The organism is Pseudomonas sp. GW822-FHT06B12 (genome assembly GCF_058799675.1).
This window is the reverse complement of sequence record NZ_JBXALR010000010.1, coordinates 1-54,707: the sequence shown is the minus strand read 5'-3', so window position 1 is coordinate 54,707 and position 54,707 is coordinate 1. Positions and strand designations below refer to the sequence as shown.

Genomic DNA, 54,707 nt, shown 5'->3' with positions numbered 1-54,707 from the left:
GTGATCAGCATGCCGTGGTGCAGCAATGGCAGCATCATCGACAGCAAGGTGGTTTCCTGACCGCCGTGCAGGCTGGCCGTCGAGGTGAAGACCCCGGCCGGTTTGCCCACCAGTGCGCCGGTCAGCCACAGGTTGCTGGTGCCATCGAGGAAGTACTTCAGCGGCGCCGCCATGTTGCCGAAACGGGTCGGGCTGCCGAGGGCCAGGCCCGCGCAGTTTTTCAGGTCGTCGAGGCTGGCGTACAGCGCGCCTTCGTCGGGAATGTCTGGCGACACCGCCTCGCATTCGCTGGAGATCGCCGGCACCGTGCGCAGGCGTGCTTCCATCCCGGCCTGCTCAACGCCGCGGGCAATCTGCCGGGCCATTTCATTGGTCGAGCCACTGCGGCTGTAATACAGAACCAGAATGTACGGCGCACTCACGGCAGAATCTCCAGCACATTTTCTGGCGGACGGCCGATGATGGCTTTGTCACCGACTTCAAGAATCGGTCGCTCCATGAGCTTTGGATGTTCGGCGATGGCGGCGATCAATTGCGCCTCGCTCAAGCTGCTGTCAGCCAGGTTCAGGGTTTTATATTCATCTTCGCCGGTGCGCAGCAGTTGCCGGGCGCTGATCCCGAGTTTACCCAGCAGGCCTTGCAGTTGCGCGGCGTTCAGCGGGGTTTCCAGGTAGCGGACCACGGTTGGCGCCAGGCCACGGGCTTCCAGCAGTTCCAGCGCACCGCGGGATTTCGAGCAGCGCGGGTTGTGATAAAGCGTCAGATCGGTCATGTGCGGTTCGCATCTTGCGTAAGGTGGCGGCTATTCTACCTGTGCGGCGAGCAGTCCTGAACCTTGGAAGGCGATGGGTCGCAGCAGAACCTATTTTTTGAGTAAGGATCATTACCCATGACAAGGCGACTGACAGCAACATTGGCCCTCTTCGCAACCTTGCTGCTTGGCGGCTGTGGCTATGACTACGGCACTGATCAACTGGGACAGAAAGTGGCGTCCGGGCGCCTCGACGGCCAATGGTTTGTGCTCAATTACTGGGCCGAGTGGTGTGGCCCGTGTCGTACCGAGATTCCACAATTGAACGTTTTGTCTGAACGGCTCAAAGGTCAGAAGATTGGCGTGTTTGGAGTCAACTTCGACAATGTGCAGGGCGAAGACCTCAAGAGTGCCAGTGAAAAGCTCGGGATCACGTTCACGGTGCTGGCCCAGGATCCGGCCGACCGCTTCGACTTGCCGCGCAGTGAGGCGTTGCCGGTGACCTATATCATCGATGACAAAGGCAAGGTGCGCGAGCAGTTGATGGGAGAGCAGACGGCGGTGGGGGTGATGGCGAAGCTTAAGGCGTTGCAGGCGATGAATTGACGGCGGGCCGAGCGCCCACCTGTGGCGAGGGGGGGCAAGCCCCAATGCCAGTCAGTCAAGGGCAATCCATGTGGGAGCGAGCCTGCTCGCGATAGCGGTGGGTCAGTCAACATTGATGTTGAATGTAATGCCGTCATCGCGAGCAGGCTCGCTCCCACAGGGACGGTGTTCGCCGAGGGGGGGTTAACCCTCTTCAAGCCACCAGCGCAGCGGCTTGCCTTCGGCGGGCCAGAAGCGCATTTGCTCGATCGGCGAGATATCCCAGCGTTGCACGGTTTCCAGTGCTTGCAGGAAGCGTTTTTCCTGTTCCATCAAGGCCGGGGCGCACATTTTTCGGGTGCTGCCGACTTTGCCGAAACTCAGCTTGTCGCCGTCCAGGGTGTAGGGCGCGAACCAGTGGTTGCAGCCGCCATTGCCATAAGCCCGACCGTCTTCACCGAGGGTGATGGTCAGGTGGCTGTAGTCGATCAGCGGGCGTTCGCCGATCCACTCCAGCACATAGCTGCGATCCTGCTGCAGTTGCACCGGCTCAGCGGCGCAACCCAGCAGGCTGGCACCCGCCATCGCGGCCAGAACGAGGTGTTTCATTACACGGGCTCCTGGCATTTCGGGCACAGGTGCTTCTCGCTGGCGGTGGTCCAGCCCAGTTCGGCAATCCGTGCAGTGGCGGCCGGTTTTTCGGCCTTGTTGCCCAGTTTGGCGTCGACCGCGAACTCGAACTTCAACTCTTTGGCGCAGCTGTCGCAGTTCACTTGCCAGTTGTGGATCGCCAGTTCACCAAACACCGGACCACTGGCTACGGCAACCCACTGGCCCATGGGCTTGAGCAGGTGGCGAACGTTCTCAACGGTCAGACGCATGGACAAGTCCTTGCTGCCTTTGAGGGTGACCAACAGCACGTCATCGGCGCGGATCGAGCCGCCGTTGCCGGTGACTTGATAACGCCCCGGCGTCAGCGCGCGGCATTCGGTCAGCGTGTGTTGCGGGTTCATCAGGCTGTAGCGGAAATCGTGTTCGACCATGGGTCCTCCAAATATGCGCGATATGCTAGCACGCGAAAGAATCAGGCATGGCCCATGGATGCGACCTTCGATCAGGCCAAATCAGCCTTCGACCCGATTCCGTGGTGTTCCAGCGGCCCAATCGGTGATGTTCTGCAAGGTCGTCGTGGCGATTGCGGCCAATGCTTCGCGGGTCAGGAAGGCCTGGTGCGCGGTGACGATGACGTTGGGGAAGGTCAGCAGGCGCGCCAACACATCGTCCTGCAATGGCAGGTCGGAGCGGTCCTCGAAGAACAACTGTGCTTCTTCTTCATAGACATCCAGCCCCAGATAGCCCAATTGAGCGCTTTTCAGTGCTTCGATCAGCGCTGGTGTGTCCACGAGCCCGCCACGCCCGGTGTTGATCAGCATGGCGCCGGGTTGCAGGTGTGCCAGTGACTGGCTGTTGATCAGGTGTTTGCTTTCGGCGGTCAGCGGGCAATGCAGGCTGATGATCTGCGCTTCGGCCAACAGCTCCGGTAACGCCAGGTAACGGGCGCCGAGGGCCAGGACCTCAGGATTGGGGAAGGGGTCATAGGCCAGCAGCTTGCAGCCAAACCCGGCCATGATTTTCGCGAAGACGGCACCGATTTGTCCGGTACCGACCACGCCGACGGTCTTGCCGCACAGGTCGAAACCGGTCAGCCCGTGCAGGCTGAAATCGCCTTCGCGGGTGCGGTTATAGGCGCGGTGCAGACGGCGGTTCAGCGCCAGGATCAAGGCCACCGCGTGTTCGGCCACGGCGTGGGGCGAGTAGGCCGGCACGCGCACGATGCTCAAACCAAGGCGTTTCGCTGTGGGCAGGTCAACGTGGTTGTAACCGGCCGAGCGCAGGGCGATCAGTCGCGTGCCGCCGGCGGCCAGTTGTTCAAGCACTGGCGCGCCGAGGTCGTCATTGATAAAGGCACAGACCACTTCATGCTGCTCGGCCAGCGCCGCCGTGTCCAGGCTCAGGCGCGCGGATTGAAAGTGCAACTCCATACCGGCGGGCAGCCTGGCAGCGAGGAAGCTGTCGCGGTCGTAAGTCTGGCTGCTGAAGAGAATCGTGCGCATCGTGTCCTCCTGGAAATATCACCCTATACCCGTACCCCGTAGCAGCTGCCGAACGCAGCCTTCGGCAGCTGCTACATTAGCCTTTGTGGCGCCCAGCGCTATTGATCTGGGTCAGGCACCAATACGCGCTTGCGAGGCCAGACGGTTGATCGCCCGTTCAAGTTCTTCCAGCGCCGCCTGCGCTTTGGGGTCTTGTTGCTTGAGCAGTGTTTCGCTGCGCTGACAGGCCGCTCGTAGCTGCGGAACGCCGCAATAGCGCGTCGCGCCATGCAGGCGGTGGACGCGTTCGATCAGGGCATTCTGGTCATTGCTTTCACGGGCGACACGAATCGCCTCGCGGTCGGCTTCAAGCGAGGCCAGCAACATCGCCAGCATGTCAGCCGCCAGATCGGCTTTGCCAGCTGCCAGGCGCAGGCCTTCATCCGGGTCGAGCACCAGCAGGTCGCTGGTGCTGCCGTAGGCGTCGGCCCGCTCCGGCCCGTGGTTACGCAGGGCCAGCCCGGTCCATTTCAACACCACCTGCGCCAGTTGGCGTTCGCTGATGGGCTTGGTCAGGTAATCGTCCATGCCGCTTTGCAGCAAGGCGCGTTTTTCGTTGGCCATGGCGTGCGCGGTGAGGGCGACGATCGGCAGCGGTGTGCAATGCCGTTCGCTTTCCCATTGGCGAATCGCTTCGGTGCTCTGGCGTCCATCCATGCCCGGCATCTGTACGTCCATCAGCACCAGATCGAAGGCTTCGGTCTGCACCGCCTTGATCGCCGCGTACCCGCTTTCGACCGCCAGCACCTTGGCGCCCATGTCTTCGAGCAGCGTTTGCACCAGCAGCAGGTTGGCCGGGTTGTCGTCGGCGCAGAGTACTTTCGGTGCGCGGCTGGAAACCGGCTCGCCCGGTTCGTTGCGCAACTGACGCGGGTTGACCAGATCCGACAGCGCCCGGCGCAATTTGCGAGTGCAGGCCGGTTTGGCCTGCAATTGGCTGTGGGGGTTGGGCACCGAGAGATGGAACAGCGTCTGCTCGGTGGTCGGGCACAGCACCAGTACTTTGCAACCCAAGTGTTCGAGGTCCCAGATGTGCTGATTCAGCCGCTCCGGCGGCATGTCGTTGGAGGTGATGCCGAGCACGGCGAGGTCGATCGCCTGGTCGGTCTGATGCGCACCGGTAACACCGTTGGTCAGACTTTCCAGGGTGTTGAACGGTGTCACTTCAAGGCCACAGTCTTCCAGTTGATGCTGCAAGGCCTGGCGTGCCAGTTCGTGGTTCTCCATCACCGCAACGCGCCGTCCGAGCAACGGTGGTGCCGGCAAGTCTTCGGCATCGTCGCGGGTTTTCGGCAGGCTCAGGCTGACCCAGAATTCCGAGCCTTCCCCGGGTGTGCTGTCGACACCAATCTCGCCGCCCATCTGCTCGATCAGACGCTTGGAAATCACCAGCCCCAGACCCGTGCCGCCGGGTTGCCGGGACAACGAGTTGTCGGCCTGACTGAAGGCCTGAAACAGTGCGCGCACGTCCTGATTCGACAGACCGATGCCGGTGTCCTGAATGCTGATACGCAGTTGCACGCTGTCTTCGTGTTCCTCTTCAAGCATGGCGCGGGCGACGATGGTGCCTTCGCGGGTGAACTTGATCGCGTTACTCACAAGGTTGGTGAGGATCTGCTTGAGCCGCAGCGGGTCACCGACCAACGACAGCGGGGTGTCGCGGTAAACCAGGCTGACCAGTTCCAGCTGTTTGGCGTGGGCGGCCGGGGCGAGGATGGTCAGGGTATCTTGCAGCAGATCGCGCAGGTTGAACGGAATGCTGTCGAGCACCAGTTTGCCGGCCTCGATTTTCGAGAAGTCGAGAATCTCGTTGATGATCCCCAGCAGGCTGTCGGCGGACTTTTCGATGGTGCCCAGGTAGTCGAGCTGACGCGGCGTCAGTTCGCTTTTTTGCAGCAAGTGGGTGAAGCCGAGGATGCCATTGAGCGGAGTACGAATCTCGTGGCTCATGTTGGCGAGGAACTCGGACTTGATCCGGCTCGCCTCCAGGGCTTCCTTGCGCGCCAGGTCCAGCTCGATGTTCTGGATCTCGATGGTTTCGAGGTTTTGCCGGACGTCTTCAGTGGCCTGATCGATGCTGTGCTGCAGTTCTTCCTGGGCGTTTTGCAGGGTGCTGGCCATGCGGTTGATACCCGAGGCCAACTCGTCCAGCTCTTGACTGCCGAGCGGTGGCAGGCGGGTTTCGAGATGACCGTCCTTGAGTTGTGCCACGGCCTGCTTGATCAGGTTGAGCGGTGTATTGATGGTGCGGCCCATACGCAATGCCAGCAGCGCGGTGCCGACCAGACCTGCGGCGATTAACAGCACGCTGGCGAACAGGCTGCGGTAACCACGCAGCAACATGCCATTGTGGGAGAGTTCCAGTTCGACCCAACCCAGCAAACGATCGGACTCGTCGGGGATCAGCTCGCCGGCCAGGTTGCGATGTTTGCCGAACACCGGCAACAGGTAACGGGTGGCGTCGCTGCCGGTGCGTTGCAGCATGTGCGTGCTGTCGCCTGTGGGCGGCTGGTTGAGCATCAGCGGGCCGGCGTGCGCCAGTTGCGTGCGGTCTGGCGCCAGGAACGACACGGCGCGTACGTCCGGTTGCTCCAGTGATTGGGTCGCGATGCGTTCCAGCAGGTCGTCATTGCTGTGGCCCATGGCCGGGGCGACCAGAGGTGCCAATTGTTCGGCGATCATTTCGCCGCGTTGCAGAAGTTGGGTTTGCAGATCGGACTGCTGCATCCAGGTGAAATAGCCGCCCAGAACCAAGGCCATCAGGCTGGTCGGCAACAAGGTCGACAACATTACGCGACCTTTGATCCCCAGTTTCTTCAGCACGTCACTCTCCTGCTATCACGCTGTTTATAGATGATCCATACGTGCATCCGGCACGCGCTACTCGCGCAGTGTAGCGATTTGCAGGCGGGCAATCTCGGCAAATTACCCAGAGCTTTGTGACGGTTTGAAGGTCTCGGGTGCCTGCTACGAAAGTCGCGGGTTGCTCACTGCCGGGCAATCTTGAATAATCAGTGATTGAGAATGACTTGCAGAAGCTAATGACTCCCGTATCCGTTGGCCCCCCTCGTATCCTGGCGATTGAAGACGACCTCGTGCTGGGGGCTTATGTCCATGAACATCTGGGACGTTGCGGTTTTCAGGTGACCTGGTGCCAGAACGGCAAGGAAGGGTTGGCGATTGCCCGTAAGCAAACCTTCGATGTCGTACTGATGGATATTTTGCTGCCGGGCATGGACGGGCTGGCGGTACTGACCGACCTGCGGACCAGTGATTCCACTCCGGTGCTGCTGATGTCGGCATTGGGCGCCGAAGCGGATCGCATCAGCGGTTTTCGTCTGGGCGCCGACGACTACCTGCCCAAGCCTTTCAGCATGGCCGAGTTGCGGGTGCGCATCGAAGCCATCCTGCGGCGGGTGGCCCTGGACCGTTGGCATGGGCCGCCACCGGTCAACAGCGACGTTCACAGCCTGCGTTTCGACGATGAACTGAGTGATGTTCATTATGGCGAGCAGTGGGCCGGGCTGACCCGCAGCGAATATCGGCTGCTGGAAACCCTGAATCGTAATGGCGATGAAGTGCTCAGCAAGGCCTTCCTTTATCAGCATGTATTACAGCGCGGCTACGCCCCCCACGACCGCAGCCTGGACATGCACATCAGCCAGATCCGCCGCAAACTCAAGGCTGTCGGCTACAGCGAGCGTGAAGTGCGCACGGTCTGGGGCAAGGGTTATGTATTGAGTGCGTTTGATGAACAGATCTGATCGGCTGGTACCGTTGAACAGCGTGGGTGAACAGACCCGCGCCTTCGATCAAACATCCGAACGCCTGCAAGGCTCCGTGGCGTTGCAGCAGCAACTGCTACGCGACTTGTCTCATGAACTGCGCACACCGTTAAGCCGTCTGCGGGTGGCCAGTGAAAGCGAAGAGGACCTGCTGCAACTGCGCGAGCGAATCGGTCGCGAAGTCGATGCTATGCAGCGGCTGCTGGAGGACACCCTGCAACTGGCCTGGCTCGACACGGAACGCTCGTCATTACCGGATGAGGCGATCCAGATTCAGGCCCTTTGGGAAATGCTCACGGAAAACGCCTGCTATGAAAGCGGCTGGCCTGCCGAGCAACTGCACTGCGCGGTGGATGCTTCGTGCTGGGTTCGCGGCAATCTGAATACCCTGGCCCAGGCGCTGGAAAACATCCTGCGCAATGCCATTCGTCATTCTCCGACCGGCGGCTGGGTGCGCCTCGACGGCCGGCGCGACGGTGACTATTGGCACTTGTGGCTCGAAGACCGGGGTGGCGGTGTCGACGAATGCGACCTGGAACGTATCTTCGACCCGTTCACCCGACTCGACGGCTCACGCCCCGGCAATGGCGGATTTGGCCTGGGCCTGAGCATCGCGCGCAACGCGGTGCAGCGTCAGGGCGGACGCTTGTGGGCGGAGAATGCCGGGGCGGGGTTGCGGCTGAATATGCGGTTGCTGGCTGATCTTGATGGCGTCAGTGACGACGCCATCGCGAGCAAGCTCGCTCCCACATTGATACGGTTCCAACCGCAAAAAGTGTGAACAGCGCGGACCTTGTGGGAGCGAGCTTGCTCGCGATGGCAATCTATAAATCACCACAAAACCAGCGCTTATTCCCATAAGCCATAAGCCCCATACTTTGCGTGATATGGCCTGCGCGCGTTTGCCGGTATGATGGGCGCCCCCGCAGTCTGGATTGCGAATACGCCATGACCTTGCAGTACCCAACCATCGCCGATTGCGTCGGCAACACTCCGCTGGTTCGTTTGCAGCGCCTGCCTGGCGCCACCAGCAACACCCTGCTGCTCAAGCTCGAGGGTAATAACCCGGCGGGTTCGGTCAAGGACCGTCCGGCGCTGTCGATGATTACCCGTGCCGAGTTGCGTGGGCAGATCCATGCCGGCGATACGCTGATCGAGGCGACCTCCGGCAATACCGGGATTGCCCTGGCCATGGCCGCGGCGATCAAGGGTTACAAGATGATCCTGATCATGCCCGACAACTCCAGTGCCGAACGCAAGGCCGCGATGACCGCTTATGGCGCCGAGCTGATTCTGGTCAGCCAGGAAGAGGGCATGGAAGGTGCTCGCGACCTCGCCGAACGGATGCAGGCCGACGGCCGTGGCAAGGTGCTCGATCAGTTTGCCAACGGCGATAACCCGCAGGCGCACTACACCGGTACCGGCCCGGAAATCTGGCGTCAGACCCAGGGCAGCATCACCCATTTCATCAGCTCCATGGGCACCACGGGCACCATCATGGGTGTCTCGCGTTACCTGAAAGAACAGAATCCGGCCGTGCAGATCGTTGGTTTGCAGCCGATGGAAGGCTCGGCGATTCCGGGTATCCGTCGCTGGCCGCAGGAATACCTGCCAAAGATCTATCAAGCCGATCGGGTTGACCGAATCGTCGACATGGCCCAAAGCGAAGCCGAAGACGTGACCCGTCGTCTGGCGCGCGAAGAAGGTATCTTCTGTGGCGTGTCCTCGGGTGGCGCGGTGGCAGCGATGCTGCGCCTGTCCAAAGAAGTTGAAAATGCGGTGATGGTCGCGATCATTTGTGACCGCGGCGACCGTTATTTGTCGACCGGCATTTTCGACGCGCCCAACTGATGGCCAAGCAAGAGAGAGGCCTGCGCTTCCAACCCACTGGCGGCAGCAAAGCCCCGCAAGTCCCGACCGGCAAAAAGCAGCGCTTGACCATCGAGCGCCTGGCCAATGACGGTCGCGGTATCGCATTTTTCGAAGGTCGTACCTGGTTCGTCATCGGCGCTTTGGCCGGCGAAGAAGTCGAGGCGCGAGTGCTGGGCGCTCACGGCAAAGTCGTCGAGGCGCGCACCGAACGCGTCTTCGTCGCCAATCAATTGCGTCGCCCGGCGCCGTGCGCCCATGCCGGGCGCTGCGGTGGTTGCAGCGTGCAGCATCTGCCCCACAACGAACAACTCGCCCTGAAACAGCGCATGCTCGCTGAGCAATTGTCGCGGGTGGCCGGTGTCGAGCCCGAGCAGTGGGCCGCACCGTTAAGCGGTCCTGAATTCGCCTACCGACGTCGTGCCCGGGTCGCCGTGCGCTGGGACGTGAAGACGAAAAAGCTCGAAGTTGGCTTTCGCGCCGCCGGCAGCCAGGACATCGTCGGCATCGATGATTGCCCGGTGCTGGTACAGCCCTTGCAGCCGATCATGAGCCGCTTGCCGGAAATGCTTCGGCGGTTGAGCAAGCCTCAGGCGTTGGGTCATGTGGAATTGTTCGCCGGTTCATCCCTGGCACTGTTGCTGCGGCACATGGCGCCACTGTCTGAAAGTGATCTGAGCATCCTCAAGGAATTCTGCGCATTCCATGACGCCCAATTGTGGCTGCATGGCGAAGGCGAGCCGCAACCGGTCGATGCCGATCAGGCGTTGGGTTACCGACTTGAGCAATGGAATCTTGAACTGGCGTATCGCCCGGGCGACTTCATTCAGGTGAACGCCGGGGTCAACGAAGCGATGGTCGCTCAGGCACTGGAATGGCTAAAGCCTGCGGCTGACGAGCGCGTGCTCGATCTGTTCTGCGGCTTGGGTAACTTTGCCTTGCCGCTGGCGCAGAAGGTCCGTGAAGTGGTGGCGGTGGAGGGCGTGCAGACCATGGTCGAGCGCGCCGCTGCGAATGCCGCTAGCAACAATCTGCATAACGCGAAGTTTTTTCAGGCCGATTTATCCCAGCCTTTGGCTGATGCCAAATGGGCCAGCGAGGGCTTTTCTGCGGTACTCTTGGACCCACCGCGCGACGGTGCTTTCGAGGTGGTGCGCAGACTCGCATCGCTGGGCGCCAAGCGCTTGGTTTATGTGTCGTGCAACCCGGCAACTTTGGCCCGCGACACGGTCGAATTGATCAAGCAGGGCTACCGGTTAAAACGTGCCGGGATCCTCGATATGTTTCCTCAGACGGCACATGTCGAGGCCATGGCGTTATTTGAAGCGAGCTAGGATGGCTCGTCTGGTCCGACTAGACCGCCCATGCATCAGCCGCGTCAGCCCAGCGAGGGCGCATGGGCAACGAAGGTCAGCGATTTGACGCATTGAATCTGCGTCGTAGGGAAGGTAAGCAAGATGGTACAGGTGAGAGCACACCAGCCGATCAATACCGACGGCAGTATCAATCTCGAGGCTTGGCTCGATCATGCGGTCAGTGTCGATCCGGCACTGGATCGCGAAGCCTTGAAAGAAGCCTGCGAGTTCGCTCGTCAGGCCGAACAGCAAGACAATGCGGCGAAGAATCTCTGGTCCGAAGGTACGTCGTGTTTTCGTACAGGCCTTGAGATCGCGGAGATTCTCGCCGACCTCAAGCTCGATCAGGATTCGCTGGTCGCGGCGATTCTTTACCGTGGCGTACGCGAAGGTCATATCCAGCTGCCGGCCGTCAGCCAGCGCTTCGGTCCGGTGGTCGCCAAACTGATCGATGGCGTGCAGCGCATGGCCGCGATCAGTGCCAGTCTGAGCCCGCGCCAGTCGTTGGTGCTGGGCACTCAGGGCCAGGTGGAAAACCTGCGCAAGATGCTCGTGGCCATGGTCGACGACGTCCGCGTCGCGCTGATCAAACTGGCCGAGCGCACCTGCGCGATCCGTGCGGTGAAAACCGCCGATGACGAAAAACGCAACCGGGTCGCCCGGGAAGTCTTCGATATCTACGCACCGCTGGCTCACCGTCTCGGCATCGGTCATATCAAATGGGAACTGGAGGACTTGTCCTTCCGTTACCTGGAGCCGGACCAGTACAAGCAGATCGCCAAGTTGCTGCACGAGCGGCGCCTTGATCGCGAGCGCTTCATCAGCGATGTAATGAACCAGTTGCAGAGCGAATTGCAGGCCACCGGCGTCGATGCCGACATCAGCGGCCGGGCCAAACACATCTATTCGATCTGGCGCAAAATGCAGCGCAAGGGTCTGGAATTCAGCCAGATCTACGACGTGCGTGCGGTGCGCGTGCTGGTACCGGAAATGCGCGATTGCTACACCGCGCTGGGCATCGTCCACACCTTGTGGCGGCATATCCCGAAAGAATTCGACGACTACATCGCCAACCCGAAAGAGAACGGCTATCGCTCGTTGCACACCGCGGTCATCGGTCCTGAAGGCAAGGTGCTGGAAGTGCAGATCCGCACCCACGCGATGCACGAAGAGGCCGAGCTGGGCGTTTGCGCGCACTGGCGCTACAAGGGCACCGACGTCAAATCCGGTTCCAATCACTACGAAGAGAAAATCTCCTGGCTGCGTCAGGTGCTCGAGTGGCACGAAGAGCTGGGCGATATCGGTGGTCTGGCGGAACAGCTGCGGGTCGATATCGAACCGGATCGGGTGTACATCTTCACCCCCGACGGTCACGCCATCGACTTGCCAAAAGGCGCGACACCGCTGGACTTCGCCTACCGCGTACACACCGAAATCGGTCACAACTGCCGTGGTGCGAAGATCAACGGACGTATCGTCCCGCTCAACTACAGCCTGCAAACCGGTGAGCAGGTCGAGATCATCACCAGCAAACACGGCACGCCGAGCCGCGACTGGCTGAACCCGAACCTGGGCTACATCACCACCTCGCGGGCACGGGCGAAAATCGTTCACTGGTTCAAATTGCAGGCGCGCGACCAGAACGTCGCAGCCGGCAAAACCCTGCTCGAACGCGAACTCAATCGCCTCGGTCTGCCGCAGGTGGATTTCGAAAAGCTGGCCGACAAGGCCAACATGAAAACCGCCGAGGACATGTTTGCCGCATTGGGTGCCGGCGATTTACGCCTGGCGCAACTGGTCAACCTGGCACAGCAACTGGTCGAGCCGGAACGCGGCAACGAACAGCTGGAGCTGATTCCGCGCAAAGCCACCGGCTACAAGCCAGGCAAGCGCGGCGACATCCAGATCCAGGGCGTCGGCAACCTGATGACCCAGATGGCCGGCTGCTGCCAGCCGTTGCCGGGCGACGCGATCGTCGGTTACATCACCCAGGGCCGTGGTGTCAGCATTCACCGTCAGGACTGCGCCTCGGTGCTGCAACTGGCCGGGCGCGAGCCTGAGCGGATCATCCAGGTCAGCTGGGGGCCGGTGCCGGTGCTCACCTATCCGGTGGACATCATCATTCGTGCCTACGACCGTTCCGGTTTGCTGCGTGACGTTTCGCAAGTGCTGCTCAACGAGCGGATCAACGTGCTGGCGGTCAACACCCGCTCGAACAAAGAGGACAACACCGCGTTGATGTCCCTGACCATCGAGATTCCGGGCCTGGACGCCTTGGGGCGGTTGTTGGGGCGTATTTCCCAGTTGCCGAATATCATCGAAACCCGGCGTAACCGCACCCCGTGACGGTGATCAATGTGGGGGCTGCTTTATGTGGGAGCGAGCTTGCTCCGGGCGGCGATCCGACGATGGCGGTTGTCCAGTCAACAGTTATGCTGGATGTGCCGGCCCTATCGCGAGCAAGCTCGCTCCCACATGGGTTTTGTGAAGAGATTGATAGATGTATTCACTTGAAGACTTGCTTCACCTGATGAGCCGGCTGCGGGATCCGCAGTTCGGCTGCCCGTGGGATATCAAGCAAACGTACCAGACCATCGTTCCGCACACCCTGGAAGAAGCGTACGAGGTGGCCGACGCCATCGAGCGCGGCGACTTCGAGCATTTGCAGGGTGAGTTGGGCGATCTGCTGTTTCAGGTGGTGTATTACAGCCAACTGGCGCGGGAGGAGGGGCGTTTCGAGTTCATTGGGGTGGTCGACAGCATCACCCGCAAACTGATTCGTCGTCACCCCCACGTATTCCCGACCGGTGATCTGTACGCGCCGCTGGATATCCCGCGGCTCAGTGAGGAGCAGGTCAAACAACGTTGGGAAGAGATCAAGGCCGAGGAACGGGCCGAGAAGTCCCAGGCGCCTGAACAGTTGTCCTTGCTGGATGATGTGCCAGCGGCGCTGCCTGCATTGTCCCGTTCGGCCAAGCTGCAAAAGCGTGCGGGGCAGGTGGGTTTCGACTGGCCGGATGCGTTGCCGGTACTCGATAAGGTTCGCGAAGAGCTCGATGAAGTGCTCGAAGCCATGGCGGATAACGACTCGGCGGCCATCAGTGATGAGGTCGGCGATCTGCTGTTTTCCGTGGTCAACCTGGCGCGTCACCTGAAGGTCGATCCGGAAACCGCATTGCGCGGCGCCAACAGCAAGTTTGAAAGACGCTTCCGATTTATCGAACAGGCATTGCGCGATACCGGTCGTCCCATAGAAGATTGCACCCTCGAAGAGTTGGACGCCTTGTGGGGCGAAGCCAAACGTCAGGAAAAGAATTTGCCCAGCTGCGGCTGAGCTGTTGCCTAAGTGAGTAAGCACCATGAGCCTTTCCCTTCGCGACCAGTTGCTCAAAGCAGGGCTGGTCAACCAAAAGCAGGCCAAACAGGTCGGCAAAGAAAAACAGAAGCAGCAACGTCTGGCCCATAAAGGTCAGATCGAACTCGATGACTCCCAGCAGCGCGCGGCCCAGGAGGCCATGGCCGAGAAGGTCAAGCGCGACCAGGAGCTCAATCGCCAGCAGCAGGAAAAGGCCGAGCAGAAGGCCCGCGCCGCTCAGGTCAAGCAATTGATCGAAGTCTCGCGCCTGCCGAAGCTGACCACCGAGGACTACTACAACTTCGTTGACGACAAGAAGGTCAAGCGCATCTCCGTCAACACCCTGATGCGCAACAAGCTCAGCAGCGGCTCCCTGGCGATCGTGCATCACGCTGGCGGCTACGAAGTGATTCCTCGTGAGGCGGCACTGAAGATCCAGGAGCGCGATCCACAGCGCATTGTGCAACTGAACACCCAGACCGAAGAAGTCGATGCGGACGATCCGTACGCGGCCTATCAGATCCCTGACGATCTGATGTGGTAAGCCTTTAGAGGTTGCAACAACGACAAACCCCGCTCATTGGCGGGGTTTGTTGTTTTCAATGCTGTCATTACACGGAACGGGCGTCTCGTTGCTGTTCCAGATTTTCCAGTTCGGCCTTATAGCTGTGGGCATCACTCTCGGAGTGGAACATTCCCACCAGCATGTCTTGTTGATGTACGTCCCAGATCCGGATACCGGCGGCTACGCCTTCGTGGGATTTATGTGAATCGTCGCGTTCAGTTACTTTTACAGTCATCTGCTGGCTCCAATCTCAATTGATCTGCAGCAAGGCGTGTGCAGGCCTTTGTTATATATTTTGATAGCTTGCTAAGTAAATGCCTGCGGTCGGTAATGATCTTTTGCAGAAATTGAAAAAATCCCGCAGCCCTAGCAGGCCGTGACATTCGGTCGCAGGGTGTTGAGTTTCATGACAAAAGATTCATGTTTTGAGATCAAGGGATCGCTCACGTAGGAGCTGCCGAAGGCTGCGATCTTTGTGGGTCACGACCAATTTCAAGGCGAAAAAAAGCCCCGCATTCGCGAGGCTTCTTCATTTCGATCTGCTTAGCTGCCTTTGACAGCCTTGCCGTCGACCGTACCGTCCTGGAGCATGATGTTGTACTCCTTGCCGTCGGTCTCGACCTGACGCAGGGCTACCAGGATGTAGCCCCAATCCTTGGCGAACCACATTTCGGTGATGCGCTTGTTCTGTGTCGGGTCGCGGACACGTTCGACCTTGATCGCATCGACCGAGCCGGCCTTGGTCTGGACTTTCTCTGGGCCGATCACGCGGAAATCGTAGGTGTCTGTGTCTTCACCTTCGACCACTTGATAGCTCATGCTTTTTTTGCCGGCTGCTACATCGCGCTGCAAGGCCAGTTGGTAAGTGGACTTGTCCAGCATGCCGGTGTTGAGCGGTACCTTGACCGGATCACCGCGATCGGTACCGGTGACCATCTTGGTGGTCCAGTCGAAGTCCAGATTGACCTTCTTGGCTTTACCCAGGCCGCCGCGTTCGAAGCGATAGGACTGGGGCAGCAAGGCGTCCTTGTCCAGCTTCAGGGTGCTTTCCTCGGTCAGGCTGGCAACCAGCATGGAGGCCTTGAAATTCAAGGTCCAGGAGCCGTTGGCATTTTTCGACAGGCTGCGTTCGGCCGAGCCGCTCATCGGAAGCTGCTTCCAGTCGGCGGTGTAGCTGGCGGAGAACGGTTGAAGATCTGCCGCCTGCGCGAGGGGCAGGGCGAACAGAGCACAAGCGAAGAGCAGGGCGCGACGCATAAAATCTCCTAGTTTCGAATCAAGTGACCGCTGGCCGCGAGTAACTGACCATCCAGTAAAGCACCCTGCTCGCCAAGGCTCAGTCGGCCCTCGGCAAACCAGCGTACGGCCATCGGGTAAATCTGGTGTTCGCGGGTGTGAACCCGTTGCGCCAGACTCTGCGGCGTATCGTGCAACTCTACCGGTATTACTGCCTGTACGACCAGTGGTCCGCCATCGAGTTCCTCGGTGACGAAGTGCACGCTGCAGCCATGTTCAGTGTCGCCAGCTTCCAGCGCTCGCTGATGAGTGTGTAACCCTTTGTATTTGGGTAGCAGCGAAGGATGGATATTGAGCAGGCGACCCTGATAGTGACGGACGAAATCAGCGCTGAGAATACGCATGAATCCGGCCAGTACCACAAGCTTGGGTTGGAAGGCGTCGATCAATTCGATCAAGGCGGCATCGAAGGCCTCGCGACCTTCGAAAGTCTTGTGATCCAGGGTGCGGGTGTCGATACCCGCGTCTCTGGCGCGTTGCAGGCCGTAGGCGTCGGCGCGGTTGGAAATCACCGCAGCAATGCGGACCGGGCTGTCGCCGGTCCGCGTGCTGTCGATCAGGGCCTGCAAGTTACTGCCGGTGCCGGACAACAGCACCACGACATCACAGGTCTTGGACATCAGTGAGCCTTGAGGTTCTTCAGTTCAACCTGAGCCGCGCCTTCGGCAGCGGTAGCGATCTGACCGATGACCCAAGGCTGCTCGCCGGCTTCACGCAGTACGTTCAGTGCAGCTTCAACGTGTTCCTGGCCAACGCAGATAACCATGCCGACGCCGCAGTTCAGCACGCGGTGCATTTCGGTTTCGTCGACGTTGCCTTTCTCTTGCAGCCAGTCGAACACCGCCGGACGGGTCCAGCTCGCTACGTCAACCACGGCCTGAGCGCCTTTTGGCAGAACGCGCGGAATGTTATCGAGCAGGCCGCCACCGGTGATGTGGGCCATGGCCTTGACGGCACCAGTGTCTTTGATCAGCTTGAGCAACGGCTTGACGTAGATACGGGTCGGCGCCATCAGCAGTTCGGTCAGCGGCTTGCCGTCGAGCTGGATGTTTTCGATGTCTGCACCGGACACTTCGATGATCTTGCGGATCAGCGAGTAGCCGTTGGAGTGCGGGCCGGAAGACGGCAGGGCGAGCAGGGCATCGCCAGCAGCGACTTTCGAACCGTCGATGATTTCCGATTTCTCGACCACGCCCACGCAGAAGCCGGCCAGATCGTAGTCTTCGCCTTCGTACATGCCAGGCATTTCAGCGGTTTCGCCGCCAACCAGCGAGCAGCCGGACAGTTCGCAGCCAGCACCGATGCCGGTAACCACTTGGGCTGCGGTGTCGACGTTCAGTTTGCCGGTGGCGTAGTAGTCGAGGAAGAACAACGGCTCGGCACCGCAGACCACCAGATCGTTGACGCACATGGCAACCAGGTCGATGCCGATGCTGTCGTGCTTGTTCAGGTTCAGAGCCAGGCGCAGTTTGGTGCCGACGCCGTCGGTGCCGGAAACCAGCACAGGCTGCTTGTAGCCAGCCGGGATTTCGCAGAGGGCGCCGAAACCGCCCAGGCCGCCCATGACTTCCGGGCGCGCAGTGCGCTTGGCGACGCTCTTGATGCGTTCGACCAATGCTTCACCGGCGTCGATGTCTACACCGGCGTCCTTGTAGCTCAGGGAGGGTTGCTTGCTCATGATCCAGGCCTTTAGGGGGGATTCAGGGGTAACGACCGAGTTCGGCGAGTACGCTGAAATACGTGTGGCGCAATTGCCGCGCAAGCATTTCAGAGTTCCCAGCCGTTGCCGGTCTACGAAGGCGCGCGATTTTATCAGGCTTGAGGGGCAGCGGCCATCCTCGGGCCGACGGGCAGGGGCATATCGCGTTAAAAAAACCGAAAATGCCCATGCTGGTGACGTCGCTCGTGGCTGTATAAGGTATAGCCGTTAACCGGCTATCGTTATGACAGGGTGAAAACTTCCATCGATCACGTGAATGTTTTGCGCAGGCCGGTGGTCACAGCCTTGCTCAAGTCTGTTCATGCGGTCTGTTCCAGCCGCTTTTTGTCGTCGGGAATCCTCTATGCGTTTGTGTAAATTTCTGTTTGCAGGCTGTTTGTCGTTGGTCAGCCTGGCGGGTCATGCCCAAACCGTTAACGGTCTCTATCAAGTGCGCGAGCCGGTCAGCAGTCAGGCCCCGGAAGAGCGCGATCAGGCTACCCAGCGTGCGCTGGAAACCCTGGTACTGCGCCTGACCGGTGACGCCAAGGCAGCACAAAACCCGGGGTTGGCGGCGATTCGCAAGGACCCGCAGCAGATTATCAGCCGATATGGCTACGACGCCGGACCGCCGGAAAGCCTGCAAGTCGACTTCGACCCGGTGAGTACCGATCGGGCGCTGCGTCAGGCCGGGCTCGCCTTGTGGGGTGCCAATAGACCGTCGATTCTCGGTTGGTGGCTGAACGATTCGACTGAAGGCTCAAGTCTGGTTGGCGACGGTCAGGCCAGTGCCGCGCCGTTGCGGCGTGCGGCTCAGCATCGCGGTCTGCCATTGCGTTTGCCGCTGGGTGACCTGAACGAGCAGATCGTCGCCACCGCGCCGCATCTTGAAGGCAACGATCCGGCGCCGTTGCATGGGATTTCCGAACGCTACGGTGCGGATGCCTTGCTGGCCGTGCATGCGCATGAAGAGGGTGGTCAGTGGCAGGCCAAGTGGCATTTGTGGCTGGGTGACCAGCGTGAGCAAGGCAGTGCGCAAGGGGCTGACACCGCGGCCTTGGCCGATGCGGTATTGCTGGCAGTGAGTCAGCGTCTGGCGCCGCGTTTTGTTGCCAGGCCGGGGGCGTCCACTGAACAGCTGCTTGAGGTGCAAGGCATGAACCTGGAGCGTTACGCAGCGCTAGGGCATTTGCTGGAGCCGTTTGGTGCGCGCCTGCAAAGTGTCGAGGGTGACCGGATCGTGTATCGAGTCAACGGCAGTGCCGATCAACTGCGAGCGCAGTTGAGTCTGGCGAAGTTGCAAGAGGTGTCAGCGGGTGCTGCGCCTGCGCCTGCGCCGGTTCAGCCTGCGGTTGGCGGTTCGACACCTGCGGTCGCCCCGGCGCCCGCGCCAAAAGCGCAGCTGAGTTTTCGCTGGTAGGTTTTTCTTTCCTTATATAGAAGCAGGAGTGGTTCATGGCCGATACACGGCGTTGGGTTTGGCTTGGTGGGGTGGCCCTGCTGTGCGCGTTTGTCTACCTGTTGCATCCGATCCTCACGCCGTTCCTGGTGGCGTTGTTGCTGGCCTATCTGTTCGACCCGCTGGTGGATCGCCTGGAGAAACTCGGCCTGTCGCGCACCTGGGGGGTGGTCGCGGTGTTCGCGCTGTTCACCTTGGTCGTCATGACACTGCTGCTGGTGTTGGTGCCGATGCTCGCAAAACAGCTGTTTCGCTTGTATGAACTGGCGCCACAGATGCTCGACTGGTTGCAGCACACGGCGATGCCTTGGGCGCAGTCGAAACTCGGGTTGGCGGACGGCTTCTGGAAGTTCGACAAGGTCAAGGCCGCGATCAGCGAGCATATGGGGCAGACCACGGACATCGTCGGTATTGTGCTCAGCCACGCCACGGCGTCGGGTCTGGCGTTGATCGGCTGGCTGGCCAATCTGGTGCTGATCCCGGTGGTGAGCTTTTACCTGTTGCGCGACTGGGACCTGATGATGGCGAAGCTGCGCAGCCTGTTGCCACGTAATCGCGAAGAGCAAGTGGTATCGCTGGCGGACGAGTGTCACGAGGTGCTTGGCGCATTTGTTCGTGGGCAGTTGCTGGTGATGCTGGCGTTGGGTGTGATCTACGCGGCCGGTCTGATGCTGGTCGGGTTGGAGCTGGGGCTGTTGATTGGCTTGATTGCCGGTCTGGCAGCGATCGTGCCGTACATGGGGTTTGTGATCGGGATCGGCGCGGCATTGATCGCCGGGTTGTTTCAGTTTGGTGGCGATCTGTATCCGATGATCGGGATTGTCGCGGTGTTCATGGTCGGTCAGGCATTGGAAGGCATGGTGCTGACGCCGTTGTTGGTAGGAGACCGAATTGGTCTGCATCCGGTGGCGGTGATCTTTGCGATCCTGGCGGGCGGTGAGTTGTTTGGCTTTACCGGGATCTTGCTGGCATTGCCGGTGGCTGCGGTGATTATGGTGCTGGTGCGCCATGTGCATGATTTGTATAAGGATTCTGGAATGTACAGCGGTGCGGAAGATTCTGATTGATCAGCGCCGTCGATTAAGCGCTCAAGGTTGCCCGGCGCGTTGCCGGGCAGGCCTGTAGAGCACTCCTGGCTGTCACATACGCCGTCAAACGAACCTCGCCGATACCCGCAAGTTAACGCAAACCTTTGATTTTGCTTATGGTCTGCTGCATTGTGCGGCCGGCGTCACGGGTATAAACTTTGCAAACTTTACACAGAGGCCACTAACGGTTCGTTTGGAACTGTTCAGTCAGCATGAAACCGATTCAGCTGCCCCTAGGTGTGCGTCTGCGTGATGACGCTACCTTTATCAACTACTACCCCGGCGCCAATGCCGCTGCACTCGGCTATGTCGAGCGGCTGTGCGAAGCCGACGCCGGCTGGACCGAAAGCCTGATCTATCTCTGGGGCAAGGACGGCGTAGGGCGTACGCATTTGCTGCAAGCCGCGTGCTTGCGCTTTGAGCAGTTGGGGGAGCCGGCGGTGTACCTGCCGTTGGCCGAGTTGCTGGATCGCGGTATCGAGATCCTCGACAACCTTGAACAGTACGAACTGGTCTGCCTGGATGACTTGCAGGCAGTGGCGGGGCGGGCTGATTGGGAAGAGGCGTTGTTCCACCTGTTCAATCGCCTGCGTGACAGTGGTCGGCGCCTGCTGATCGCCGCTTCAACCTCGCCACGCGAGTTGCCGGTAAAACTCGCTGACCTCAAATCCCGCTTGACCCTGGCGCTGATTTTTCAGATGCGGCCCCTGTCCGATGAAGACAAGTTGCGAGCATTGCAATTGCGCGCGTCGCGTCGCGGTCTGCACCTGACCGACGAAGTCGGGCATTTTATTTTGACTCGCGGTACTCGCAGCATGAGCGCTTTGTTCGAGCTGCTTGAACGCCTCGATCAGGCCTCTTTGCAGGCTCAGCGCAAGCTGACGATCCCCTTCCTCAAAGAAACCCTGGGCTGGTAAAACTGCGGCCTGCAGCGCGTTTCGGCATGTTTCAGACGTCAGAAAACCCGCTTCCGGAAAGGTATTCACGGCGCGTGCAGATTTAAAATGGGCTTAAGCGCTTAGATGTTAACGAGAAACCGATAAGTCACATTTGGATCGATTGAATTTGCAAATGAGGGCGATAGAAGGCATAGTCTCGCCTTCTTTACAACTTCAGCCACGGTCGTGCCCATGCTAAATCGCTTCGCACCCCTCGTGCCTCTCGCACTTGTCACCCTGCTTTTTGGTTGCGCGGTTCATTCCCCGGTCTCGCAACAAAACGATCAGCAGATTAAAAATTCAGCGACTGCCCAGTCTTCCGTTATTTACCAGGAAGAACTGGCTACCGAAAAAGAACTGGCCGATTTCGCTGGCCGCAAGCCTTACCAGCTTCCAGTTCTGGCCGACAGCATCCTCGAACGTGGTCTGTCCCTGGTTGGTACCCGTTACCGTATGGGCGGTACCTCTGAAGCCGGTTTCGATTGCAGCGGTTTCATCGGTTATCTGTTTCGTGAAGAGGCTGGCATGAACTTGCCACGCTCCACTCGCGAAATGATCAACGTGGATGCCCCGCTGGTTTCTCGCAACAACCTTAAGCCTGGCGACTTGCTGTTCTTCGCTACCAATGGTCGTCGCGGTCGCGTCAGTCACGCCGGGATCTACCTGGGTGATGACCAGTTCATCCATTCCAGCAGCCGCCGCAGCGGTGGTGTCCGGGTCGATAACCTGGGCGACAGCTACTGGAGCAAGACCTTCATTGAAGCCAAGCGAGCACTCGCTATGGCGCCAACGACAGTCACGGCACGCAAGTAAGCGGACTTTTTGTAAGGCTAACTTAAAGTCTTACTTGAAGTTTGGCGCGTAGCCGCTAGAATCCTGATCTATTGTTGACTAACTAACCGCGTAAGCCCTGCTTACGCGGTTTTGTTTTCAGCCTCTCGGCAGAGAAAGCCGCAGCCAGATCAGGATGTTCTGTATATGACGATGTCGGCCCGCCTCGCGCTTATCTTCTTCGCAGCGCTGCTCAGCGCCTGTGCCAGTCGTACTCCGCCGCCTGTTAAAGTTGTTCGCGCTCCGGTTTTTGCTCCCGCTCAATCTTTCTCGCCTGCCGCTGAAGACGTACTGATTCGCGCGTTGGGTCTGGTCGGCACGCCTTATCGTTGGGGCGGCAATACACCGGACTCGGGTTTTGATTGCAGCGGCCTGATTGGCTACGTCTACCGTGATGCAGCGGGTATTTCCCTGCCGCGTTCGACTAGCGAGATGATCGGCATGCAAGCGCCGGAAATCGGCCAAGAGGCGTTGCAAACCGGTGACCTGATCTTCTTTGCCACCAATGGCGGTTCGCACGTCAGCCACGCCGGGATCTATGTCGGTGAAGGTCGCTTCGTGCATGCGCCAGCCACCGGCGGTACAGTGAAGCTGGACAGCTTGTCCAAGGCCTATTGGCAGAGAGCCTACCTGAGCGCCAAGCGTGTTATTCAACCAGAACATCTAGCGCATAATCCGTAGCCTGCAGAGGTTGTCATGACCGCTCGCACACTCAATCTCGACGATTCCCTCTATAACTACCTGCTCGACGTTTCCTTGCGCGAAACGCCGCTGCTGCGCCGTTTGCGTGATGAAACCCAGGCGCTGCCGATGGCGCGCTGGCAGGTAGCGCCCGAGCAGGGGCAGTTTCTCGCTATGCTGGTCAAGCTTACGGGCGCCAGGCGTTTGCTTGAAGTGGGCACTTTCACCGGCTACAGCGCTTTGTGCATGGCGGCCGCCTTGCCGGATGACGGTTCGCTGATCTGCTGTGACATTCCCGGAGAGTACAACGCCACGGCGCGCCGTTACTGGCAGGAGGCAGGCCTTGCTGAGCGCATCGATTTGCGTTTGGCGCCCGCGTTGCAAACCCTGGCTCAACTTGAGCAGCAAGGGCAGGGCGGTTGCTTCGATCTGATCTTCATCGATGCCGACAAGGCCAACTATCCGGCTTATCTGGAAAGCGCTTTGCGGCTGCTGCGAAGCGGTGGGTTGGCGGTATTCGACAACACGCTGTGGAGTGGGCGAGTACTGGAAGAAAATCCCGCGAGCGAAGACACCCGAGCCATCCAGGCACTTAATCGTGCCTTGAAGGATGATTCGCGTGTCGATCTGTCGTTGTTGCCTTTGGGCGATGGTCTGACGCTTTGTCGCAAAAAGTAATGGGTTGATGGAAAAGATCGCAGCCTGCGGCAGCTCCTGTAGGAGCTGCCGCAGGCTGCGATCTTTTGACGTTTTGTTCCTCGTGTTATCAGCCGCGTGCCTCTTTGAGCAACAGTGCGATACCTGGATGGTAGTTGCCGGCTTCGTTGTGCAATTTGCGGTAGGCGTAGGGGAAGTACCAGGCCACGGCGCAGGTGTGCTCCTTTTGCAGGTCGTCGACCATGTCCTGGAGTTCTTCCGGGGTAGGACTGTGTTGGGTCTTTTGTGGGGCGACGAACAGGCAGCCGAGCTTCAGGTCGCTGGCATAGCTGATTTTTTTCGCATCGCTCACGGCATCAAGCAGGGCCTGGGTGAGGTTCAGGTTATTGACCCGTGGCCAGCGTTGGGTGGCCTGAAGATAGGCGCGCTCTTCTCCGCTTGCGATAAACAGATCGGCGCGGCCATTACGCTCGCCTTCCTCGATCTGCTTTTTCGTCGGAGTCTGTTCAAGGGTGACCATTTCTGCCATCCATGCCGCTGCCGAAAGCAGGCTCAGGTTGGCGCGTTCGTCAAACCAGTAAGGACTTTCATTATCGCCGCGTACCGCGTTGTAGCGGTCGATACACTCGAACCAGCGCTCCAGCACCGGACGCAGGAATTCCAGCTTGGGATTACTGATGATCATGCCTTGCATGCTGCTCACCCTTTGTTCTTGTGGTGTAAGGTTGTGGCTCTTTGATATCACTGCTTTCAGTGTGGCACAAGATTGGCGCCAGTTTATTGATCGAGGTCGGTTTCTATCTATCGATGAGTCCCCGGCTTTAATTGACGCTCCACCCCCAACCCTCTAACCTTCGCGACTTGTTTCAGGTGCTCTGTGACCCAGTGGTCGACCGAGTGAAACAGGGAAGCCGGTGAGGGCGCGTTCTTTGACAGAGCGGGCGACGATCCCGGCGCTGCCCCCGCAACGGTAAATGAGTAAAAACTGCGCTTTGAGCCACTGTGTCGAAGGTCGACATGGGAAGGCGCGCAGTTCGGCCATCCCGCCGCTCATGAGCCCGGAGACCGGCCTGATCCATCCAGCGGCATCACGGTGGGCGATGCCAGGCTTCTTGCCGTCTATTTCTATGCCTGCCCGCCGTTATCCAGCCTCAACGGAGAGCTCCCCCATGACTGATTCCCCTGATCGTGACGAACGCCATCTGGCGCGCATGCTGCGCAAGAAAGCCGTGATCGATGAGCGCATTGCCAATTCGCCGAACGAATGCGGTTTGCTGCTGGTTCTGTCCGGCAACGGCAAGGGCAAAAGCAGTTCAGCGTTCGGCATGCTTGCCCGGGCGATGGGCCACGGCATGCAGTGCGGCGTAGTGCAGTTCATCAAGGGGCGCAGCAGTACCGGCGAGGAGCTGTTCTTCCGCCGCTTCCCGGAACAAGTGCGCTTCCATGTGATGGGTGAAGGTTTCACCTGGGAAACCCAGGATCGCCAGCGCGATATCGCCGCCGCCGAGGCCGCGTGGGAAGTCTCCCGTGAACTTCTACGTGACCCGGACATTGGCCTGGTGGTGCTCGATGAGCTGAACATTGCCCTCAAGCACGGTTACCTGGACCTTGACCAGGTGCTCAGCGATTTGCAGGCGCGTCCGCCGATGCAGCATGTGGTGGTCACCGGTCGTGGCGCCAAGCCGGAAATGATCGAGCTGGCCGACACCGTCACTGAAATGGGCATGATCAAGCACGCCTTCCAGGCCGGGATCAAAGCGCAGAAAGGCGTTGAGCTGTGAGCCTCTTTATATGAATAGCAGTCGTTTCTGCCCGGCGGTATTGATTGCCGCACCGGCTTCCGGTCAGGGCAAAACCACCGTCACCGCCGCGCTGGCCCGTTTGCATCGCAATCAGGGGCGCAAGGTTCGAGTGTTCAAATGCGGCCCGGACTTTCTTGATCCGATGATTCTCGAGCGCGCCAGTGGTGCGCCGGTGTATCAGCTGGACATGTGGATGGTCGGCGAACAGGAAAGTCGTCGGTTGTTGTGGGACGCGGCCGCTGAGGCTGACCTTATCTTGATCGAAGGCGTCATGGGCCTGTTCGATGGCACGCCGTCCAGCGCCGATCTGGCGCGGCACTTCGGCGTGCCGGTGCTGGGCGTGATCGACGGCACCGCCATGGCCCAGACCTTCGGCGCGCTGGCGTTGGGGCTGGCGCGTTATCAGCCGGACTTGCCGTTCGCCGGTGTCTTGGCCAACCGCGTCGGCACCTTGCGTCACGCGCAACTGCTCGAAGGCAGCCTCACCGAAGGCCTGCGCTGGTATGGCGCCTTGTCCCGGGAAACCGCGATCGAACTGCCGAGCCGTCACCTGGGCTTGGTCCAGGCCAGTGAGTTGAACGACCTTGACCTGCGACTCGATGCAGCCGCCGAAGCCTTGGCCAGCAGTTGCGAAGTGGCGTTGCCGCCCGCCGTCGAGTTCGCCGCGCCTGACGTGATCGCTGCCGAGCCGTTGCTGGCGGGTGTGCGAATTGCCGTGGCTCGTGACGAAGCGTTCGCCTTCACGTATGGCGCGAGCCTCGACTTGCTGCGGGCGATGGGCGCCGAGTTGCGATTCTTCTCGCCGATCCATGACTGTGATCTGCCAGAAGCCGACAGCCTGTATCTGCCCGGTGGCTATCCGGAATTGCACCACGTGGCGTTGGCTGAAAACAGCACAATGCTCGATGCGATTCGCGCGCACCACGCCGCTGGCAAGCCGTTGCTGGCGGAATGTGGCGGCATGCTGTATTTGCTCGACTCACTGACTGATGTCGACGGTACGCGTGCTGAGTTGGTAGGGCTGTTGGCGGGTGATGCGGTGATGCAAAAGCGTCTGGCGGCGTTGGCCTTGCAAGCGGTCGAATTGCCGGAAGGCGCGCTGCGCGGCCACACATACCACCATTCGTTGACCAGCACCGAGCTTGAGCCGATCGCCCGTGGTCTGAGCCCAAACGGTGGGCGCGGCGCCGAAGCGGTTTACCGTGAAGGGCGGATGACGGCTTCTTATGTGCACTTCTATTTCCCTTCCAATCCATCGGCGATCGCCGCGCTGTTTGCGCCAGACCTGAACCCTGTGGGAGCGGGCTTGCCCGCGAAGAGGCCATGACAGACAACGCATTTTCAGAGGCCGAGCGCGAAGCGGTTTATCGCGCGATTGCCGAACGTCGTGACATGCGTCACTTCAGCGGTGGCAGCGTCGAACCCGAGCTGCTCCGGCGTTTGCTAGAAGCGGCGCATCGGGCCCCGAGTGTCGGCTTGATGCAGCCCTGGCGGTTCATCCGCATCAGCGACCGGGCGTTACGTGGCCAGATCCAGCAACTGGTGGAAGAGGAGCGGGTACGCACCGCCGAGGCGCTGGGCGAACGCTCCGACGAGTTCATGAAGCTGAAAGTCGAAGGCATCAACGACTGCGCCGAAGTGCTGGTCGCCGCGCTGATGGATGATCGCGAGCGGCATATTTTTGGCCGTCGGACCTTGCCGGAAATGGACATGGCGTCGTTGTCCTGCGCGATCCAGAATCTTTGGCTGGCGTCCCGTGCCGAAGGTCTGGGCATGGGCTGGGTCTCGTTGTTCGAGCCTCAGGCACTGGCGGATCTGCTCGGCCTGCCGCCGGGAGCCAAACCGCTGGCGGTGTTGTGCCTGGGACCGGTCAAGGAATTTTACCCGGCGCCGATGTTGGTCCTTGAAGGCTGGGCGCAGGCGCGTCCGCTAAGTGAACTGTTGTACGAAAATTTTTGGGGAGTGAGTCAATGAGTGTGGCGTTGCTGAGTGTCGCCGGGGTAGCGCTGGACGCGCTGCTGGGCGAACCCAAACGCTGGCATCCGCTGGTGGCGTTCGGCCGTTTTGCCGATCGTATCGAGCAACGTTTCAACTCCGCCGGCCGTGGCTGGCGCAGTCATGGCGTTACCGCCTGGGTGATGGCGGTGCTGCCGCTGACCCTGCTGGTGACGGCGTTTTCCTGGCTGCCCTACGTTGGCTGGATCGTCGAGATCCTGGCGTTGTATTGCGCCCTTGGCCTGCGCAGCCTCGGCGAACATGTCGAGCCAGTGGCTCAGGCTCTGCGCAGCGACGATCTGGATGAAGCGCGCCAGCGTGTCGGCTATCTGGTCAGCCGACAGACCAGTGAGCTGGACTCTACCGAAGTGGCCCGCGCCGCCACCGAATCAGTGTTGGAAAACGGCAGTGACGCGGTGTTCGCCGCACTGTTCTGGTTTGCCGTCGCCGGTGCACCGGGAGTGGTGCTCTATCGTCTGAGCAATACCCTGGACGCCATGTGGGGGTATCGCAACGAACGCTTTGAACGCTTCGGCTGGGCGGCGGCGAAAATCGACGATGTGCTCAACTACATCCCGGCGCGTCTGGTGGCGTTGACCTACGCGCTGCTGGGCAAGACCCGCCTGGCACTCAAATGCTGGCGCACCCAGGGGCCGACCTGGGACAGCCCGAACGCCGGGCCGGTGATGGCCGCTGGCGCCGGCGCCCTTGGGGTCGAGTTGGGCGGTGCGGCGATCTATCATGGTGAGCTGCATCAGCGTCCACAGTTAGGCGAAGGTGTGCCGGCAGATGCAAACTCCATCGATCGCGGCTGGCAACTGGTTCAGCGCGGGGTGTGGTTGTGGTTGCTGATTCTCTGTGTGGGGGCTGAGTTTTATGCTTGAGCACGGTGGCCGCTTGCGCAAGGCGGCGTTGCAGTACGGCATCGCCGAAGCCGATTGGCTCGACTTGTCCAGCGGTCTGGCACCTTGGCCGTGGGCTATTCCGGACATACCGTTGCGGGCCTGGGCGCGTTTGCCGGAAACCGATGATGGCCTGGAACAGGCCGCACGCGAGTACTACGGCGCCACACAGGTGCTGCCGGTCGCCGGCTCGCAGGCGGCTATCCAGCTGCTACCGCGCCTGCGCCGTGCCGGCAAAGTCGGCGTGCTCTCGCCGTGTTATGCCGAGCACGCCGAGGCCTGGCGTCGCAACGGCTATATCGTGCGTGAAGTGCTGGAGCAGGAAGTCGACTTCTTTCTCGATAGCCTCGACGTGCTGGTGGTGGTTAACCCGAACAATCCCACGGGCCTGAGCCTGACCCCGGAACGCTTGCTCGATTGGCATGCCCGACTGGCACAGCGCGGCGGCTGGTTGGTGGTCGACGAAGCGTTCATGGACAACACCCCGCAGTTAAGCCTGTCGTCGTATGCGAATCAGGTTGGTTTGATCGTCTTGCGTTCGTTCGGCAAATTTTTCGGTCTGGCCGGGGTGCGATTGGGCTTCGTGCTGGCTGAGCGCAAGTTGCTCAAGCTGCTTGCCGAACAGGTCGGGCCTTGGGCGGTCAGCGGACCGACTCGGGTATTGGGTCAGGTCTGTTTGCGTGACACCCAAGGGCACGCGCGCCAACGCTTGCGCAGTGAAGAAGCAAGTCAGCGTCTGGCTGAAGTCCTCGAGCGCCACGGCTTCAAGCCACAAGGTGGTTGTGCCCTGTTTCAGTGGTTGATCACCGAGCGCGCTGAACACCTGCATGAATTCATGGCTCGGCAGGGCATCTTGCTGCGGCTGTTCACCCACAACAGCAGCCTGCGTTTTGGTTTGCCGGCCGATGAAGCCGATTGGCTGCGTCTCGAGCACGCTTTCGAAGCCTACGCCAAGGAAACCCCATGACCACGCTGATGGTGCAAGGCACCACCTCGGACGCCGGCAAAAGTACCCTGGTAACTGCGCTATGCCGCTGGCTGACGCGCCAGGGTGTTCGCGTGACTCCTTTCAAGCCGCAGAACATGGCACTCAACAGCGCGGTGACCGCTGACGGCGGCGAAATCGGTCGCGCTCAAGCAGTGCAGGCCCAAGCGGCCAACCTTGAGCCGCACACCGACATGAACCCGGTGCTGCTCAAACCCAACAGCGATACCGGCGCGCAAGTGATCATTCACGGACGCGCCGTGACCACCATGAACGCGGTCGCCTATCACGACTACAAAGCCATCGCGATGCAAGCTGTGTTGGCCTCCCATGAACGCTTGAGTGCCGCCTATCCGGTGGTGATGGTCGAAGGCGCGGGTTCACCCGCCGAGATCAATTTGCGCGCCGGTGACATTGCCAACATGGGCTTCGCCGAAGCCGTGGATTGCCCGGTAGTGCTGATCGCCGACATCAATCGCGGCGGGGTATTCGCGCACTTGGTGGGTACGCTGGAACTGCTGTCAGCCACTGAGCAGGCGCGGGTCAAAGGCTTCATCATCAACCGTTTTCGTGGCGACATCGCCTTGCTGCAACCGGGCCTCGACTGGCTGGAGGAACGTACCGGCAAACCGGTAATCGGCGTGCTGCCGTATGTCATCGACCTGCATCTGGAAGCCGAAGACGGCATCGATCAGCGCCAGACCGATAAGGCCGAGCAGGTGCTCAAAGTGGTGGTGCCGGTGCTGCCGCGTATCAGCAACCACACCGACTTCGATCCACTACGCCTGCATCCGCAGGTCGATCTGCAGTTCGTCGGTCCGGGGCAGCCGATTCCGCCTGCCGACCTGATCATCCTGCCGGGCTCGAAAAGCGTGCGCAGCGATCTGGTCTACCTGCGCAGCAACGGCTGGGACACGGCCATTGCCCGTCACTTGCGTTACGGCGGCAAGCTGCTCGGCATTTGCGGCGGTCTGCAAATGCTCGGCGAGCAATTGCATGATCCGCTGGGGCTGGAAGGTGCGGCGGGCTCCAGCGCCGGCCTCGGTTTGCTGGCGTTCGAAACCGTGCTTGAAGAAGAGAAACAGCTGCGCAATGTGCGCGGACGTCTGGCCTTGGAAAACGCCGAAGTCAGCGGTTATGAAATTCACGCCGGGGTCACCACCGGCGTTGCTCTGGAGCAGGCAGCGGTGCTGCTGGATGACGGTCGCAGCGACGGCGCACAAAGCGCCGATGGACAGGTGCTCGGCACGTACTTGCACGGTCTGTTCGAATCCCCGGCGGCGTGCAGTGCGCTGTTGCGCTGGGCTGGTTTGCAGAACGTGCAGGAAGTCGATTACCACGCCTTGCGCGAGCGCGATATCGAGCGCTTGGCGGATTTGGTGGAGAAGCATTTGGACACCGGGCTGCTGCGTGAGCTCTGCGGGTTTTGAGGACGCTGTACCGGCCTCATCGCGAGCAGGCTCGCTCCCACATTGGAACGCGGTCAACTGTGGGAGCGAGCCTGCTCGCGATGGGGCCTGTCGTTACACCGCCAATTAAAAGGTTATGACCATGTTGCAACTGATCCTCGGCGGCGCCCGTTCCGGTAAAAGCCGTCTGGCTGAAAAGCTCGCCAGCGAAAGCGGCCTGGCGGTGACGTACATCGCCACCAGTCAGCCACTGGACGGCGAAATGAGTGCTCGCGTGGCTCATCACCGCGAGCGCCGTCCGCCTGAATGGGCGCTCATTGAAGAACCACTGGAACTGGCCCGGGTGTTGCGCGAAACCGCGAGCGCCGAGCGTTGCCTGCTGGTGGATTGTCTGACCCTGTGGCTGACCAATCTGCTGATGCTTGAAGATCCCGAGCGTCTGGCAGGTGAGCGTGAAGCTTTGTTGGAGTGCCTGGCATCGCTGCCAGGGGAAATTGTTTTTGTCAGCAACGAGACCGGTCTGGGTGTCGTGCCGCTGGGCGAATTGACTCGCCGCTATGTCGATGAAGCCGGTTGGCTGCATCAAGCCCTGGCTGAGCGCTGTCAGCGTGTCGTGTTGACCATCGCCGGCCTGCCCCTGACTTTGAAAGGTACTGTGTTATGACTCATTCCTGGTGGTTGAACCCGTGCAAACCGATCAATGCGCAAACGCATGAGCAGGCGGCAGCTCGGCAGCAGCAACTGACCAAACCGGCGGGCTCCCTCGGGCAGCTGGAGTTGGTGGCGGTGCAATTGGCGGGGCTGCAAGGTCGGGTCAAACCGAGCTTGAATCAGCTGTGGATTGCGATTTTTGCCGGTGATCACGGGGTGGTCGCCGAAGGGGTTTCGGCGTTCCCGCAGGAAGTCACCGGGCAGATGCTGCATAACTTTGTCAGCGGTGGCGCGGCGATCAGCGTGTTGGCGCGGCAACTTGAGGCACGACTGGAAGTGATCGACCTCGGTACTGTCACGCCTTCGTTGAGTCTGCGGGGTGTACGTCATTTGCATATCGGACCGGGCACCGCAAACTTCGTGCACGGCCCGGCAATGACCCAGGCTCAGGGCGAGCAAGCCTTGCAGGCCGGCCGTGACAGCGTGCTGCGGGCGATCGCTGAAGGCTCCGAGCTGTTTATCGGTGGCGAGATGGGCATCGGCAATACCACCGCCGCCAGTGCTGTGGCCTGTGCACTGCTCGATTGCCCGGTAGCGCATCTGACCGGGCCGGGCACCGGTCTGGACGCGGCAGGTGTCAGCCATAAAGCCCAGGTGATTGAACGCGCTCTGACGTTGCATGCCGCTCAGCGCGGCGACGTGTTGCAGACGTTGTTCAACCTCGGCGGTTTTGAAATCGCTGCGTTGGTCGGTGCTTATCTGGCCTGCGCCCAGGAAGGTTTGGCGGTGCTGGTCGATGGCTTTATTTGCAGCGTTGCGGCGCTGATCGCGGTGCGCCTGAATCCGGCGTGCCGCGAGTGGTTGATGTTTGGTCACTGCGGGGCGGAGCCGGGTCATCGGCATGTCCTGGAAACCTTGAATGCCGAGCCTTTGCTGGATCTCGGCTTGCGACTGGGCGAGGGCAGTGGTGCGGCGCTGGCGGTGCCGTTGCTGCGTCTGGCCTGCGACCTGCACGGGCAAATGGCGACCTTCGCTGAAGCGGCTGTAGCCGATCGTCCGGCATGACGTTACGTCTGGATCTGCTGCGCCACGGCGAAACCGAACTCGGGGGCGGTTTGCGCGGTAGCCTGGATGACGCGCTGACCGCCAAAGGTTGGGAGCAGATGCGCGCGGCGGTGATTGACCAAGGTCCGTGGGATCGCTTGGTCAGCTCACCGCTGCAACGTTGTGCGCGCTTTGCCGAGGAGCTGGCCGAGCGGTTGGGCTTACCGGTCGAGCTGGACAAAAACCTGCAAGAGCTGCACTTCGGCGTCTGGGAAGGGCAGAACGCGGCGGCATTGATGGAAACCGACGCTGAGGCGCTGGGGCTGTTCTGGGCTGATCCCTATGGGTTCACGCCTCCCGACGGTGAACCGGTGATCGCATTTTCCGAGCGGGTGCTGGCGGCCGTCGAGCGCTTGCATCAGGCCTACGCAGGCGAGCGAGTGCTGTTGATCAGTCACGGTGGGGTCATGCGTTTGTTGCTGGCCCAGGCGCGTGGGTTGCCGCGTGAGCAATTGCTCAACGTTGAAGTCGGTCATGGCGCGCTGTTTTCGTTGCGCGTCGAGGCGGATGCCGTGCTCAGGGAAGAGGGCTGAACATGCTGCCATTCTGGATCGCCGTGCAATTTTTGAGCAGCTTGCCGATTCGTCTGCCGGGCATGCCGGCGCCTCAAGAGCTTGGGCGCTCGCTGCTGTTCTATCCGTTGGTGGGGCTGCTGTTTGGTGGGTTGTTGTGGGCACTGAACTGGCTGTTGCTCGGTACGCCAGCGTTGCTGCATGCAGCGTTGTTGTTGAGTGTCTGGGTGGTGCTCAGCGGCGGTTTGCATCTTGACGGTCTGGCTGACAGTGCCGATGCCTGGCTTGGCGGTTATGGTGATCGCGAGCGCACATTGACCATCATGAAAGACCCGCGCAGTGGGCCGATCGCGGTGGTGACACTGGTGTTGGTGCTGTTGCTCAAGTTCACGGCGTTACTGGCGTTGATCGATCAGCACTCGATGGTCGGATTGATCCTCGCACCGTTGATCGGTCGCAGTGCGTTGCTGGGGTTGTTTCTGAACACGCCGTATGTGCGCGCTGGCGGCTTGGGGCAGGCGCTGGCCGACCATCTGCCGCGCAAGGCCGGTCTGCAGGTGTTGTTGCTCAGCACGTTGGCCTGCTTGCTGATCGGCGGCTGGAGCGGTGTGGTTGCGTTGGCGTTGGCGGCGCTGATGTTTTTCTGGTTGCGTCAGGTGATGCTGCGGCGTTTGGGCGGGACCACTGGCGATACGGCAGGGGCGTTGCTGGAGCTGCTGGAAGTGGCGGTGCTGGTAGGTTTGGCGCTGCTCTAAAGCGCTTGCGTAGGAGCTGCCGAAGGCTGGGGCCGCGTTCGGACGATCTTTTTGTTTTGAAAATCAAAAGATCGCAGCCTTCGGCAGCTCCTACGGTCATTCGATATTCACATCTTGCTTTCTGTCAATCGCGGGTATATACACGCACCATGCTAGCCTCTCAATGTTTATGCACCAACCTGCGTCGCGCCGCTCGTGGCGTCAGCAGGCACTACGACGGCGCCCTCGACGGCTTCGGGATCAACGTTGCGCAGTATTCCTTGCTGTGCAATTTGCAGCGTCTCGATCAACCGAGCATTTCGACCCTGGCGGAAGCCATGGGTCTGGATCGCAGCACTTTGGGGCGTAATCTGCGGGTGCTGGAGGGGGAGGGGCTGGTGATGCTGGTTGAGGGTGAAGACCAGCGCAATCGCATCGTGCAGCTGACCGAGACCGGGCGTGAACGCCTGGCAGCGGCCTTACCGGCCTGGGAAGCGGCGCAACAGCGGCTGATCGATCGTCTGGGCGCAGAGAAACGTGCAACCCTACTGGCCTTGCTGGATGAACTCGCCTGAGGCGGCGGGCCTTTCCAAACGTAAACCCGAATTTAAGCCCGAACTTAAGCCCGAACTTAAGCGGGTATATACCCGCTACCGGAGAACAAGAATGACATCGATGTGGCGTACCAGCGGTTGGGTTCTACTCGGGAGTGCACTGATTCTTGCGCTGTCGCTTGGCGTGCGGCATGGCTTCGGGTTGTTTCTGCCGCCGATGAGCGCGCAGTTCGGCTGGGGGCGCGAGGTGTTCGCCTTCGCTATTGCCTTGCAGAACCTGATCTGGGGACTGGCGCAGCCATTCACCGGTGCATTGGCGGACCGCTTCGGTGCGGCGAAAGTGGTGCTGGTCGGTGGCGTGTTGTACGCCGTGGGGCTGGTGTTCATGGGCTTGTCAGATTCGGCCTGGTCGCTGTCGCTGAGTGCCGGGTTGTTGATCGGTATTGGCCTGTCCGGCACCTCGTTCTCGGTGATTCTTGGCGTGGTGGGGCGCGCCGTGCCGCCGGAGAAACGCAGCATGGGCATGGGGATCGCCAGTGCTGCCGGCTCCTTCGGCCAGTTCGCCATGTTGCCCGGCACGCTGGGGTTGATCGGCTGGCTCGGTTGGTCGACCGCACTGCTGGTGCTGGGAATGCTGGTGGCGCTGATTGTGCCGCTGGTGAGCATGCTCAAAGATAAACCGTTACCCGTGCTCGGTCATGAGCAAACCCTGTCCGAGGCGCTGCACGAGGCGTGTTCGCACTCGGGGTTCTGGCTATTGGCGTTCGGGTTTTTTGTCTGCGGTTTTCAAGTGGTATTTATCGGTGTGCATTTGCCGGCCTATCTGGTCGATCAGCACCTGCCCGCCAGTGTCGGCACCACGGTGCTGGCGTTGATCGGCCTGTTCAATATCTTCGGTACTTACACTGCTGGCTGGCTCGGCGGGCGCATGTCCAAACCGCGTCTTCTGACCGGCCTCTACCTGCTGCGTGCGGTGGTGATCGGCTTGTTCCTCTGGGCTCCCGTGACGCAGACCAGTGCTTATCTGTTCGGCATGGCCATGGGATTCCTCTGGTTGTCGACGGTGCCTTTGACCAACGGCACGGTAGCGACGCTGTTCGGTGTGCGAAACCTCTCTATGCTGGGTGGTATTGTTTTCCTCTTTCACCAGTTGGGCTCGTTCCTCGGCGGCTGGTTGGGCGGAGTGGTTTACGATCGAACAGGAAGCTATGACTTGATCTGGCAAGTAGCGATTCTTCTGAGTCTGTTGGCGGCAGCCTTGAACTGGCCAGTGCGCGAGCGCCCGGTAGCGCGGTTGCAGGCTCAGGCGAGTGCTGCATGAACAGAGTCGGAGCATGGCTCGCCGCAGCCGGTGCTGGCGCGCTGTTGTTGGCGTTGGTCTGGTGGGGCTGGCATCAGGGTGGCCTGGCATTGATGCAACTGGGTATGGGGACCTGTTGAGCGCCCACTAAAAAGCCCCGCCTCTGTACAAGAGTGCGGGGCTTTTTCAATTCAACGGGTGAGCTGTTCAGGCTCGCCGTGAATCAGAAGCGGTAGGTCGCGCCGACACCAAAACCATTGGCGCTGTTTTCGTACTTGGCGCTGTAACTGTCGACTGCGTTGGAACGATTCACCGTGACAGCTTCTTCCTTGAGGTAGGAGTAGGCGACGTCGATGGTCAGATCATCGGTGACGTTGTAGCCAGCGCCAAGGCTGAAGATCGTGCGGTCACCGGTAGGAATACGTGGCGAACGGTCAGTATTGTTGGTAGGCGACTGGTCAAAGGTCAGGCCGGTACGCAATACCCACTGCTTGTTCAACTGGTAGGAAGTACCGATGGCGTAGGCCCAGGTATTGTGCCAGTTCTGCTCTTCCTTGATGGTGCCGAACAGGGCTGGGGACAATACGCCGCCTTGTGCCGCAGTGACACCTTCGTTATTGACGGTAATGTCTTTCAGGCGGCTCCAGCGGGTCCAGGTAGAACCTGCATACAGGGTCCAGGCATCCGTCAGCTGTTGTGTTACGGAGAAGTCGACCGATTCGGGTGTTTCGATTTTCAGCGAGGCATCGTATCGGTTGCTTTTCAGGAAGGCGGAAGGAGCATTTGCGCCTGCGGTGATATCGGTATGACCTTCGAGATTGTATTTTACTTTCGAGTGATAGGTCAGGCCGACGCGAGTCGTGTCGGTTGCTTGTACCAGTACGCCGAAGTTGTAGCCCAGAGCGGTATCGTCGCCTTTGATCTTGACGTGTGTATCGCCAAAAAGAGGTACATCCGACTCGAGAGTGCCGCCAATGCGGTTAATGGTCGGACCGAAGCCGATCGATACTCTGTCGTTGAAGGCATAGCTGACGGTAGGTTGGAAGGTCACAACCTTGACTTCACTCTTGCTGCCGAAGCCGCCGCCCTGGAAGCCACTTTCATAGTTGGTAATCAGACCAAAAGGTGCGTAGACACCGAGGCCGAATGCCCAGTGATCATCTATCGGCTTGACGTAATAGCCCATCGGAACGGCTGTGAATGGCACCATGTCGCCTTTGTTGGTACCCGGATGGGCGCCTTGGGCGTCTTTGATATCAGTCGAGGCATTGATAGTTGCCAGTCCGCCAGTGACTTCCTGGCGCTTGATTCGCGACATGCCGGCAGGGTTGCCAAATACAGTACTTGCATCATCGGCAGATGAAGAGCGTCCCGCAAAACCAGTCCCCATCCCACTGATGCTCTGTTCGTTGAGGGCGAAGCCACTCGCAAAGATCTGGGTGGATGCCAAGGTAACGGCGAGGCTAAGGGTGGTTTTGAGTATTACTTTTTTCATTATTAGAACTCCTGGTGATCACCGGAGCGAAAATTACCAACATTTTCGTTCCGGCGCTATAGGCTGTATGGCTTGAGATAGAGCGCTTTTGTAGGACAATCAGACCAAATTCGCGTCTATATGCGCGATCTTGCAAATTGCCCGGTTAACAGGCGATCTGATTCAGCGGTGATACACAGGTTTGCCAGGCGCAGGTGAAGTCGCGCAGGCGACCTTGCGGCTGGAACGTCTGGCGCCAGATTCGGGCCATGCCCAGCAGGTCATCGGCTTCGGGAAGCGGGGTGTTTTGTTCTTCTATTAATAGCCAAGCGATGGCGGTGGCATAACGCAGGTTGACGGTCAGTTCGAGGTGCGGGCCGCTGAGAAATGCATGCTGGCTGGCGAGGCCGCGAACCAGGCTGGCGCGTTCCGGGTCCAGCGCCAGGTAGTGATCCCAAAGCGCCTGGTGGCGAGGTTCGGCAATCCGGTACAGGCCATGCCCGCGGCGGTCATGCAGGGCGGAACCGAGAGCAGACTGACTGGCGGCAACACCCAGTAGCAGGGATTCGGCTGTTGTGCTGTGGCGTCCGAGGTAAATCAATGTCGGGCGGATCACATAACGGCACAGTTCGCTGGCGGCGATACCCATAAGGCCCTCGAAACGTGAAGTGAGCGGCGATTCCTGACAGGGGCTTGGCAGCGGTGGATCGGTTCAGGATCGCCGGAAGCGGATCAAGCCGCTTGAGTTGAAGTGTAGTGTCATATTCGTGCTGTAAAGTTCTGTTTTTAAAATATTTCTGGCTTCGAGTTATAACCGTTATATCGCTTGGTGCTTAAGCCGGTACAACGAATGGAGAAATATCAGGCAATAAAAAGCCCTGCTTTTTGGGCAGGGCTTTCGAAGTTTTCAGCTTTTCTGGCGTATCAGGCAACCAGTGCCTGACGGGTACGCTCGATCACGGCCTGCAGCGGCTCGGCGCTGGAGTATTGATCGGGGTACAGGCGTTCGCTGTGACGAGCGATGCCGTGTTCATTGACCAGAGTGAAGCTGAAGCAGCCTTTGCGAGCAGCCATGATCAGGCAGTTCATTGGTGCAAAAGCGTTGGTTAGGGTGCGAATGGCATCCTGAGTATGGATTTGAGTAGACATGGTTATTGGGTGTTCCTACAAATGACACGGATAAGAACCGTGCAACGTTAAAACGTTCCAGTAACGTCGATCACCATTGATCGAACGAAGAACCCGACTGGAACAAAGCAGCCAGTTGAAGCGCTATGATTTTTGCGCGCTTGGGCCGGCAGGTAGGTACTTAGGAGGGCAGGCAACACATCAAGGGCAAAGGTTCTGGGCCCGGGGTGAAGATCCTGATCAATTTGCAGGTTGGTTCGGTCAGAGTAAGTGAGCTTCGCAACACCCTTTGCATTCGATTCAAAGGCAGTGTCGTCGCAAGCGTTACCTGGAAACCATCGAGGTGGTCGGTCCCGTGATGTCGGTAAAGGCTTCTCTTTAGAGAAGGTATACCGCAGGAGTTGTTCGACCAGAATTGACTTTCAGCTTGGTACTAACGCCGCGGATACTAACGGATTGAATTCAAGAAAGGAAGTGTGTTAGGCAAAAAAACTTCTGTGGGGGCTTGAACCGCTCTGCTCGCAGGCGGGAATTTGCCGTACCTGGCGCATTCGCAGTCGAGGGGAAAACGACGCGGCAACAGTAAAGCACACAATTGGGTCGCTAAGTGCCCGGCGGCATTAGCCATCATCTCCCTTGAAACGCAGGTGCAGTGAGGCTGGTTGCTATTGAATTCCTACAAAGCGCACGAAAAAAGGGCGGTGATATAACCACCCCAAAGGTACTTGTGCACATTAGTTGCGCGGACTGTCACCCGCCTGTCATTTCACCTTCAAGCGCAGTTGGTGCCTGTAGTGGAAATTTAAGTCAATGAAAAACATCGCTTTTTTTTACTGGTGAAAAAATCGTCAGTTTGACTGCGGGCCCCATTCCACAGGGCTTCTGGCGAGTTCAGGGCGGGTTGTCCACTGAGTTATCCACAGCTTCTGTGGATTGTCCCGAGCGCTTGCTCTAGGACGGGCGTACCGGCTTTTTTTCGACTTTACCCGTACGAAAAAAAGAGTAGAGTGGCGCGCCTTCCGATCTGTCCCACAGTGCTTTATGAAGTTTCGCTCAGTATCAACCTCCGTTACCTCTGCACCCTCGGGTGTTACTCCTCCCAAGCGTTTTTCGATGCGAGTCGCCGAATGGCTTCTCGACAGTCCTCGCCTGGGCAATAACCCCAACGTCAAACATTTCGCCGGACGTTTGCTCAAGGCTCCGGCCCGTGAAGGGGTAGTGGCTGCGCAAAGTCGTCTGGGGCAATTGATGTGTCGCGAATGCGGTAATGCCCGCGATCGTCGTATTGGCCAGGACCTGCTGCGCCAGGCCGCACGTGCCGGCGACCGGCGTGCCCAGCGCGAACTCGGTCAGATCGAAGACTGAGCTGTCCAACCCCCAACGGCTTGGTTAACCTTCGCGCTTTAATTCATCGGCAGGAGTCGTCATGGCTATGGACTTGACCAGTGTATTGCTCGGCCTGGCGGGTGCTGCGCTGCCGTTGTTGGTGCTGGCGTGGCAACTGCAGCGACGCCATGGCACCGGGCAGTCCGAGTTGGCGCTGCTTGAAGAGCGCTTGAGTACTGCGCAATTGGCACAGGACGGTCTGAATGCGCAGCTCGATGCCTGCCGCGATGAAATCAGTGACCTGAGCCAGGCCAACGCCGCCAAGCAAGCCGATCTGGCTGCCGTGCGCCGTGAGGTCGAGCTGTTGCAGATCGAGCGCGACAACGCTCGTGACGCGGCCCATGCCTGGAACCTCGAACGCAGCGGTAAAGAAGCCGAGTTACGACGGCTGGACGCTCAGGCCGCGTCACTGAATGCCGAGCTGCGTGAGCAACAGGAAAGCCATCAGCAACGCCTGAGCGACCTGCAAGGCTCGCGGGATGAGCTGCGGGCGCAGTTCGCCGAGTTGGCCGGGAAAATTTTCGATGAGCGCGAGCAGCGCTTTGCCGAAACCAGTCAACAGCGTTTGGGGCAGTTGCTCGACCCGTTGAAAGAACGCATTCAATCCTTCGAGAAACGCGTCGAGGAAAGCTATCAGGCCGAAGCCCGCGAGCGCTTCTCGCTGGCAAAGGAGCTGGAGCGTCTGCAACAACTGAACCTGCGCCTGAGCGACGAGGCGACCAACCTCACGCGAGCGCTCAAGGGACAGAAAACCCAGGGCAACTGGGGCGAGTTGATTCTCGAGCGAGTGCTGGAGCACGCGGGCCTGGAGAAGGGCCGTGAGTACCAGACTCAAGTCAGCCTCAAGGGGCCGGACGGCGAGCGCTTCCAGCCCGACGTGCTGATTTATCTGCCGGGCGACAAGCAGGTGGTGGTCGACTCCAAGGTCAGCCTGACGGCCTATCAGCAATACGTGGCGGCTGACGATGACGCGATTGGTCAGGCGGCGCTCAAACAGCATGTGCTGTCGCTGCGCAATCACGTCAAAGGCCTGTCCGATAAGGACTATAAGCGGCTGGACGGTCTGCACAGCCTGGATTTCGTTTTGCTCTTCGTGCCCATCGAGGCGGCTTTTTCCGCTGCATTGCAGGCCGAGCCGAATCTGTTTCAGGAAGCCTTTGACCGACATATCGTCATCGTCAGCCCGACCACCTTGCTGGCCACGTTGCGCGTCATCGACAGCCTGTGGAAGCAAGAGCGTCAGAGCCAGAACGCCCGGGAAATCGCCGAGCGCGCAGGTTGGCTGTACGACAAGTTCGTGCTGTTTATTCAGGATCTGGACGAGGTCGGTAATCGCTTGCAGCAACTGGATAAAGCCTACAGCGCCGCACGCAACAAGCTGACGGAAGGTCGCGGTAATCTGGTCAGCCGCAGCGAACAGCTCAAATTGCTCGGCGCACGGGCCAGCAAGAGCTTGCCGGCGGATCTGCTGGAGCGGGCGATGACCGATGTCGACGGGTTGGCCGAGCTGCCGGAATAAATTAAAAGATCGCAGCCAGATTTGTAGGAGCTGCCGAAGGCTGCGATCTTTACAACGGCAAATGCCGACTCAACAACGCCCGCAACGCCGCCGGTTTCACCGGTTTCGGCAGGTATTCCAGACCCGCCGCATGCACTTGGGCAACCATCTCCGGTCGCCCGTCAGCGCTGATCACTACACCGGGTACCGGCTTACCCAGTTGGGTGCGTAGCCAGGCCATCAACTCGGTGCCGGTTTCGCCATTGTCGAGGTGGTAATCGACCAGCGCCAGTTGCGGGCGCATGCCGTCGCTGAGCAGCGCCGCACACTCATCGCGATTGCGTGCGGTATACACCTGACACCCCCAGCGCGAGAGCAGGCTGTTCATGCCAATCAGAATGCTGTCTTCGTTATCGATACACAGCACCTGCGCGCCAGTCGGTAGTCGGCCATTGAGCTTGGCAATTTTACTCGGTGCGCTGGTTTGAGCGTGGGCCAGTGGCACGCTGACGCTGAACACGCTGCCTTTGCCAGGCCAGGAACGCACTTGCAGTTGATGCCCGAGCACCCGGCACAAGCCGTCGGCAATCGCCAAGCCCAGACCCAGGCCTTTTTCGGCACGGGTCTGGTGGCTGTCGAGGCGCTTGAACTCTTCGAAAATAACCTGGCGTTTGTCTTCCGCAATCCCCGGGCCACGGTCCCAGACCTCCAGGCACAGGTGATCGCCCCTGCGCCGGGCACCCAGCAACACCGGGCCTTTGGCATATCGAAAGGCGTTGGTCAGGAAGTTTTGCAGTATCCGTCGCAGCAGTTTGATATCGCTGTCGACCCGCAAGCGACTGCCGCGAAGGCGAAATTTCAGCCCTTGCTCCTGCGCCAAAGCCTTGAATTCGGCGCCGAGGGCGTCGAACAGATCGTTGAGCGCAAACGGCTTGCGATCCGGGTTGATCTTGCCGTTTTCCAGGCGCGAGATGTCGAGCAGGTCGCTGATCAAGTCCTCGGCCGAGCGCAATGAACTGTCCAGATGCTGCACCAGTTGCCGGGTCTCGCTGGAGAGATCGTCGTCGCGGTGGGAGAGGGCAGCGGAGAACAGGCGTGCAGCGTTCAACGGCTGCATCAGGTCGTGACTGACTGCCGCGAGGAAACGGGTTTTCGACTGGTTGGCCGACTCGGCGGTGCCTTTGGCTTCGGTCAGCGCGACGTTCAACTGCGACAGTTCATGGGTACGTTCGGTGACGCGTCGCTCCAGGCCCTCGTTGGCCTCGGTCAGCGCCTGCTCTGCCTCGCGGAACGCGGTGATGTCGGTGAAACTCATGACAAACCCGCCACCCGGCATCGGATTGCCGATCAGCTCGATCACCCGGCCGTTGGGGAACAAGCGCTCCGAGGTGTGGGCGCGTCCCTGACGCATCCAGTGCAGACGCCGGGCAACGTGGACTTCCGCTTCGCCGGGGCCGCACAGGCCACGTTCGGCGTTGTAGCGAATGATGTCGGCAATCGGCCGGCCGACGCTGATCAAACCGTCCGGGTAGTTGAACAGTTCAAGGTAACGACGGTTCCAGGCCACCAGTTTCAGCGACTGGTCGACCACGCTGATGCCCTGGGTGATGTTCTCGATCGCGCCTTGCAGCAAGGCGCGGTTGAATTGCAGCACTTCCGAGGCTTCGTCAGCGATTCGCACCACGTCCTCAAGCTGCATTTCCCGACCTTCAATGGCCGCTTTTACTACTGCGCGGGTCGAAGAAGCGCCCAGTACACCGGCGAGCAGGCGTTCGGTGTGAGCGATCCATTCACCGTCGGCGTTCTGGTTCGGGTTGAAGCCTTTGCCCTGGCGGTAGGCGAAGCGGATGAAGCTCTGGCGTGCCCGTTCTTCGCCGACAAAACGCGCCGCAAGTTGCAGCAGATCGTCGATTTGCACCGCCAGCATCGAGCGGGCGCTCGGCCGTGGGCTGATCTCCTGACCAATGAAACGCCCGGCCTGCCAGTGTTCCGAGACCCGTGTACGGGACAGCACCGAAACCCAGGCGAACAAGGTGAAGTTACCGGCCAGCGACAGCACCACGCCCTGGGTCAGTGGAGAAATCGGCAGGTTCAGCGGATTGCCGTGCAGCCAGCCCAGCCCTGGGAAGCTGTGCAGCGACCAGCCCAGGCTGTTGGCGGCGATCGGCAGAACCAACGTGTAGAACCAGAGAAAAGTCCCGGCGGCGAGACCGGCGAACACCCCGCGGCGGTTGGCCTGTTTCCAGTACAGCGCGCCGAGCATCGCCGGCGCCAATTGGGTCACGGCGGCGAATGCGATCTGCCCGATGGTGGCCAGACTGGCGGTCGAGCCGAGCAGGCGATAGGAAACATAGGCCAGCAGCAGAATCGCCACGATGCTCACCCGACGCACCGAAAGCATCCAATAGCGGAACACTTCGAACGGCCGCTCGGCGTTTTTCCGGCGCAGCAACCATGGCAACAGCATGTCGTTGGAGACCATGGTCGACAACGCCACGCTGGCGACGATCACCATCCCGGTGGCGGCCGATGCGCCACCGATAAACGCCAGCAGCGCCAGTGCCGGATGGGCCTGGGCCAGTGGCAGGCTGATTACGAAGGAGTCGGGCAGTACCGAGCTTGGCAGCATCATTTGCCCGGCCAGCGCTATCGGCACCACGAACAGTGCGGCCAATGCCAGATAAGCCGGGAACACCCATTTCGCCAGGCGCAAATCCTGCGGCTCGATGTTCTCCACCACGGTTACATGGAACTGTCGGGGCAGGCAGATGATCGCCATCATCGCCACGCCGGTCTGCACCACCATCGATGGCCAGTTGATGGTTTCTTTCCAGTATTCCTCCAGGCGTGGTGCGAGCATGGCTTGATCGAACAGGTCGTCGAAACCGTCGTATAACCCATATGTGACGAAGGCGCCGACCGCGAGGAAGGCGAACAGCTTGACCAGCGCTTCGAAGGCAATCGCCAGCACCATGCCACGGTGGTGCTCGGTGGCATCGAGGTTGCGGGTGCCGAAGACAATGGTGAACAGCGCCAGAATCAGCGACACAATCAGCGCCGTGTCCTGGGCACGGGTGCCCATGGCGTCGGGGCCTGCGCCGATCAACAGGTTGACCCCGAGGACAATGCCTTTAAGCTGCAAGGCGATGTAGGGCAATACCCCCACCAGACAGATCAGCGCCACCACCACCGCCAGCGATTGTGATTTGCCGTAGCGGGCGGCGATGAAGTCGGCAATCGAGGTGATGTTTTCCTGCTTGCTGATCATCACCATTTTTTGCAGGACCCACGGCGCGCACACCAGCAGCAGGATCGGTCCCAGATAAATCGGCAAAAACGACCAGAGTTGTTCGGCCGCCTGACCCACGGCGCCAAAGAATGTCCAACTGGTGCAATAGACCGCCAGCGACAGGCTGTACACCCAGGCACGCATTCGCGGCGGCAGCGGCGTGCTGCGGCGGTCGCCGTAAAAGGCGATGGCGAACATGACGGCCATATAGGCCAGGGCGACGGCGGCAATCAGCCCGCTGGACAGCGACATGGGAACTCCAGGCAAAAGACACCCGGGACGCAAGCCCGGTCTGACAGTCTCGCATGACCTTCACGGTTAGTCAGCGTCGACCAAGGTCGTGGCGTGGCGGGGTGTCGCAGGGGGATACACACGTGTTTTCGCGGTAGATCGTAATCTCCCCCCGTAGGAGCTGCCGAAGGCTGCGATCTTTTGATCTTGCGGTTGCGACGATTGCAAAGATCGCAGCCTTCGGCAGCTCCTACGGGGCCAGCGCGATGTCGATCAATTGGTGCAGCTCTTCCACTTCAAGCGCCGCGGACGCGAACAGGATGCGGAACACCGTTGGCGCCACCAGCATGTTGATCAGTCGGTCGACACTCGGCTTCGGCTCATCCGGATAACGCTCCAGAATTGTCTGCAGTTGACCGCTGAGAATGCTCACGCAATACCCCGGCGTGGCGCTCGATTGCACGTCGCGCATCATGTTGCGGCCGGGCTCCGAACTCATCTCGTCCAGATACTGCTCGGCCCAGGCGCGCAAATCGCTACGCAGGCTGCCAGTGTTGGTCGGTTCGCTGTCGGGACGCATGCGTGCCAGCGCGACGTCCGCCAGCAGTGCCGACAAATCGCCCCAACGTCGGTAGATCGTCGACGGTGTAACGCCTGCGCGGGCGGCGATTTGCGGCACGGTCACGCTTGAACGCTCCTGCTCTTCGAGGAGTTCACGCACTGCCGTGTGAATTGATTCCTGCACCCGGGCACTTCGGCCGCCGGGGCGTAACGCTTCTTTAATAGCCATGCAGCGGACCTTAACACAAAGAATTTGCTTTAAGCCGAAGCCAGTCGCACACTCCGCAAAAGCAAAAAGTTAGCTTTTGCGGAGTGTGTCCATGTCCAGTTCTGTCTCAAACCGTTCCAGTCTGGTGTTCCTGGCGATCACCTTGTTGAGTTTTCTCGCCGCTTCCAGTGCGCCAACACCGCTTTATCATCTGTACCAGGAGGCGCTGCAGTTTTCTCCGGCGACCCTGACGTTGATTTTCGGCGTGTATGCCTTGAGCCTGCTGGCGGCGCTGCTGACGGTTGGCTCGCTGTCGGATCATCTGGGGCGCAAACCGGTGATCTTCGCTGCGTTACTGCTGGATATGCTGGCGATGCTGCTGTTTATCAACGCTGACAGTGTGGCCTGGCTGATTGCCGCGCGTGTGCTTCAGGGGTTCGCCACTGGCATGGCCACCAGCGTACTTGGCGCGGCATTGCTCGATACTGACCGGCAGCAAGGACCGCTGGTGAACAGCGTTGCACCGCTGTTGGGCATGGCGTGCGGGGCATTGGGCAGCGGATTGCTGGCGGAATATGCGCCGCAACCACTGCAGTTGGCTTATTGGATTCTGTTCGGGTTGTTTCTGTTGCAAGCCCTGTATGTCTGGCGTCTGCCCGAAAGCGTCAGTCGGCAACCCGGTGCCTGGGCGTCGCTGCGTCCCACCTTGCATGTGCCGCCTCAGGCGCGACGGGCGCTTTGGTTGGCGCTGCCGGTGGATGTGGCGGTTTGGGCGGTGGGTGGGTTCTTTCTGTCGCTGGTACCGTCCCTGGTTCGTGCGGCGACTGGTTCGACCTCGAACCTGATCGGCGGAACTCTGGTGGCCGTGTTGACGGTCAGCGGCGCGCTGATGATCTTCTCCTTACGCAATCGCCCGGCAGACAAAGTCCTGCGCTTGGGTGCGAGTTTATTGGCGATCGGTATCGCGCTGATTCTGACGGCTGTGCACAGCGCCAGCCTGCCGCTTTTTTTCTTCGCCACCCTGGTGGCTGGCAGTGGTTTTGGCGCCGGTTTTCTCGGTGCCTTGCGCAGCGTGGTACCGCTGGCCTTGCCCCATGAGCGTGCGGGGTTGATGTCGGCGTTCTACGTGCTGAGCTACCTGGCGTTCTGCCTGCCGTCGCTGTTGGCAGGGAACCTGACCCGGACCTTTGGCCTGATCGCTACCACCGATGGTTATGGCGCGGTGTTGATCGCGCTTTCGCTTGGTGCGTTGCTGGGGTTGATGCGTCAGCGACCAGTAAAAGTTTGCGCCGCAGCTGGCAACTGATAAAAAAACGCGGCGCCTGATCAAGGCACCGCGTTTTTTTGCTGCTTGCAAACGTCAGATTTGCGCGATCCCACCGTCGACGAACAACTCGATTCCGTTGATGAAGCTGCTGTCGTCCGACGCCAGGAACACTGCCGCCTTACCGACTTCAGCCGGTTCACCCAAACGCCCCAGCGGAATCAGGCTGGCGAGGTGTGCAAACAGGCCTTCAGTCTGGTCGGCCGGAACGATGTCGCCCAGACCCGGCGTGCGGATCGGGCCGGGGCTGATGACGTTGACACGAATCTTGCGTGACTTGAGGTCCAGCAACCAGGAGCGGGCGAAATTGCGCACGGCCGCTTTGCTGGCGCTGTAGACACTGAAGTTTTCCGTGCCCTGGGTCGCCGTGGTGGATGCGGTCAGAATCACCGAACCTCCGTCCTTGAGCAGCGGCAGGGATTTTTGCACGGTAAACAGCAGGCCTTTGACGTTGATGCTGAAGATCCGGTCGAAGTGCTCTTCGGTGATTGCTCCCAGCGGCAGCATGTCACCGCCACCCGCGTTGGCGAACACGATGTCGAGATGGCCGGTCTGGGTCTTGATCACGTCGAAGATCCGATCCAGATCGCCGAGATTCGACACGTCACCTTGAATGCCAGTGATGTTTTTGCCGATTGAGGCGACGGCGGCATCGAGTTCGGCCTGGCGGCGACCAGTGATGAAGACGGTGGCGCCTTGGTCGACGAAAGCCTGTGCCGAGGCCAGGCCGATGCCGGTGGTGCCGCCAGTGATCAGTGCAACTTTGCCTTCAAGTGAATGGCTCATGGGTGAATCTCCGGTGAACGTAGTGGGAAGTCGCCGGCGCCGTTGTGCGCCGTTGAACAGACTTTATGCCGGAAGATTCAGCGGAAAAATCGCCAGAATCGGGTTTGTTTGTGCATGGCTGTGGACAATACTCAAGGCTTGTCGAACGAGGACGCGCGATGAATCAGCTACTCGCCATGCGGGTGTTCGCCCGGGTCGTGCAGACCGGTTCTTTCACCAAGGCTGCGGACTCCCTGGAACTGCCGAAAACCTCGGTCAGCAAGCTGATCGTCGACCTCGAAGAGCATCTGGGCGTGCGGCTTTTGCAGCGCACCACGCGGCGGCTCACGGTGACGGCGGATGGCCTGGCCTATTACGAACGGGCCAGCGAATTGCTGGCCGAACTGGATGATCTGGACAGCAGTCTTGCCAGTGCCCAGGGGCGTCCGCGCGGCAGGATTCGGGTCGATGTCGGTGCGTCATTGGCGCGGATTGTGATCATCCCGGCGTTGCCGGACTTCTTTGCCCGCTACCCGGATATCCAGGTCGACATGGGTGTCAGCGATCGACCGGTGGATCTGATCAGGGAGAACGTCGACTGCGTGATTCGTGGCGGGCCGTTGATCGAGCTGTCGATGGCCGCGCGACCCTTGGGCGTATCGACCTTGAGAACCTGCGTCGCGCCCGTCTATCTTGAGCGTTTCGGCCTGCCGAGCCATCCGCTGGAGCTGGAGAAGCAGCATCGCATGGTCAGTTATCACTCGGCCCGAAGTGGGCGGGTGATCCCGGCGCGGTTCGAGCGTGAAGGGCAGAAAATCGAAATCGATGGCCGTGGAGTGCTCAGTGTCAATGAGAGCAACGCACACCTGGCGGCGGGGTTGGCAGGGCTAGGGGTGATCCAGAGTTTCAACTATACGGTGCAGCCACACATCGAGCGCGGTGAACTGGTACCGATTCTTGAGGACTGGCATCCGCCAGCGTACCCGTTTCACGTGTTGTATCCACCCAATCGGCACCTGAGCAATCGGGTGCGGGTGTTTATCGATTGGTTGACGCAGTTGTTCGCCGGTTTGGGGTAGCCTTGAAGTCTGGTTCGTGCAAGGTTGCGCGTCCCGTCCTCTGGAACAGAGCAATCCGATGAAGATCATTCGCAGCAAATCTTTCACCGGTGACCGCGCCTGGGCGGCGCTGGATATCGCCAACATGAACGGTATCACCACCCGTTTGCACTGGACGGATCAGCCCTACAAATGGCACGTCAACGACGGCCAGGAAGTGTTTGTCGTGCTCGATGGTCAGGTGCAGATGCGCTATCGGGAGAACGGTGTCGAGCAGGCTACGCTGTTGGAGGTCGGTGACATCTTTTATGCGGCGGTCGGCACCGAACACGTCGCCCATCCGCAAGGCGCGGCGCGGGTGTTGGTGATTGAAACGCAAGGCAGTGTTTAGTGGCTATATCTACAAAACAGATAACAGTTAGAGAAATTACCCGTTATATAGATATTCGATTTGGTTCTACCATGAGCTCTACCTCACCCGAGGACAGGAGTTCACGATGCAATGCCCCAACAGCAACAAAACTGTTAATCGGCCTTTGAGCCATTTGCAGCACCCGCGCGAAGCAATTCGTCAGTTCACCCCGAACTGGTTCGCCGCGACCATGGGCACCGGGGTCCTGGCCCTGGCGCTCGCCCAATTGCCGGTGTCGATCCCAGGTTTGCATGCCTTCGCCGAAGGCCTGTGGATGTTCAACATTTTCCTGTTTCTGTTGTTCAGCGGGTTGTATGCCGCACGCTGGGCGTTTTTCTTTGATGAAGCACGACGGATTTTTGGCCACTCCACGGTTTCGATGTTTTTCGGCACCATTCCCATGGGCCTGGCGACCATCATCAATGGCTTCCTGCTGTTCGGTCTGCCGCGCTGGGGGGAGGGCGTTGTGCACGTGGCCGAGGTGCTGTGGTGGCTGGATGTCGCCATGTCGCTGGCCTGCGGCGTGTTGATTCCGTACATGATGTTTACCCGTCAGGAACACAGCATCGACCAGATGACCGCTGTCTGGCTGCTGCCAGTAGTGGCCGCGGAAGTCGCGGCGGCCAGTGGCGGTTTGCTTGCACCGCATCTGGCTGACGTCCACTCGCAACTGGTGATGTTGGTAACCAGCTATGTGCTGTGGGCATTCTCGTTGCCGGTGGCGTTCAGCATCCTGACCATCCTGCTGTTGCGTATGGCCCTGCACAAACTGCCCCACGAAAACATGGCCGCGTCGAGCTGGCTGGCGCTGGGACCGATCGGCACCGGGGCGCTGGGCATGTTGTTGCTGGGTAGCGACGCACCAGCGATTTTCGCCGCCAACGGCTTGCCGGGTATCGGTGAAATTGCCGCCGGGCTGGGTCTGGTCGCCGGGATCACGTTGTGGGGCTTCGGCTTGTGGTGGATGTTGATGGCGGTGCTGATCACCCTGCGTTACCTGCGCGGCGGGATTCCTTTCAACCTCGGCTGGTGGGGGTTTACCTTCCCGCTGGGTGTCTACTCGCTGGCCACATTGAAGCTGGCGAGTACCTTGAACCTGGCCTTTTTCAGCCTCTTTGGCAGCGTGTTGGTCGTCGCGCTGGCGATCATGTGGTTGATCGTTTCCAAGCGCACTGTGCAGGGCGCCTGGCGCGGTGAGCTATTTGTTTCGCCATGCATTGCCGGATTAGCGAAATAATTCGCAAAGTTTAGGTAAGGTTGTGGCCTGGATCGCTGTACGACATTCCAATAAGAGCATTCAAGCCACACAGGGACATGGAAGATGAGTCACCCTTCGCAGTTCACCTTGCTTCGCAAGCGGCGGTTTCTGCCGTTTTTTGTTACGCAGTCCCTCGGGGCGTTCAACGACAACATCTTCAAGCAGTCGTTGATCCTTGCCATTTTGTACAAGCTGACCATCGAGGGTGACCGTTCGATCTGGGTCAACCTGTGTGCGTTGCTGTTCATCCTGCCGTTTTTTCTGTTCTCGGCGCTGGCCGGTCAGTTCGGCGAAAAGTTCGCCAAGGACGCGCTGATCCGTCTGATCAAGCTCGGTGAAATAGCGATCATGGCCGTCGGCTCCGTCGGCTTCCTGTTCGATCACCTGTCGCTGATGCTGGTGGCGCTGTTCGCCATGGGTACTCACTCGGCGCTGTTCGGCCCGGTGAAGTACTCGATCCTGCCCCAGGCGCTGCACGAAGAAGAGCTGGTGGGCGGTAACGGTCTGGTGGAAATGGGCACCTTCCTGGCGATTCTGGCGGGGACCATTGGCGCCGGGATCATGATGTCGTCCAGTCACTACGCACCGATTGTCTCCACGGCGATCATCGGTGTCGCGGTGCTCGGTTATCTGGCCAGTCGCGGCATTCCGCGAGCGGCGGCATCGACCCCCGAGCTGCGGCTGAACTGGAACATCTTCAGTCAGTCCTGGGCGACCTTGCGTCTGGGCCTTGGGCAAACGCCCGCAGTCTCACGTTCGATTGTCGGCAACTCGTGGTTCTGGTTCGTCGGGGCGATTTACCTGACGCAGATCCCGGCCTATGCCAAAGAGTGGATGCATGGCGACGAGACGGTGGTGACGCTGATTCTGACGGTGTTCTCGGTCGGTATCGCGCTGGGTTCGATGCTCTGCGAGAAACTCTCCGGACGCAAAGTCGAGATCGGCCTGGTGCCGTTTGGCTCCTTTGGCCTGACGGTGTTCGGCTTGCTGCTCTGGTGGCACTCCGGCGGTATCCCGGAAAGTCTTGAAGGCCATGGCTGGATCGAAGTGCTTGGCTTTGGTCATACGTGGTGGGTGCTGTTCGATATTCTCGGGTTGGGGATTTTCGGCGGCTTCTACATCGTGCCGCTGTACGCATTGATTCAGTCGCGCACCGCCGAAAACGAGCGGGCGCGGGTAATCGCAGCCAACAACATTCTCAACGCACTGTTCATGGTGGTCTCGGCGATTGTCTCGATTGTGCTGCTGAGCATCGTCAAGTTGTCGATTCCCCAGCTGTTCCTGGTGGTGTCGCTGCTGAACATCGGCGTAAACGCCTACATCTTCAGCATCGTGCCCGAGTTCAGCATGCGCTTCATGATCTGGCTGCTCAGCCATTCCATGTACCGCGTGCAGCACCGTAACCTGGAGCTGATTCCCGATGAAGGCGCGGCACTGTTGGTCTGCAATCACGTGTCGTTCGTCGACGCCTTGCTGATTGGTGGCGCAGTACGTCGGCCGATTCGCTTTGTGATGTATTACAAGATCTACAACCTGCCGGTGCTGAACTTCATCTTCCGTACCGCCGGGACCATTCCGATTGCCGGACGCCAGGAAGACATCCAGATCTACGAAAGGGCCTTCAAGCGAATCGCCCAGTACCTGAAGGATGGCGAACTGGTGTGCATCTTCCCGGAAGGCAAGTTGACCGCCGATGGCGAGATCAATGAGTTCAAGGGCGGGCTGACGCGGATATTGGAAGAAACACCGGTGCCGGTGATTCCATTGGCCTTGCAGGGGTTATGGGGCAGCTTCTTCAGTCGCGATCCGGACAAGGGATTGTTCCACCGCCTCTGGTCGCGAGTGACTGTGGTGGCCGGACCGGCGGTGGCGGTTGAAGTCGCGCAGCCGGCGCAGTTGCAAGCGCTGGTCGGCGAGTTGCGTGGCACCGTTAGGTAGTTGGTGTTTTGGCGGGCCTCATCGCGAGCAGGCTCGCTCCCACACTTGATCTGTGAACGACACAGAACCAATGTGGGAGCGAGCCTGCTCGCGATGGCGGTAGAGGCCTAAGCGCTGACTTTGAGCCCAACCAATCCGGCAATGATCAGCGCGACACTGGCCAGCCGGAACAGCGCCATGGATTCACCAAACAGGATGATCCCGGCGATGACCGTACCCACCGCGCCAACGCCCGTCCAGATCGCGTAGGCAGTGCCCAGCGGCAGATCCTTCATGGCCAGTCCCAGCAGGCCCAGGCTGATCACCATGGCGCCGACAGTCAGGACGGTGGGAAGAGGGCGGCTGAAGCCGTCGGTGTATTTCAGGCCAACGGCCCAGCCGACTTCAAACAGACCCGCGAAAAACAGAATGATCCAAGGCATGAAGACCTCCATCGATTGACGGGGTCGTCCCCAGATTAATAACTCGATCGAGCCGCAAGGTCGTCCTCGCGATGCGCACTATAGTGCCCATTAATAACCTGGGGATCAAGTTCCAGGGTCAGTCGGTTGCTTGTTGGGCGGCCAGTTCGCGGTCCTGTTTCTCGCTCATCCGGCGGAAGTACGTCGAGAGCAGCGCCCCGGAAATGTTGTGCCAGACGCTGAACAGTGCACTCGGCACGGCCGCCAGCGGTGAGAAATGCGCGCTGGCCAGTGCTGCGCCCAGACCGGAGTTCTGCATGCCGACTTCCAGCGCCAGGGATTTACGTTGTGCCAACGGCAGCTTGAACACACGTCCGGTGAAGTAACCCAGCAGGAAACCGAAACTGTTATGCAGCATCACTACGGCCATGATCAGCAGGCCGGACTCGGCAATCTTGGCCTGACTCGCCGCGACAACGGCAGCGACGATGATCACGATACTCACAACCGATACCAGTGGCAGCACGTCCACCGCATGGCGAACCCGATCTCCCAGCAGGCGCTGGGCGACCACGCCGAGCACGATTGGCAACAACACCACTTGCAGGATCGACCAGAACAACTCCATGAACGACACCGGCAACCAGGCCGAGGCCAGCAACCAGATCAGGGCCGGTGTCAGCAACGGGGCGAGCAGGGTGGTCACGGCGGCAATCGCCACTGACAGTGCCAGGTCACCGCGGGCCAGCCAGGTCATTACGTTCGACGAGGTGCCGCTCGGGCAGCAACCGACCAGAATCACCCCGACGGCGATTTCTGGCGGCAGATGAAACGCCTGGCAGAGCAACCATGCCACACCGGGCATGATCACGAAATGTGCGACTACGCCCAACGCCACGCGCCACGGATGGCGGGCAACTTCAGCGAAGTCTTCAAGTTTGAGGGTCAGGCCCATGCCGAACATCACCAGGCCCAGCAACGGCACGATCGCACCTTTCAAGCCGATGAACCACGCAGGTTGCAGGAAGGCCGCCACGGCGAAGATCAAGACCCAGTAAGCGAAGGTGTTGCCGACAAAGCGACTCAGTGCTGCCAGTGCACGCATGACCTGTTCCTTATTATTAAGTAACACCACAAAACAACTGTGGGAGCGGGCTTGCTCGCGAAAGCGGAGTGTCAGTCAACATCATCGTTGAATGTCAGTCCCCCTTCGCGAGCAAGCCCGCTCCCACATTGGAAACCGACGGCTTAGATGCCTTGCGGAGTCTCTTCGCCGCCCAGTGCCTCAACCAGCGCCGGGAGGAATTCGCCGAAGGTCAGCATCATCAGTGTGAAGCTGGCATCCAGTTGGCCGAGTGCTTCGTCGCCACCGTCCTGTTCTGCCTGATCCTGCAGCAGGTCTTCGAACTTCAGGCGCTTGACCACCATCTTGTCGTCGAGGACGAAAGACAGTTTGTCTTGCCAGGCCAGGGACAACTGAGTGACCACTTTGCCCGTGCTCAGGTGCAACTGGATTTCTTCGCTGGTCAGGTCCTGACGCTTGCAACGGACGATACCGCCGTCTTCGTGGGTGTCGCGCAGTTCGCATTCGTCGAGGACGAAGAAGTCGTCGGCGGCTTTCTGGGTGGTGACCCACTCAGTCATGGTGGCGGTCGGGGACATTTTTACAGTCAGCGGACGTACCGGCAGCGTGCCGATCACTTCACGCAGAGTGGAAAGCAGGTCTTCGGCGCGTTTCGGGCTGGCGGAGTTGACCAGGATCAGCCCCTGTTTCGGTGCGATAGCGGCAAAGGTCGACGAGCGACGGATAAAGGCCCGCGGCAGAAAAGCCTGGATGATTTCATCCTTGATCTGATCACGCTCCTTCTTATAGACCTTGCGCATCTGTTCGGCTTCGATCTCTTCGACCTTTTCCTTGACCGCGTCGCGCACGACGCTGCCCGGCAGAATGCGCTCTTCCTTGCGCGCGGCAATCAGCAGGAAGTCTCCGCTGACATGCACCAGAGGTGCATCTTCGCCCTTGCCAAACGGCGCGACGAAACCGTAGGTGGTCAACTCCTGGCTTGCACATGGACGCGCCAGTTTGGTGGCCAGTGCAGTTTCCAACGCCTCAGCATCAAAAGGCAGATCTTGGGTCAGGCGATAGATAAGCAGGTTTTTGAACCACATGGGGTGAGTCTCTCCTTTATACAAAGGGGGGCATTATTCTCCGCGCAGCGTCATAGGCCAACCCTCAGCTAAGCCTTTGGAAGGCCTGAAAAAATTATTTTAAAAAGTGCTTGCCAGAGGTGGGGCTGCTCCGTAGAATGCGCGCCACACCGAACGTGAAGGGTGATTAGCTCAGCTGGGAGAGCGTCTGCCTTACAAGCAGAATGTCGGCGGTTCGATCCCGTCATCACCCACCATTCGCATTCAGTGTTACGCGCAGCGGTAGTTCAGTCGGTTAGAATACCGGCCTGTCACGCCGGGGGTCGCGGGTTCGAGTCCCGTCCGCTGCGCCATATTCGGTAACCTGGAACGCTGAACGCCAGGTCACCACAGAAAGCCCGCTAACGCGGGCTTTTTGCTGTAAGAGTTCCATGCGAAGTGCACTGTTTCATTGAGATTCAGCTTTTTTAATAATTTTCTTAATTAAATCAGCACGTTATGAATTTTTGTGGCACAATGCGCCCCGCAACGAAGGTAAAGGGTGATTAGCTCAGCTGGGAGAGCGTCTGCCTTACAAGCAGAATGTCGGCGGTTCGATCCCGTCATCACCCAC

At 59.8% G+C, this 54,707-nt stretch carries 53 protein-coding genes, 3 tRNA genes, 1 pseudogene and 1 riboswitch (1 of these 58 running past the window's edge); of the genes and pseudogenes, 37 read left to right on the top strand and 20 right to left on the bottom strand.

Annotated features, from left to right (window positions below; translation table 11 throughout):
• Together wrbA and arsC are read right to left on the bottom strand one after the other, a co-directional pair.
• Positions 1-422, bottom strand: partial view of an NAD(P)H:quinone oxidoreductase gene (wrbA, locus tag AC1RKH_RS21115; protein WP_019693120.1) — the 5' portion only. The gene continues 175 nt to the left of window position 1, outside the view; 422 of the gene's 597 nt are visible here — the first part of the coding sequence; the start codon lies at positions 420-422; the stop codon falls past the left edge of the window.
• A complete protein-coding gene (gene arsC, locus AC1RKH_RS21110) occupies positions 419-772 on the bottom strand; it encodes an arsenate reductase (glutaredoxin) (protein ID WP_123426821.1) in 354 nt (117 codons plus the stop codon). Before arsC ends, wrbA begins: the two co-directional genes overlap by 4 nt.
• A gap of 117 nt (positions 773-889) precedes the next feature.
• Between arsC and AC1RKH_RS21105 the strand changes: the two genes are divergently transcribed.
• The gene (locus AC1RKH_RS21105; protein WP_493063056.1) at positions 890-1,357 is read left to right on the top strand and encodes a TlpA disulfide reductase family protein; all 468 of its coding nucleotides are present in this window, start codon (positions 890-892) and stop codon (positions 1,355-1,357) included.
• Positions 1,358-1,540: 183 nt separating this feature from the next.
• Here AC1RKH_RS21105 and AC1RKH_RS21100 read toward each other — a convergent pair whose 3' ends face one another.
• The 4 genes from AC1RKH_RS21100 to AC1RKH_RS21085 all read right to left on the bottom strand — a co-directional run bounded on the left by AC1RKH_RS21100 (position 1,541) and on the right by AC1RKH_RS21085 (position 6,312).
• The gene (locus AC1RKH_RS21100) at positions 1,541-1,945 is read right to left on the bottom strand and encodes an META domain-containing protein (protein ID WP_054593575.1); all 405 of its coding nucleotides are present in this window, start codon (positions 1,943-1,945) and stop codon (positions 1,541-1,543) included.
• Positions 1,945-2,379: a hypothetical protein gene (locus AC1RKH_RS21095; RefSeq protein ID WP_054593574.1), complete on the bottom strand. Its 435-nt coding sequence runs from the start codon at positions 2,377-2,379 to the stop codon at positions 1,945-1,947. Before AC1RKH_RS21095 ends, AC1RKH_RS21100 begins: the two co-directional genes overlap by 1 nt.
• 81 nt (positions 2,380-2,460) lie before the next feature.
• Entirely contained in the window at positions 2,461-3,450 is a 990-nt protein-coding gene (locus AC1RKH_RS21090; protein ID WP_493063055.1) for a 2-hydroxyacid dehydrogenase, read from the bottom strand.
• A 111-nt stretch (positions 3,451-3,561) separates the two neighbouring features.
• Positions 3,562-6,312 carry a response regulator gene (locus AC1RKH_RS21085; RefSeq protein WP_493063054.1) on the bottom strand — a complete coding sequence of 917 codons (2,751 nt, stop codon included), beginning with the start codon at positions 6,310-6,312 and terminating at the stop codon, positions 3,562-3,564.
• A gap of 218 nt (positions 6,313-6,530) precedes the next feature.
• Between AC1RKH_RS21085 and AC1RKH_RS21080 the strand changes: the two genes are divergently transcribed.
• From AC1RKH_RS21080 to AC1RKH_RS21050, 7 genes and pseudogenes are all read left to right on the top strand, one after another.
• Entirely contained in the window at positions 6,531-7,253 is a 723-nt protein-coding gene (locus tag AC1RKH_RS21080; protein WP_493063053.1) for a response regulator transcription factor, read from the top strand.
• Positions 7,254-7,269: 16 nt separating this feature from the next.
• A pseudogene (locus tag AC1RKH_RS21075) lies at positions 7,270-8,055 on the top strand (sensor histidine kinase); the annotation flags it as partial.
• 167 nt (positions 8,056-8,222) lie between these two features.
• Positions 8,223-9,125: a cysteine synthase CysM gene (gene cysM / locus AC1RKH_RS21070; RefSeq protein ID WP_123426827.1), complete on the top strand. Its 903-nt coding sequence runs from the start codon at positions 8,223-8,225 to the stop codon at positions 9,123-9,125.
• Positions 9,125-10,477, top strand: a complete 1,353-nt coding sequence (rlmD, locus tag AC1RKH_RS21065) for a 23S rRNA (uracil(1939)-C(5))-methyltransferase RlmD (RefSeq protein ID WP_493063052.1) — start codon at positions 9,125-9,127, stop codon at positions 10,475-10,477. The genes cysM and rlmD overlap by 1 nt, the downstream gene beginning before the upstream one ends.
• Positions 10,478-10,600: 123 nt before the next feature.
• Positions 10,601-12,844 (top strand): GTP diphosphokinase, encoded by a 2,244-nt coding sequence (gene relA / locus AC1RKH_RS21060; protein WP_493063051.1) that lies wholly within the window; start codon positions 10,601-10,603, stop codon positions 12,842-12,844.
• A 154-nt stretch (positions 12,845-12,998) separates the two neighbouring features.
• Positions 12,999-13,832, top strand: coding sequence for a nucleoside triphosphate pyrophosphohydrolase (gene mazG / locus AC1RKH_RS21055; RefSeq protein ID WP_493063050.1), 834 nt, complete (start codon positions 12,999-13,001; stop codon positions 13,830-13,832).
• A 25-nt stretch (positions 13,833-13,857) separates the two neighbouring features.
• The gene (locus AC1RKH_RS21050) at positions 13,858-14,397 is read left to right on the top strand and encodes a DUF2058 domain-containing protein (RefSeq protein WP_123580192.1); all 540 of its coding nucleotides are present in this window, start codon (positions 13,858-13,860) and stop codon (positions 14,395-14,397) included.
• A gap of 67 nt (positions 14,398-14,464) precedes the next feature.
• Here AC1RKH_RS21050 and AC1RKH_RS21045 read toward each other — a convergent pair whose 3' ends face one another.
• The 4 genes from AC1RKH_RS21045 to purM form a co-directional block, all read right to left on the bottom strand.
• On the bottom strand, positions 14,465-14,653 hold the full coding sequence (locus AC1RKH_RS21045; protein WP_493063049.1) for a hypothetical protein: 189 nt from the start codon (positions 14,651-14,653) through the stop codon (positions 14,465-14,467).
• A 308-nt stretch (positions 14,654-14,961) separates the two neighbouring features.
• Positions 14,962-15,675, bottom strand: coding sequence for a DUF3108 domain-containing protein (locus AC1RKH_RS21040; RefSeq protein WP_123426833.1), 714 nt, complete (start codon positions 15,673-15,675; stop codon positions 14,962-14,964).
• A gap of 8 nt (positions 15,676-15,683) precedes the next feature.
• Positions 15,684-16,334, bottom strand: a complete 651-nt coding sequence (purN, locus tag AC1RKH_RS21035) for a phosphoribosylglycinamide formyltransferase (RefSeq protein ID WP_493063048.1) — start codon at positions 16,332-16,334, stop codon at positions 15,684-15,686.
• The gene (gene purM, locus AC1RKH_RS21030; RefSeq protein ID WP_123426834.1) at positions 16,334-17,392 is read right to left on the bottom strand and encodes a phosphoribosylformylglycinamidine cyclo-ligase; all 1,059 of its coding nucleotides are present in this window, start codon (positions 17,390-17,392) and stop codon (positions 16,334-16,336) included. The genes purN and purM overlap by 1 nt, the downstream gene beginning before the upstream one ends.
• Positions 17,393-17,777: 385 nt before the next feature.
• On the opposite strand from purM, the gene AC1RKH_RS21025 reads away from it, so the two are divergent.
• From AC1RKH_RS21025 to AC1RKH_RS21000, 6 genes are all read left to right on the top strand, one after another.
• Complete coding sequence (locus AC1RKH_RS21025; RefSeq protein WP_493063047.1) at positions 17,778-18,833, top strand: DUF2066 domain-containing protein; 1,056 nt, start codon at positions 17,778-17,780, stop codon at positions 18,831-18,833.
• Between the two features lie 35 nt (positions 18,834-18,868).
• Positions 18,869-19,939, top strand: a complete 1,071-nt coding sequence (locus AC1RKH_RS21020) for an AI-2E family transporter (protein ID WP_123426836.1) — start codon at positions 18,869-18,871, stop codon at positions 19,937-19,939.
• Between the two features lie 233 nt (positions 19,940-20,172).
• On the top strand, positions 20,173-20,877 hold the full coding sequence (hda, locus tag AC1RKH_RS21015) for a DnaA regulatory inactivator Hda (RefSeq protein ID WP_008033543.1): 705 nt from the start codon (positions 20,173-20,175) through the stop codon (positions 20,875-20,877).
• 213 nt (positions 20,878-21,090) lie between these two features.
• Positions 21,091-21,711: a C40 family peptidase gene (locus AC1RKH_RS21010; RefSeq protein WP_123426837.1), complete on the top strand. Its 621-nt coding sequence runs from the start codon at positions 21,091-21,093 to the stop codon at positions 21,709-21,711.
• A 165-nt stretch (positions 21,712-21,876) separates the two neighbouring features.
• Positions 21,877-22,410: a C40 family peptidase gene (locus AC1RKH_RS21005; RefSeq protein WP_493063046.1), complete on the top strand. Its 534-nt coding sequence runs from the start codon at positions 21,877-21,879 to the stop codon at positions 22,408-22,410.
• Positions 22,411-22,425: 15 nt separating this feature from the next.
• Complete coding sequence (locus AC1RKH_RS21000) at positions 22,426-23,088, top strand: class I SAM-dependent methyltransferase (RefSeq protein WP_493063045.1); 663 nt, start codon at positions 22,426-22,428, stop codon at positions 23,086-23,088.
• Between the two features lie 88 nt (positions 23,089-23,176).
• Here the strand turns inward: AC1RKH_RS21000 and AC1RKH_RS20995 are convergent, their stop codons facing one another.
• Entirely contained in the window at positions 23,177-23,761 is a 585-nt protein-coding gene (locus AC1RKH_RS20995) for a hypothetical protein (protein WP_493063044.1), read from the bottom strand.
• 157 nt (positions 23,762-23,918) lie between these two features.
• A riboswitch (cobalamin riboswitch) is annotated at positions 23,919-24,155 on the top strand.
• Positions 24,156-24,236: 81 nt separating this feature from the next.
• Here AC1RKH_RS20995 and cobO point away from each other — a divergent pair.
• The 13 genes from cobO to AC1RKH_RS20930 all read left to right on the top strand — a co-directional run bounded on the left by cobO (position 24,237) and on the right by AC1RKH_RS20930 (position 35,155).
• Complete coding sequence (gene cobO / locus AC1RKH_RS20990) at positions 24,237-24,848, top strand: cob(I)yrinic acid a,c-diamide adenosyltransferase (RefSeq protein ID WP_123426840.1); 612 nt, start codon at positions 24,237-24,239, stop codon at positions 24,846-24,848.
• 10 nt (positions 24,849-24,858) lie between these two features.
• Positions 24,859-26,196 carry a cobyrinic acid a,c-diamide synthase CobB gene (locus tag AC1RKH_RS20985; RefSeq protein WP_493063043.1) on the top strand — a complete coding sequence of 446 codons (1,338 nt, stop codon included), beginning with the start codon at positions 24,859-24,861 and terminating at the stop codon, positions 26,194-26,196.
• The gene (gene bluB / locus AC1RKH_RS20980; protein WP_493063042.1) at positions 26,193-26,843 is read left to right on the top strand and encodes a 5,6-dimethylbenzimidazole synthase; all 651 of its coding nucleotides are present in this window, start codon (positions 26,193-26,195) and stop codon (positions 26,841-26,843) included. Before AC1RKH_RS20985 ends, bluB begins: the two co-directional genes overlap by 4 nt.
• Positions 26,840-27,748 carry an adenosylcobinamide-phosphate synthase CbiB gene (gene cbiB / locus AC1RKH_RS20975; protein ID WP_123426843.1) on the top strand — a complete coding sequence of 303 codons (909 nt, stop codon included), beginning with the start codon at positions 26,840-26,842 and terminating at the stop codon, positions 27,746-27,748. Before bluB ends, cbiB begins: the two co-directional genes overlap by 4 nt.
• On the top strand, positions 27,741-28,733 hold the full coding sequence (gene cobD / locus AC1RKH_RS20970; protein WP_493063041.1) for a threonine-phosphate decarboxylase CobD: 993 nt from the start codon (positions 27,741-27,743) through the stop codon (positions 28,731-28,733). Before cbiB ends, cobD begins: the two co-directional genes overlap by 8 nt.
• Complete coding sequence (locus AC1RKH_RS20965) at positions 28,730-30,181, top strand: cobyric acid synthase (protein WP_493063040.1); 1,452 nt, start codon at positions 28,730-28,732, stop codon at positions 30,179-30,181. Before cobD ends, AC1RKH_RS20965 begins: the two co-directional genes overlap by 4 nt.
• A 121-nt stretch (positions 30,182-30,302) precedes the next feature.
• A complete protein-coding gene (gene cobU / locus AC1RKH_RS20960) occupies positions 30,303-30,824 on the top strand; it encodes a bifunctional adenosylcobinamide kinase/adenosylcobinamide-phosphate guanylyltransferase (protein WP_493063039.1) in 522 nt (173 codons plus the stop codon).
• Entirely contained in the window at positions 30,821-31,876 is a 1,056-nt protein-coding gene (gene cobT / locus AC1RKH_RS20955) for a nicotinate-nucleotide--dimethylbenzimidazole phosphoribosyltransferase (RefSeq protein WP_493063038.1), read from the top strand. Before cobU ends, cobT begins: the two co-directional genes overlap by 4 nt.
• Positions 31,873-32,448 (top strand): alpha-ribazole phosphatase family protein, encoded by a 576-nt coding sequence (gene cobC / locus AC1RKH_RS20950; protein WP_493063037.1) that lies wholly within the window; start codon positions 31,873-31,875, stop codon positions 32,446-32,448. Before cobT ends, cobC begins: the two co-directional genes overlap by 4 nt.
• 2 nt (positions 32,449-32,450) lie before the next feature.
• The gene (locus AC1RKH_RS20945; protein ID WP_493063036.1) at positions 32,451-33,182 is read left to right on the top strand and encodes an adenosylcobinamide-GDP ribazoletransferase; all 732 of its coding nucleotides are present in this window, start codon (positions 32,451-32,453) and stop codon (positions 33,180-33,182) included.
• Positions 33,183-33,331: 149 nt separating this feature from the next.
• Positions 33,332-33,736, top strand: a complete 405-nt coding sequence (locus tag AC1RKH_RS20940; protein ID WP_054593546.1) for a MarR family winged helix-turn-helix transcriptional regulator — start codon at positions 33,332-33,334, stop codon at positions 33,734-33,736.
• A 91-nt stretch (positions 33,737-33,827) separates the two neighbouring features.
• On the top strand, positions 33,828-35,036 hold the full coding sequence (locus tag AC1RKH_RS20935; RefSeq protein ID WP_493063035.1) for an MFS transporter: 1,209 nt from the start codon (positions 33,828-33,830) through the stop codon (positions 35,034-35,036).
• On the top strand, positions 35,033-35,155 hold the full coding sequence (locus tag AC1RKH_RS20930) for a hypothetical protein (protein WP_259740288.1): 123 nt from the start codon (positions 35,033-35,035) through the stop codon (positions 35,153-35,155). Before AC1RKH_RS20935 ends, AC1RKH_RS20930 begins: the two co-directional genes overlap by 4 nt.
• Positions 35,156-35,238: 83 nt before the next feature.
• Here the strand turns inward: AC1RKH_RS20930 and AC1RKH_RS20925 are convergent, their stop codons facing one another.
• The 3 genes from AC1RKH_RS20925 to AC1RKH_RS20915 all read right to left on the bottom strand — a co-directional run bounded on the left by AC1RKH_RS20925 (position 35,239) and on the right by AC1RKH_RS20915 (position 37,638).
• Entirely contained in the window at positions 35,239-36,510 is a 1,272-nt protein-coding gene (locus AC1RKH_RS20925; RefSeq protein WP_493063034.1) for an OmpP1/FadL family transporter, read from the bottom strand.
• A gap of 145 nt (positions 36,511-36,655) precedes the next feature.
• Positions 36,656-37,138: a hypothetical protein gene (locus AC1RKH_RS20920; protein WP_071553927.1), complete on the bottom strand. Its 483-nt coding sequence runs from the start codon at positions 37,136-37,138 to the stop codon at positions 36,656-36,658.
• 275 nt (positions 37,139-37,413) lie between these two features.
• A complete protein-coding gene (locus tag AC1RKH_RS20915) occupies positions 37,414-37,638 on the bottom strand; it encodes a hypothetical protein (RefSeq protein WP_007898912.1) in 225 nt (74 codons plus the stop codon).
• Positions 37,639-38,658: 1,020 nt separating this feature from the next.
• On the opposite strand from AC1RKH_RS20915, the gene AC1RKH_RS20910 reads away from it, so the two are divergent.
• On the top strand, positions 38,659-38,982 hold the full coding sequence (locus AC1RKH_RS20910) for a sel1 repeat family protein (protein WP_493063033.1): 324 nt from the start codon (positions 38,659-38,661) through the stop codon (positions 38,980-38,982).
• A 175-nt stretch (positions 38,983-39,157) separates the two neighbouring features.
• A complete protein-coding gene (locus tag AC1RKH_RS20905) occupies positions 39,158-40,522 on the top strand; it encodes a DNA recombination protein RmuC (protein ID WP_185015435.1) in 1,365 nt (454 codons plus the stop codon).
• 49 nt (positions 40,523-40,571) lie between these two features.
• Here the strand turns inward: AC1RKH_RS20905 and AC1RKH_RS20900 are convergent, their stop codons facing one another.
• Together AC1RKH_RS20900 and AC1RKH_RS20895 are read right to left on the bottom strand one after the other, a co-directional pair.
• Positions 40,572-44,042, bottom strand: a complete 3,471-nt coding sequence (locus AC1RKH_RS20900) for a hybrid sensor histidine kinase/response regulator (RefSeq protein ID WP_493063032.1) — start codon at positions 44,040-44,042, stop codon at positions 40,572-40,574.
• 229 nt (positions 44,043-44,271) lie between these two features.
• Complete coding sequence (locus tag AC1RKH_RS20895; protein ID WP_493063031.1) at positions 44,272-44,811, bottom strand: TetR/AcrR family transcriptional regulator; 540 nt, start codon at positions 44,809-44,811, stop codon at positions 44,272-44,274.
• 91 nt (positions 44,812-44,902) lie between these two features.
• Here AC1RKH_RS20895 and AC1RKH_RS20890 point away from each other — a divergent pair, with 91 nt between their 5' ends.
• Complete coding sequence (locus tag AC1RKH_RS20890; protein ID WP_493063030.1) at positions 44,903-46,096, top strand: MFS transporter; 1,194 nt, start codon at positions 44,903-44,905, stop codon at positions 46,094-46,096.
• Between the two features lie 54 nt (positions 46,097-46,150).
• On the opposite strand, the gene AC1RKH_RS20885 is transcribed toward AC1RKH_RS20890, so the two are convergent.
• Positions 46,151-46,900, bottom strand: coding sequence for an SDR family NAD(P)-dependent oxidoreductase (locus AC1RKH_RS20885; RefSeq protein WP_493063029.1), 750 nt, complete (start codon positions 46,898-46,900; stop codon positions 46,151-46,153).
• Positions 46,901-47,058: 158 nt separating this feature from the next.
• Here AC1RKH_RS20885 and AC1RKH_RS20880 point away from each other — a divergent pair, with 158 nt between their 5' ends.
• The 4 genes from AC1RKH_RS20880 to AC1RKH_RS20865 all read left to right on the top strand — a co-directional run bounded on the left by AC1RKH_RS20880 (position 47,059) and on the right by AC1RKH_RS20865 (position 51,545).
• A complete protein-coding gene (locus tag AC1RKH_RS20880) occupies positions 47,059-47,958 on the top strand; it encodes a LysR family transcriptional regulator (RefSeq protein WP_493063028.1) in 900 nt (299 codons plus the stop codon).
• A 58-nt stretch (positions 47,959-48,016) separates the two neighbouring features.
• The gene (locus AC1RKH_RS20875) at positions 48,017-48,328 is read left to right on the top strand and encodes a cupin domain-containing protein (protein WP_071553938.1); all 312 of its coding nucleotides are present in this window, start codon (positions 48,017-48,019) and stop codon (positions 48,326-48,328) included.
• Positions 48,329-48,434: 106 nt separating this feature from the next.
• Positions 48,435-49,586: a TDT family transporter gene (locus AC1RKH_RS20870; protein WP_493063027.1), complete on the top strand. Its 1,152-nt coding sequence runs from the start codon at positions 48,435-48,437 to the stop codon at positions 49,584-49,586.
• Between the two features lie 84 nt (positions 49,587-49,670).
• On the top strand, positions 49,671-51,545 hold the full coding sequence (locus tag AC1RKH_RS20865) for an MFS transporter (protein ID WP_493063026.1): 1,875 nt from the start codon (positions 49,671-49,673) through the stop codon (positions 51,543-51,545).
• 107 nt (positions 51,546-51,652) lie between these two features.
• On the opposite strand, the gene sugE is transcribed toward AC1RKH_RS20865, so the two are convergent.
• From sugE to rdgC, 3 genes are all read right to left on the bottom strand, one after another.
• Entirely contained in the window at positions 51,653-51,967 is a 315-nt protein-coding gene (gene sugE / locus AC1RKH_RS20860) for a quaternary ammonium compound efflux SMR transporter SugE (protein WP_123426861.1), read from the bottom strand.
• 118 nt (positions 51,968-52,085) lie between these two features.
• Complete coding sequence (locus tag AC1RKH_RS20855; RefSeq protein WP_493063025.1) at positions 52,086-53,051, bottom strand: bile acid:sodium symporter family protein; 966 nt, start codon at positions 53,049-53,051, stop codon at positions 52,086-52,088.
• Positions 53,052-53,194: 143 nt separating this feature from the next.
• A complete protein-coding gene (gene rdgC / locus AC1RKH_RS20850) occupies positions 53,195-54,115 on the bottom strand; it encodes a recombination-associated protein RdgC (RefSeq protein ID WP_071553948.1) in 921 nt (306 codons plus the stop codon).
• Positions 54,116-54,275: 160 nt separating this feature from the next.
• Here rdgC and AC1RKH_RS20845 point away from each other — a divergent pair.
• The 3 genes from AC1RKH_RS20845 to AC1RKH_RS20835 all read left to right on the top strand — a co-directional run bounded on the left by AC1RKH_RS20845 (position 54,276) and on the right by AC1RKH_RS20835 (position 54,706).
• A tRNA-Val gene (locus AC1RKH_RS20845) sits at positions 54,276-54,351 on the top strand.
• 19 nt (positions 54,352-54,370) lie between these two features.
• A tRNA-Asp gene (locus AC1RKH_RS20840) sits at positions 54,371-54,447 on the top strand.
• A 186-nt stretch (positions 54,448-54,633) separates the two neighbouring features.
• A tRNA-Val gene (locus tag AC1RKH_RS20835) sits at positions 54,634-54,706 on the top strand.
• Position 54,707 lies beyond the last annotated feature (1 nt).

What these genes read in the sequence shown, in the direction of transcription:
- AC1RKH_RS20880 (WP_493063028.1), top strand. Translation starts at nt 47,059, where the DNA reads ATGAATCAGCTACTCGCCATGCGGGTGTTCGCCCGGGTCGTGCAGACC.
- AC1RKH_RS20910 (WP_493063033.1), top strand. Translation starts at nt 38,659, where the DNA reads ATGAAGTTTCGCTCAGTATCAACCTCCGTTACCTCTGCACCCTCGGGT.
- AC1RKH_RS21105 (WP_493063056.1), top strand. Translation starts at nt 890, where the DNA reads ATGACAAGGCGACTGACAGCAACATTGGCCCTCTTCGCAACCTTGCTG.
- AC1RKH_RS20890 (WP_493063030.1), top strand. Translation starts at nt 44,903, where the DNA reads ATGTCCAGTTCTGTCTCAAACCGTTCCAGTCTGGTGTTCCTGGCGATC.
- bluB (WP_493063042.1), top strand. Translation starts at nt 26,193, where the DNA reads ATGACAGACAACGCATTTTCAGAGGCCGAGCGCGAAGCGGTTTATCGC.
- AC1RKH_RS20965 (WP_493063040.1), top strand. Translation starts at nt 28,730, where the DNA reads ATGACCACGCTGATGGTGCAAGGCACCACCTCGGACGCCGGCAAAAGT.
- AC1RKH_RS20940 (WP_054593546.1), top strand. Translation starts at nt 33,332, where the DNA reads ATGCTAGCCTCTCAATGTTTATGCACCAACCTGCGTCGCGCCGCTCGT.
- relA (WP_493063051.1), top strand. Translation starts at nt 10,601, where the DNA reads ATGGTACAGGTGAGAGCACACCAGCCGATCAATACCGACGGCAGTATC.
- AC1RKH_RS20870 (WP_493063027.1), top strand. Translation starts at nt 48,435, where the DNA reads ATGCAATGCCCCAACAGCAACAAAACTGTTAATCGGCCTTTGAGCCAT.
- purN (WP_493063048.1), bottom strand. Translation starts at nt 16,334, where the DNA reads ATGTCCAAGACCTGTGATGTCGTGGTGCTGTTGTCCGGCACCGGCAGT.
- AC1RKH_RS20935 (WP_493063035.1), top strand. Translation starts at nt 33,828, where the DNA reads ATGACATCGATGTGGCGTACCAGCGGTTGGGTTCTACTCGGGAGTGCA.
- cobO (WP_123426840.1), top strand. Translation starts at nt 24,237, where the DNA reads ATGACTGATTCCCCTGATCGTGACGAACGCCATCTGGCGCGCATGCTG.
- AC1RKH_RS20985 (WP_493063043.1), top strand. Translation starts at nt 24,859, where the DNA reads ATGAATAGCAGTCGTTTCTGCCCGGCGGTATTGATTGCCGCACCGGCT.
- AC1RKH_RS20875 (WP_071553938.1), top strand. Translation starts at nt 48,017, where the DNA reads ATGAAGATCATTCGCAGCAAATCTTTCACCGGTGACCGCGCCTGGGCG.
- AC1RKH_RS20895 (WP_493063031.1), bottom strand. Translation starts at nt 44,811, where the DNA reads ATGGCTATTAAAGAAGCGTTACGCCCCGGCGGCCGAAGTGCCCGGGTG.
- AC1RKH_RS20930 (WP_259740288.1), top strand. Translation starts at nt 35,033, where the DNA reads ATGAACAGAGTCGGAGCATGGCTCGCCGCAGCCGGTGCTGGCGCGCTG.
- AC1RKH_RS21025 (WP_493063047.1), top strand. Translation starts at nt 17,778, where the DNA reads ATGCGTTTGTGTAAATTTCTGTTTGCAGGCTGTTTGTCGTTGGTCAGC.
- purM (WP_123426834.1), bottom strand. Translation starts at nt 17,392, where the DNA reads ATGAGCAAGCAACCCTCCCTGAGCTACAAGGACGCCGGTGTAGACATC.
- mazG (WP_493063050.1), top strand. Translation starts at nt 12,999, where the DNA reads ATGTATTCACTTGAAGACTTGCTTCACCTGATGAGCCGGCTGCGGGAT.
- cobT (WP_493063038.1), top strand. Translation starts at nt 30,821, where the DNA reads ATGACTCATTCCTGGTGGTTGAACCCGTGCAAACCGATCAATGCGCAA.
- cobC (WP_493063037.1), top strand. Translation starts at nt 31,873, where the DNA reads ATGACGTTACGTCTGGATCTGCTGCGCCACGGCGAAACCGAACTCGGG.
- cbiB (WP_123426843.1), top strand. Translation starts at nt 26,840, where the DNA reads ATGAGTGTGGCGTTGCTGAGTGTCGCCGGGGTAGCGCTGGACGCGCTG.
- rdgC (WP_071553948.1), bottom strand. Translation starts at nt 54,115, where the DNA reads ATGTGGTTCAAAAACCTGCTTATCTATCGCCTGACCCAAGATCTGCCT.
- AC1RKH_RS21090 (WP_493063055.1), bottom strand. Translation starts at nt 3,450, where the DNA reads ATGCGCACGATTCTCTTCAGCAGCCAGACTTACGACCGCGACAGCTTC.
- arsC (WP_123426821.1), bottom strand. Translation starts at nt 772, where the DNA reads ATGACCGATCTGACGCTTTATCACAACCCGCGCTGCTCGAAATCCCGC.
- rlmD (WP_493063052.1), top strand. Translation starts at nt 9,125, where the DNA reads ATGGCCAAGCAAGAGAGAGGCCTGCGCTTCCAACCCACTGGCGGCAGC.
- AC1RKH_RS20920 (WP_071553927.1), bottom strand. Translation starts at nt 37,138, where the DNA reads ATGGGTATCGCCGCCAGCGAACTGTGCCGTTATGTGATCCGCCCGACA.
- cysM (WP_123426827.1), top strand. Translation starts at nt 8,223, where the DNA reads ATGACCTTGCAGTACCCAACCATCGCCGATTGCGTCGGCAACACTCCG.
- sugE (WP_123426861.1), bottom strand. Translation starts at nt 51,967, where the DNA reads ATGCCTTGGATCATTCTGTTTTTCGCGGGTCTGTTTGAAGTCGGCTGG.
- AC1RKH_RS21000 (WP_493063045.1), top strand. Translation starts at nt 22,426, where the DNA reads ATGACCGCTCGCACACTCAATCTCGACGATTCCCTCTATAACTACCTG.
- AC1RKH_RS20865 (WP_493063026.1), top strand. Translation starts at nt 49,671, where the DNA reads ATGAGTCACCCTTCGCAGTTCACCTTGCTTCGCAAGCGGCGGTTTCTG.
- AC1RKH_RS20900 (WP_493063032.1), bottom strand. Translation starts at nt 44,042, where the DNA reads ATGTCGCTGTCCAGCGGGCTGATTGCCGCCGTCGCCCTGGCCTATATG.
- AC1RKH_RS21040 (WP_123426833.1), bottom strand. Translation starts at nt 15,675, where the DNA reads ATGCGTCGCGCCCTGCTCTTCGCTTGTGCTCTGTTCGCCCTGCCCCTC.
- AC1RKH_RS21045 (WP_493063049.1), bottom strand. Translation starts at nt 14,653, where the DNA reads ATGACTGTAAAAGTAACTGAACGCGACGATTCACATAAATCCCACGAA.
- AC1RKH_RS20995 (WP_493063044.1), bottom strand. Translation starts at nt 23,761, where the DNA reads ATGCAAGGCATGATCATCAGTAATCCCAAGCTGGAATTCCTGCGTCCG.
- hda (WP_008033543.1), top strand. Translation starts at nt 20,173, where the DNA reads ATGAAACCGATTCAGCTGCCCCTAGGTGTGCGTCTGCGTGATGACGCT.
- AC1RKH_RS21020 (WP_123426836.1), top strand. Translation starts at nt 18,869, where the DNA reads ATGGCCGATACACGGCGTTGGGTTTGGCTTGGTGGGGTGGCCCTGCTG.
- AC1RKH_RS21005 (WP_493063046.1), top strand. Translation starts at nt 21,877, where the DNA reads ATGACGATGTCGGCCCGCCTCGCGCTTATCTTCTTCGCAGCGCTGCTC.
- AC1RKH_RS20915 (WP_007898912.1), bottom strand. Translation starts at nt 37,638, where the DNA reads ATGTCTACTCAAATCCATACTCAGGATGCCATTCGCACCCTAACCAAC.
- AC1RKH_RS21100 (WP_054593575.1), bottom strand. Translation starts at nt 1,945, where the DNA reads ATGAAACACCTCGTTCTGGCCGCGATGGCGGGTGCCAGCCTGCTGGGT.
- AC1RKH_RS21050 (WP_123580192.1), top strand. Translation starts at nt 13,858, where the DNA reads ATGAGCCTTTCCCTTCGCGACCAGTTGCTCAAAGCAGGGCTGGTCAAC.
- AC1RKH_RS21080 (WP_493063053.1), top strand. Translation starts at nt 6,531, where the DNA reads ATGACTCCCGTATCCGTTGGCCCCCCTCGTATCCTGGCGATTGAAGAC.
- AC1RKH_RS21095 (WP_054593574.1), bottom strand. Translation starts at nt 2,379, where the DNA reads ATGGTCGAACACGATTTCCGCTACAGCCTGATGAACCCGCAACACACG.
- AC1RKH_RS20945 (WP_493063036.1), top strand. Translation starts at nt 32,451, where the DNA reads ATGCTGCCATTCTGGATCGCCGTGCAATTTTTGAGCAGCTTGCCGATT.
- AC1RKH_RS20885 (WP_493063029.1), bottom strand. Translation starts at nt 46,900, where the DNA reads ATGAGCCATTCACTTGAAGGCAAAGTTGCACTGATCACTGGCGGCACC.
- AC1RKH_RS21010 (WP_123426837.1), top strand. Translation starts at nt 21,091, where the DNA reads ATGCTAAATCGCTTCGCACCCCTCGTGCCTCTCGCACTTGTCACCCTG.
- cobU (WP_493063039.1), top strand. Translation starts at nt 30,303, where the DNA reads ATGTTGCAACTGATCCTCGGCGGCGCCCGTTCCGGTAAAAGCCGTCTG.
- AC1RKH_RS20855 (WP_493063025.1), bottom strand. Translation starts at nt 53,051, where the DNA reads ATGCGTGCACTGGCAGCACTGAGTCGCTTTGTCGGCAACACCTTCGCT.
- AC1RKH_RS20925 (WP_493063034.1), bottom strand. Translation starts at nt 36,510, where the DNA reads ATGAAAAAAGTAATACTCAAAACCACCCTTAGCCTCGCCGTTACCTTG.
- cobD (WP_493063041.1), top strand. Translation starts at nt 27,741, where the DNA reads ATGCTTGAGCACGGTGGCCGCTTGCGCAAGGCGGCGTTGCAGTACGGC.